Here is a 56334-nt window from a genome sequence, read left to right on the forward strand (position 1 = left end):
CCCTTAATCAGGACGATAAACGTTATCTTGCAGAGAATTTCATCGCTTTTTTTAATCGGGATTATCGCAAGGTTGCCCAGCTTCATGCCGACTCAGGGTGGGTACCGGGTGACACCAATATCGACGAATTTGAAATGGCCATTCGTACGGTTTGTGAGCCTATATTTCAAAAGCCGCTGGCAGAGATTTCCTTCGGTAATGTGTTGTTACAGCTGTTTAATACGGCACGCCGTTTTAATATGGTGGTGCAGCCACAACTGGTTCTGCTGCAAAAAACCTTATTATATATCGAAGGCTTAGGTCGACAGTTATACCCCCAGTTAGATTTATGGCAAACCGCCAAGCCCTTCCTTGAAAACTGGATGAAAGAGCAGATTGGCGTTAAATCCATGTTTAACAAAGTAAAAGACAACCTGCCTTATTGGTCGGAAAAACTGCCGGATATTCCTGATTTGCTCTATGACAGCCTCAAACAAATGAAAGGGCTGCCTATCCAAATGTCTCGAGGGCAACAGGAGTTGGCCCGTTTACAACTGGAAACGGCAAAGGCTAATCACTGGGTTGTGGTTGGCGCGACCTTTGTTGTAGTGGGGGCAATATTACCAGTGTACAGCTTGCATTGGACCTTACCTGTGGCCAGTGTGGTAGTGGGGGTAGGATGCTGGTTAAGAGGGTGGCGGCACAGTCATCCTAAATAGCAATGGGTAACGTATTGCTGACAGTTTCGTAACACCAATATGATATTTTTCTTTTGTTAGGTGAATTTTTGTATCATTTTTTTTCCTAGCTGTTATAGTGAATTTGGCTGTATTGCCAACGGTCTTTTAAGACGAGATAAATTTGTTTCTATCGTGATGTTAAACGCTCTGGTTACGCTTGTAATTGTAGTAGGTTGTTTCACTATCCCATGTAAGACCCAAATTTCCCGTCATAAATAGATCACGAGTAAAGCGCCTCGTGCGCAGTTTTATAGAAAGTTTTTGAGGTCTACATGTCTAAAGTTACAGGCACCGTTAAATGGTTTAACGCAGATAAAGGTTATGGATTCCTGACTCAGGATAGCGGCGATAAGGATGTATTCGTACATTTTCGTGCTATCGTTTCTGAAGGGTATAAAACCCTGAACGAAGGTCAGCGAGTTGAGTTCGAAGTCGAGCAAGGTCAAAAAGGCCTTCAGGCTGCCAACGTACAGGCTATCTGATTTCCGAAAAGCGGTGGCATTAGCCGCCGTTTTTTATCTCTTCACATCACTCTTATTATTTGCTTCTTGCGGTTCCTTTCCGTCGTCCATTCTGTTTTCTTTTATTTCTTGTCCTGTTAAACCACCATTTGACCCAGAATTCGTGCATCTTCGTAGTACATGGTTACAATAAATTACGAGAAGATAATTTGATATTGGCCGTTAATCTGTGTACATACGCTATTAGACTGATAGCTTAGTAAAGCTAAGCGGAAAATAATAAGGAGCGTTCATGTTGTTCCCCGTTCATCGGTTTCTTCGTGTTTTTTTATGTTTTGTTTGTCTTGGGGTACTATCGGTCAGTGTGCGTGCCGAAGAAAATGTGGTGGTTTTGCTGTTGGGCAAGCCTATCTATGGAAGTGCTGTAACGCCGTCAGCAGATCAATTAAATATGGTGGCTCGCACACTTGGCGTATCAAAAGAAATGGCTGTTGCCCATTTTAAGTATGCAAAATTGTCTGATTTAATTATCAAAGGCGTTTTAGATGACTATGCTAAAACGCATCATATTGAGCCTGATCCTGTGTTAATTGCCCGTTTTATGGAAGTGTTTGGCGATAGCCTTAAAGCGACTTCACACGTACCTGAGAAACCGGTAGCCAAACAAGATGACAAGAATGAAGACATGGATGCCTTGTTATCCACGACGCCTCAAGCACAAAAGCGAGAGCCGCAAGTTGTGGCGGAAGAACAAGTAAAATTATGGCAAATTAACAAGGCGTTGTATGAGCAATATGGCGGCGCAGTTGTGTTTCGCTCTAATACCCCACAGTTTCCCATTGCTGCCTATAATGCCTTGTTTAAAGCGTATGCCGAACAAGGGAAGTTAGTGATAAAAGAAGAGGGTTTTGCAGGGGTCTTCTGGCGTGGATTTGCACCGCCTTATAATGCGGAAATCGCCCCGGAATTTGTCGATTTCAGCCACCCTTGGTGGTTTTGATAAAGGGATAAGCAAAACGGCAGGCCAAGCCCGCCATTCAGATTATTTTTTCGCGCTGCGAAATTGCCAAGCCATGGTGGTGAGCATCATCAGTATTAACGCATAAGATGAGGGCTCAGGTACTTGGGTGCCGGTAATTGTGCTTGTCAGCACGTATTCAACACTGCCAAAGTCAAAACCTTCATTGCCACCTAAGGCCAAGGTATACAGGCCAGCGCTTAATAGAACGCTAGACAGTGTATTATCACCTGCATTAGGGAAGTAGGAACTGGTGCCCGTTAGGTAAGTGTAGGTGTTACCCATAAAGTCGATAAAATCGCTGCTGTTACTAAACAGAAAGGACGGATCGCTGGTAAGGTCACCTTGATACAGGCTTAGACCAATGGAGGTTAATGCAGACACGGAAAAGGCAATATCAGTATCAGTGGTTAATTCGAACGTATAGAAATCTATAGCATCGGTGTTTTCTGCTAACCAACCGTCGCTAGACGACACCACACCGCTGTTATCGCTGGTTAAATCTAAAGTAAAAATATCTGCATTGGCGCTTGATGCGACGAACAAAGCCGCAATAAATAGAACGTATTTCATCGTTGTTATTTCCATAAGGTGTTAAATAGGGGAGCCGGTACCGGCTCCGTCTTTGTTTATAGTGCGCCGTCTTCCCACGGGCCGGTAATGGCGAATGTCACACCTGGCGATTGCACGTTGACAAACAACCAACGGCCGTAAAAACAGGCGCCACACCACTCTCGGCTGGTGAAGCTTGCGCGCTCTGAACCGTCAGTAGAGCTACCTACAGAGTCGTAAAAGTTTTCCAGAACACCCGGGTATATGCTGTCGATGGTTTGTAAGTCGCCTTGATCAAGCTCGATGCGGTTTTCACAAAAGGTAAAGGTGTCACCGGACTGGGTGAGGCCTACCAAGCGTTTTGGATTCGAGCTACCGTCTTCACACATCAAGATGCTGCCGCGAGGTGAAATTGCAATATTGTCTGGGCCGTCTACATCAAGGCTGCTGGTTGATTCAAACATCACCGTCAGTTGTTGAGCGCGGGGGTCAAAACAGAAAATCTGGCCTAAATTGGCAGCGCCACCCGAGGTGGAGACAAAATAGATTTTTCCATCATCGTACCAACAACCTTCGCCACGCTCGATAATGGCGGCGTTAGAGGCTTGGTCAAAGCAGCGGTCAGTAAAGGCTTCGGGTTCTAACACTTCCTGCCAGGTAACATCCCAGGTAGTGCCTTCTACTAAGCCACCGCGCAAATCCACACGACTTGTACCGTCTAATACCATGGCATACAGACGGCCACCGGATTTCAGATCGCCCCATTCGCCAGTTGGCTCGTATTTGTAGAAACAAGATTCACCGGCATCTTCGGTCTCGTAAACAAAGCCGGTGGCAGGGTCAACGGCGACGGCCTCATGAGAGAAACGGCCCATATCCCGAATTGGCTCGCCATCAGAAATACCAAACCCTGGTACTTCAAACACGTAACCATGATCAAAGCCGCCTGTTGACTGATAAGTTTCCTCGCACGACAACCAAGTTCCCCAAGGTGTGGCACCACCTGCACAGTTTCTTATGGTGCCACCCAGGCTGTTGTAAGAAGACAAAAAGCGCCCGTTTACAACATCAAACAAGATACTGGTGGTACCGCCGTATTGATCAGGGTTGTAGATACCATTGCCACTAATGGGGTCACATTTAGTCCCTTCGCCCTCACTGAGTTCGTGGTTACGCACAAGACAAATAATGTTTTGTTTTACCGCGGCCACAGCCATTCCATCGTGATCCGTAGGTGTAATGGTCGTGTCTGACTGAATTTGACCTGTCCAACCGTAGGAGCTGTACTCAAACCCTTCAGGTAGTGCCAGTAAAGGTAAGCCTGTGGTGTTGTCATTCTTTACTGTAAGCTCGCCATAGCTGGAAGAGAAGGGAAGGGTAGCCGCTTTTGACGACAAGGACGCAAGTGCCGTGCTTGCTGCAACCACAGAGCCGCCTTTTACAAAATCCCGGCGATTGACTTCGGGCTGGTTGGATATACGCTTTGATGTGTTTTGTGTCATTTTTATTTACCTATACAAAATGTCTGGTGATTTCATGCCAGGAATCCCGTTTATCACGGATACCGCTCCTCGTGGTGTTGCTGACTATTACAGTACGGCGGAAAAATGACGGTCTTGCGCTAAATTTTTGACATATTTAATACAACTTTATTACTAACTTATCGATTCAGACGTGGTGGAGTCATGACGGCTTGTCTTTCTTTCACCCATGGCCACTAGCAGAACCGAGAGCTCGTAGAGCAAGATAATGGGTGTACCAAGGGCTATTTGGGAGATAAGGTCGGGTGGGGTAATAAAGGCGGCTAACAGAAAAATGATCACAATGGCATGACGGCGATAGTGACGGAGTGTCTGTGCGGTGATCAATTTGGCTTTTGCCAATACCAGTAAAAATACCGGCAGCTCGAAACATAGACCAAAGGCAAGTATAAGCTTAATGACCAAGGACAAATATTCACTCACCTTGGCTTCCAGCTCTACTCGAATAGCGTCGTCACTACCGGCAGTTTCAAAGCTAATAAAAAATTCCCATGCTGCAGGCATTACAAGGTAAAAAGCCAGTGCCGCACCAGTTACAAACAGCACAGGGGTCATTAAAAATAGCGGTAACATGCCCTTTTTTTCGTGTTGATACATACCTGGAGACAAGAAACGCCATACTTGGATCAGCATTAACGGAATAGAGAAAAACAAGGCGCTAAAAAACGCCACTTTCATATAGGTAAAAAAGGCTTCCTGTAAGCCGGTGTAGATCATGCGGCGTTGCCCGGTACCGTCAAATTGAGCAGCTAAAGGTTGTTGCAAAAACTGATAAATTTCTACCGAGAAATAATACGACACACCAAAAACGCAGAGAAAAAAGGCCAGACAATAAAGTAGCCGGCTGCGCAATTCCACAAGGTGGGTAAGGAGGGGCGCTTTTGAATCGTTCACCGAGACACTAGCCATTGTCTTTTTCCTCAATTGGGGTGTCACTCGCTGTCGTATTTTGAGACGTGGCTTGTTGGCGCGCTAATTCAATGCGTTGGCGTCGGGCTTTGTGCTCATCGGCAGAGAGGGAGCCGGGCACAAAATCTTTGGGCAATCCACGTACTTCTGGAGGCAAAAAATCGCGCCAACTGTCGTCACCGGGTTGGGCTTTGCCCGAGACAATATTTACCTCTTTTTGTAGCTGGGCCATGCTGCCTTGTATATCGCCATACATGCGACGAAGTTTGCTGACTAATTTGGTAAACAGCTGAAACAGTTCGGGCAAATCTTTTGGTCCAATGATCACCAGGGCTAAAACCGCTACGAAAAAAAGCTCAGGCCAACTTAAATCAAGCATGGGGATCTTCCTGTTGCTGAGCCGCTTTGACAGCACAGGTTGCGGAGGGAGGGGGGATCGCTGTACTGTCGCTGGTAGATTCAGCGGTGGCAGGTGCATCGTTTAAGCCCTGCTTAAAGCTTTTAATGCCACTGGCAAGGTCGCCCATAAGCGCGGGAATTCGCCCTCTGCCGAACAGCAAAATCACCACGATAAGCACCAACAAAAGTTGCCAGATATTAAAACCCATAAATTGAACCTGCCAGAAGATGTGACCACCTATGCTGTACTGGTTTTGTGACCAGACAGTGAAAGATTTATGAACAAATTGTGAGAAAAATCGACAGTGAAAAGCGCCTGCGATAAAGGGCGCTGTTTGAGCACACCAGATAAGCACAAGCAGAGTAAAAATCCCCCTGCATAGAGGAAGCTATTTTGGGTAATTTTGCGTACTATTTGGAACATCAATAGAAGGCCTAACAAAACGTAATGAAAAACGAGACCTTGGATAGAACCGACAAAGCCATTTTGTCTTTACTACAAAGTAACTGTGAAACCCCCGTTAATGATATAGCAGAAGCGGTCGGACTTACTTCAACACCCTGTTGGCGCCGGATTCAGCGACTACAACGAGATGGTTACATCACGCGGCGCGTCGCCCTTGTCAGCGCCAAACGACTGGGGTTAGCGATGACTGTATTTGTGCAAGTGAAGGCCGCAAAGCATGACGATAAATGGTTGGATAAGTTTGCGCAACATGCCGCCGGTTTTGAAGAGGTGGTGGAGTTTTATCGCATGTCAGGCGAGTATGATTATCTGTTGAAGGTACTGGTTACCGATATGGCAAGTTTTGATCATTTCTACAAGCGGCTCGTCGCTGGCATCGATTTAAGTGATGTGACATCGAGTTTTGCCATGGAGCAAATCAAATACTCAACTGAAATGCCATTGGCACATTTATAAATTAGAGTGACGGGGAGATAACAGACAACTTCTTTGCAGCCCAAATAAAAATAGGCCTTAAAATTAAGGCCTATTTAACGGGTGTTTAAGCTTTTGCTAGTGATTCGCTTTTGCGAGCAGCTTGGATTTCTTCTTGATCTTGCAATCAAAAATCTTCTCAGCATTTTTCCTTCCAATATAGTATGCAACTGTATATGGGTGAGCTCGCTCAAAAAAGCGCGAAAATGACTTGGTCAATGCATGCATAAAAATGAGCCCTCCTTTCTATTTACCCGTTACTATCATAGTATTATGACAGTAATATGTCTAACGTGTTACAGCGAAAAAAAGTTCACTTAACGACAAAAAGATATGATTAACGATACTTAAATCAAGTGTTTTTTATGTAACCTTTTGATTTTTATATATTTAATTTTTATGTCGTGATGTTTACCATTGGCGAACAATTTTTTTGTAGATCTCAGGATCGAGCAGGCTATTTCGCATTGTGGGCGTCGTTTTGTCAATAATTGTCTCAATTTCTTCCCAAGAATGGTATTCCGTGCCATCAATAATAAACAGTGATCCAGTGCCAGGCTGGCTATTGTCCAGATCATAGGCTTGGAGCAGCGCCGTTTTTTCCATCTGGTGTGGCACTGCTTTTGACGAAATATAATCACCGACACCATCGTTGTTCACATCCTTTATTAACCAAGATAAACCGAGAAGGCGATTGTAACTTCCATCGGTTTGCATGGAATCGATGGTGGCATTGAAACGTTCAATCAATTGGGCGTTGGCTTCGTTGTTATCAGAAAGGGTTAGATAAAACCCGCCTTCAATTAGCGGAGCGGCCGAACGAAACACCGGTTCTTCGTTGTCTTTTAACAGCAAACGATTAAATTCATCGATTAACAGGGCGGATGTCATTAAAAAAGGGGCGCGATCATCGGCAAACTGGCGAAAAGCATCAAAGGTGGTGGGGTTTCGTGACCATTTTACTTCTCGAATAGCGCGTATTTGGTCGGTATTAGCAAACCGGTTTTCAATGGCAATACGGCTGTCGCGCAATTGAGCAACTACATTGATGTCAGAAACATTGGGGCGTTTGCTGGCCACATACAGTTTTAACGGCAAGTAAGGGGTTGAGTGCAGGATATCGGTTTTTTTATGGTCGAGGTCGATAAAGGCAAACTCACCGTCAATTTGTCCCGCACTTAGGGCGCTGCCTAAAAATGCGCGGCGTAAAACCTGTAACTGGACGTCTTCATCCATTCGGGTAAAGGCTTCTTCGACAATGCGATTAAGTTTTGCTGGCTCACCACCATTATCTACATAAGTCGCTAACGACGAAGCACCTAATTTAATTTGCGCCGAGGTAGTGGCAGAAAAACAGACGGTAACCAGTATAGAGAGAAAACTACATACTCTTATCATTAAATACTTCCTAAGTAGTTCAATGAACCACGGTATAGGTTATTGTTATAAAAGTGTAGGAGAAACCTATAATAAATGAAAAAAAGCGCGACAAGTTGCCACGCTTTTACGGTTTACCGTTGATGATGGGGGTCAGTCGCCGAAACTGCCTGCGGCACCGGGAAAGACAATGGGACTTTCAATACCGGATTGACTGACACTTGCCACCCCAAAAAAGTAGTTATCAATAACAATATTCTTTAGCGTGGCTTCGGTGACATTGCCCACATACCGGCTAAATTGCCATTGTGGCGCATCCGTATAACGCCAGTAGACTTTGTAGCCGGCTAGTTGTGGGTTTTGGGTTTCATCCAATGCTTGCCAGCGTAGGGTTGTTGAAGGCTGTACGGCTCCTTCAATGCTCACCTTAGCTGGCGGATTCGGTGCCCAGGACATGGCGGCCAGACTCACTGCATTGAGCCCCGTCAGTTTTGCGACATAGTTAAAATCCACTCCGTCGAGGGTATCGCCGTACACAATGCCGTTTTCGGTACGTAAGTCTTGATGTTGGCGGGTGTAGTTTTCATTGGTCTCCATAATGCGGATCCCCGGATAGCCTAAATCGTTAAAGGGGCGATGGTGGCCGCCACGTCCAAAACGATCCAGTCGGTAAATCACCATGGTATCGAGGTTTTCAATGTATTGATCGGCAAGGCGGTCGATGTAACGCGCCAAGTTGCGGCTGGGTGAGTCGACTTCACCGCCGGTAAAACGACGGGTACGGGCTTCGGCGTCAGTTTCAGTTACCCGTGTCCCTTCGGCAAAGATACGAGCCGTACTGTTATCGATAACGCCATTTACGCCCTCTATATTACCGATCATGTCGTTATTTAGTACGGCCTTTATACGCCAGCCTTCTTGCTTGGCTTTCGCCGCTAATATTTTGCCGCCAAACAAGCCTTGCTCTTCGCCAGATAGGGCCGCATACACGATGGTGCCGTTAAAACTGTATTGGCTTAGTACTCGGGCTGCTTCAAGGGTGCCAGCAACACCCGATGCATTATCATTCGCGCCTGGGCTATCTGAGGTGTAATCCATTACGTCGGACACACGAGAGTCAATGTCGCCAGACATAATGACGTACCTATTGGGATCCGATGTTCCCCGCTGAATAGCGATGACGTTTACCACTTCAACAGGGTCGGGAATGCGTTTCTCGCCACTAATAGTGTCACTAACGGTGATCACTTCTAAACAACCGCCACAGTCGGCGGAGATCTTGTCAAATTCCGCTTTTATCCATCGTCTGGCTGCACCTATCCCCCGGCTGTCAGATTGGGTCTCTGATAAGGTGTGTCGGGTACCAAAATTAACCAAGGTAGTAATATCGCTTTCTATACGCTTGGCGGAAATCCCCTCTGCAATATCGTGCAGGCGGGGATCATCGTGGAATACGGGGGCGGCAAATGTTGTGGTAGTCATTAACATGGTTGCGCCAACGAGTGTGCGTGACAACATAAACTCTCCTTCTGTCTTTGTTATAATTTGCCACGCTTATTACTGCGTGACTTTATAGGAATGCGTAGGCGTCACCGTACAGCTTGCTGGTATCCAAGCCACAGGTGGCAAAATCATCGCGGGCAATTTTCGCCATCTCAAACCGACCGGCGATATAGATTTGTTTATTCGATAAATCTGGGAAGTCTTCCATTACCGCTTTATGTACGTAGCCGGTGCGTCCTTGCCAATCTTCTGCGGGAAATTCCACCACAGGGGCAAAGGTAAAGTTAGCGTATTTGGCCGCGAGGGCCGTTAACTCAGCAGACAAATAGAGATCTTTTTCGTGGCGTCCACCCCAATACAATGACACGGGAGTATCAGGCGCAACATTGAATAACTGTTGTAATATAGACCAAGTATAGGAAAAGCCTGTACCGCCGGCAATCAAAATGATGGGCGTACCATCGGCATGTAAGATAGCCTCGCCGTGCCCGCCACTGATGCGAATGACGCCATCGTTGCGCATTTTGGTTAGCACTTCATTAGCATACGCATTATTTTCATCCGCACCGATATGTAATTCGATACGGCCGTTATCATACGCCGGGTTGGCAATAGAAAAGGGGCGTTGATCTTTTTCACCCATATGCACCATGATGTACTGACCTGCTTGAAAATCCACAGGCTGTGCAGGGATGAGTTCTACCTTGTATACAACCTCGGTTAACGGCGTAATCGACGCGACCTTACATTCAAATTCCGACATAGTTACTCAATTGATTTAAAAAAAGAAGCCAACAGGCACCCATGGCGACGTTGCAGAAGACTCTGCTTGGTGGCGATGGGCACGTGAAAATTAATTCATGATACCAAGTTCATCCCAGATGTCATCTACACGCTGTTTAACGTCGGCATCCATCACAATCGGGGTTCCCCATTCCCGATCCGTTTCCCCGGGCATTTTGTTGGTGGCATCCATGCCCATTTTCGAGCCTAGGCCTGATACCGGTGAGGCAAAATCGAGATAATCAATGGGGGTGTTTTCAATGAGTACAGTATCTCTGGCGGGATCCATACGTGTGGTGATGGCCCAGATCACATCTTCCCAGTTTCTGGCGTCCACATCATCATCGCAAACAATCACAAATTTGGTATACATAAATTGTCGCAGGAATGACCACACACCCATCATGACCCGTTTGGCGTGACCTGGATATTGTTTTTTCATGGTAACCACGGCCATACGATAGGAGCACCCTTCCGGTGGCAGGTAAAAATCCACAATTTCCGGGAATTGTTTTTGTAAAATGGGCACAAACACTTCATTAAGGGCCACACCTAAAATAGCGGGCTCATCCGGTGGCCGTCCGGTGTAGGTAGAATGGTAAATAGGCTGTTTGCGATGGGTAATGTGAGTGACCGTAAAAACAGGGAAGTCATCCACCTCGTTGTAGTAGCCGGTGTGGTCGCCATAAGGGCCTTCAGGGGCCGTTTCATCTTGAGCAATATAGCCTTCAAGAACAATTTCTGCGCTGGCCGGTACCTGCAATTGATTGCTGATGGATTTTACCACTTCGGTTTTGCTGCCTCGCAGCAGTCCTGCGAATGCGTATTCTGATAAGGTGTCGGGTACTGGGGTGACCGCGCCGAGTATGGTGGCAGGATCAGCGCCGAGGGCTACCGAAACCGGATAAGGTTCGCCTGGATGGGTTTGGCACCATTCTCTAAAGTCCAGAGCACCGCCACGGTGAGACAACCAGCGCATAATCACTTTATTTTTGCCAATAACCTGTTGGCGATAAATGCCCAAATTTTGGCGTTTTTTATGTGGGCCTTTGGTAACCGTTAGTCCCCAGGTTATCAATGGTGCCGCATCTTCTGGCCAGCATCGTTGAATGGGAAGCAGAGATAAATCAACGTCGTCGCCGGAAATCACGACTTCCTGACAGGGCGCTTTTTTCACTTCTTTCGCCGGCATGTTCAATACTTGCTTAAATACCGGCAATTTTTCCCACAAATCTTTCAAGCCTTTCGGTGGCTCGGGCTCTTTTAGATACGCCAGTAGCGTACCCACTTCTCTTAACGCGGCGACGGAGGTTTGACCCATGCCCATGGCGACCCGCTCAGGAGTACCAAATAAATTCGCCAGTACCGGAATATCCGAGCCTTTGGGGTTTTCAAATAACAATGCCGGCCCTTTTGCACGCAAGGTGCGATCGGCAATTTCAGTCATTTCAAGATTGGTGTCTATCTCTTGGGTGATACGTTTGAGTTCACCTTTTGCTTCCAGTTGCTGAATAAAATCCCGCAGGTCTTTATATTTCATGGTGGCTGCTTTTACCGCGCGTCATACAATGATGGGGGGCAGTATATCATTGTGACGGCGGTTGTGATCACTGCCGAGAATCCCGTTGCCAAATTCATCCTCCCATCTTAAACCGCTTTATGTTGGCATATTATTAACATTATGGTCTAAATTAAGGTGGACAGCGCGACAAAATGATAGTGTTATAGCGTTGAAGTAGGTTGCTGTGATTGCTTGGTTTTTCTCACTGCGCTTACGAAAATAATTAATTTCAGGAGAGCGTGATGGTGTTAGTAGATCAGAATATGGTCGACGAGTTAAATCTTCTTCTTCGTTTCCCCGCATCCAGTCTTATGCAAGGGTTAAAAATTCATAATGATGCAAGCCAAACTGTAGTTCACGCCGCAGAACGGCTTTATTCAAAAGGCATTATCACCCAGCCAGATGGCGGTTATTTAACCGATTTAGGCATTGATCTCGCCGAGCACGCCCGTACCTTGCAGGTGGCGTTGTCAATGAAACTCAATTAAGTCGGCCGGTTTTATGATTTGTTGAAACCCGTTATACCGGGTTTAAGAATTCTGTCATTTGGTCGATACTGATAAAGTGGGTGCAGCAATGTAACGATTACTTTGCTGTTCGTGCTATTAATTTTCTTTCCTGTGTCAGGTTGCGCCGATGATAAAACGTAATTTCTCCATGTTCACTGCTGCCTTGTGTATGTTGTTTTCTGTGTCTGTGTTGTCTGAAGAACTTAAAGCGGTACAGCTCTATACGCAGGACGAGCTGATTGCCATGATCAATAAAAATACCCACCTTAACCGCGTTGTCGCGGATCGTTGTCAATTAGTGCAAGACATTGAAGCCCACGCGGAAGTGCTGAAAGAGCCTGCTTATCAATTTTTATGGGGTGACATGTTAGCCTGGGGCGTATGTGTTGATGCGGATCCTAAACGTGGCATTAGTTTTATGCGTGATGCTTCAGAACAAGGGTTGCCCGCCGCCCTTGAACAAATGGGCCGTTATTACGCCAAAGGCACACTCGTACAACAGGATAAACAGCGGGCGGTGTTTTATCTTAGAGAAGCTGCCGCGATGGGATTTTTAAAAGCCCAGTTAGAACTTGCCCAGTTATTTGTTGATGGCTATGGCAGCCCTTATGACTATGAAGATGCCTATCATTGGTTGTACAATGCGGTAACCGATGACAAAGCCGTTCATCAGCAAATTGCCTCCTACCTTGGGCAATTAGAAAAATTGATGCATCCTAAAGCGGTACGTAATGCCCGCAGACCGATGGACAGCTAAATTCACCATTTTACCTTTAGTAAGAGCCCAGCCTTTGTCGCGTTTTATGACAAAATTACTGCAACAACAAAATGATAACCGTCGAACTAGGCGATGTTTTCACCAGATAACTGTTATACTAGGGGCAAATTAAATTAAAAAAGAGAGTACATGAACGACGATCCCCATTTTCAACGAGAAAAAGAAAAATACGACAAACCGGTAGCTAGCCGGGAATTTTTAATGTCTGTAATGAAAGAACAAGGCAAGCCTTTGTCCTTTCTTGAAATTTGCTCGTTAGTAAATGCAACCGATGAAGAGAGCCGCATCGGCATCCAAAGGCGCCTCCGCGCTATGGAAAGACAAGGCCAAATTCAATTCAATAAACAGAAAAAGTACGCATTGCAGAACCGCGACGAACTGATCCGCGGTCGGGTTATTGGTCACCGCGACGGCTTTGGCTTTTTACGTCCGGAAGATAACAGCGGCGATTTATACATTACAGCAGGTCAGATGAACCTGTTTATGCACGACGATATTGTGGAAGCCCGAGAAAGTGGCACTGATCGTCGGGGCAGACGAGAAGCCTTTATCAATCAGGTGATTGAACCCCGTAGCGAGCCTATTGTTGGCCGCTTCTTCGTTGAAAATGGCATGGCGGTTGTCGTGCCAGACGATAGTCGCTTGCAGCACGAAATTATTATTCCACCCGACGCCACGAAAGGGGCGAGAATGGGTCAGGTTGTGGTGGTGGAAATCACCCAACGTCCCCGTCGGCGGGTGAGCCCGGTGGGGAAAATCATTGAAATTCTGGGTGAACATATGGCACCTGGAATGGAAATCGAAATGGCCCTGCGCACCTACGATATTCCTCATGTTTGGCCCAAAGCGGTCGAGCGTTATGTGACAAAGTTCGGTAATGAAGTGCCTGAAGAAAGCAAAACCGGCCGCGTCGATCTGCGACAATTACCATTAGTAACCATTGATGGCGAAGATGCCAGAGATTTCGATGATGCGGTCTTTTGTGAACCGCTGGATAATGGCGGTTGGCAGCTATGGGTGGCCATTGCCGATGTCAGTAGCTATGTGAAACTGGGCACCGCACTAGACAACGAAGCACAGAACCGGGGAAATTCGGTTTATTTCCCTGAGCAAGTGATCCCCATGTTGCCTGAAGTGCTGTCTAACGGATTGTGTTCACTGAACCCCGAGGTCGATCGCCTTTGTATGGTGTGTGAAATGACCATCACAGAACAGGGGAAACTAGACGGTTTTCAGTTTTATGAAGCGGTGATGAATTCCCACGCAAGACTGACCTACACAAAAGTTTGGCAAATCCTGCAAGGGGATAAAACCTTAAATCAGCGGTATGCTGAACAAGTACCCCACTTACGTAATTTGCATGATTTATATCGGGCGTTAAAAAAATCCCGACTGCAACGGGGAGCCATCGAATTTGAAACCCAGGAAAGCAAGTTTGTTTTCAATGCCCAGCGCAAAATAGAGAACATCGTGCCGGTGGTACGCAACGACGCTCACAAAATGATTGAAGAATGTATGATCATGGCGAACGTCAGTGCGGCACAATTTCTTGAGAAGCATGCTATGCCCGCCCTTTATCGGGTGCATGATAAACCGGATGCCGACCGGCTGACGGCCTTTACTGCTTATTTAAGTGAAATTGGTGTGCCTCATCGCATAACCGAAGAGGCAAAGCCGGCAGATTTTACCGATGTGGTAAACAAAACCAAAGGCAGACCGGATCAAGAATTGATCCAAACCATGTTATTGCGTTCGATGAAGCAAGCCGTTTATGGCGGCGATAATGTGGGGCACTTTGGCTTGGCACTTGATGCGTATGCGCATTTTACCTCGCCTATTCGTCGGTATCCTGATCTCGTGGTCCATCGGGCAATTAAAGCCATACTCAAAAAACAGAAACAAAAGGTACACGGTGCCAAAGCCTATACCGATGAAGAAATCGATCAGTTAGGTGAACAATGTTCCACCACCGAACGTCGGGCCGATGACGCCACCCGTGACGTATCGGATTGGCTAAAGTGTGAATTTATGCAAGATCACGTGGGCTCAAGTTTTGAAGGCGTGGTGAGTTCCGTTACCAATTTCGGGCTGTTTGTACGCATTACCGAATACCATATTGATGGCTTAGTTCACATAACCTCCTTAGACGATGATTACTACCGTTATGACGATGTTAAGCAAACCCTAGTAGGTGAGTCTGGCGCTCGTCAATTCCGTTTGGGCGATACGCTTATTGTGAAAGTGGCTGCTGTTAATTTGGATGAACGGAAAATCGATTTGGTGTTAGACAGTGCAACCTTAAAAGGGCCTGGCGGTAAAAAAGTCAGCGTGCGTGCTAAATCGGGTAAAAAAGAACGGGGCCGTAACGACGGTGGTCGCAAAGAGAATAACAAGCGCAAGGCGACCAACGGTAAACAGCAACAAGATAAAAGTAATAACGCAGAACGTGGCCCGAAAAAGTCCCGTTCCCGTGCGGGTAAAGGTAAAAAGAAATAGATGGCACAACAAGAATGGCTATATGGCCTGCATGCCATGCAGGCAGTACTGGAAAATGAGCCAGAACGGGTAATTGAAATATTTGCGCTAAAAGGCCGGGATGATGCCCGCTTAACCCAAATTGTTAATCAAGCTCGCCGTTTTGGAATTAGTGTTCAGTTTTGTCAGCGCAAAGTCTTGGACGACAAAGTGCAGGGTGAACAGCACCAAGGCGTCGTTGCTAGGGCTAAGCCGCAACGGGCGATGGATGAAAATGATTTAGACCGGTTACTTGAGAACCACTCTGAGCCTTTCATCTTGGTTCTTGATGGGGTTACCGATCCTCACAATATCGGTGCGTGTTTACGTACCGCTGACGCCGCCGGTGTTCATGCGGTGGTGGTTCCTAAAGATAAAGCCGGTGGATTGACTGCAACAGTACGTAAAGTGGCTTGCGGCGCTGCCGAATCCGTCCCCTTTATACAGGTAACGAATTTAGCCCGTACTTTAAAACATATGCAGGATAAGGGCGTGTGGGTCACAGGTACGGCTGGCGAAGCGCAACAAACCCTTTACGATGTAAGCCTGACCGGACCAACGGCACTGGTGATGGGCGCGGAAGGCAAAGGCATGCGGCGTTTAACCCGCGAGCATTGTGACCAGTTGATTAAATTACCCATGGCCGGTGCCGTGTCCTCGTTGAACGTTTCTGTGGCGACGGGCGTTTGCTTGTATGAAATAGTTAGGCAACGTCAGCAATAAAAGATTATATTACGGGGTCAGCGTTTGCATTTTGTACGTCGTGCTACCTGTTTTTTTTCGAAAATGACTTGAAATTTTATCGAAATATGCAAAGTGTTACATTTGTAAAGATTTGGTAAAGCTATGAACTAGCCTCGGTCTCGTTAAGACTTAACAGGGTAATATAATGCTGTATAATGCGGCTTCGCTGTAGAATGTGGCTTCGGCAAATGTCGTTGCTCAAACACCACTTTTAGTTAAGGATTTACGTTTTTATGGTATTTCGAACACTCACGTCGCTGATGAAATTAGCAGCCGTGCTCGCCGTAACTGCAGGGCTTACTGCCTGTGGTGGCAGTGGCAGCTCTGATTATTCATACGCTTATTTACAGTTTTATAATGCTTCTCCTAATGGTTCCACGGTTTATATGCAGGATGAAGATGGCGATGATTTAGGGTCAGCCCAATTCGGTGATACTACGTCGTTGATATCACTTGATTCTGGTAGCACAGATTTAGAGTTTGTCCGCTTAGATTCAGACGATGAAGAAGTCTCGTTACATGAAATGACCGTGAAACTTAAAACCGGTTACAAAACCCTTATTGTATTAAGTGGTGATTTTGATGATCCCGATTGGACTGAATTTCAGTTTAAGCGTGAATCTCTTGACGACCATTTCCGCCTGTTCGTAACCAGCGTGCGCGAAGATCAAAGCCAGTATGATTTCTACATGAGTGAAAACGGTGACCCCTTCGAAGCGGCTTACTACTTAGGCACTATGACCTATGGTGAGTTAAACGAACTTGAATACTGGGATCCAGATGACGACAGCGACGATTTCGACGAAGACGAATATACCATCTACATAACCGAACCCGGTGAAACTGATGTATTGCTAGAATCAACCACATTGGATTTTGATTACGACACTGAGTATGTACTTGCAGTACGTGACTTAAGTGGTGCATTGGATGATAGCGATAGTATGTCTGTAGATGCGATATTAAATTCAACCTCTGTGACTAATATTACCGATGTTGATGCTGATGCCCAGTACCGTATTTACAACAGTACAGACTATGATGTTACTGTGACCTTTGGTGGTGAAGATGGCGTAGATGATACGGTGTTGACGTTGAGTGCTGACGAATTATCTGACTTTTCTAATATTAGCTATGGTGACTATCGCATCACAGTAGAAAGTGATGACTCCGACATTACGTCGCTGAATAATAAGCTTGTTACCTTAAACCAAGGTGAAAGTAAGGCAATCATGATTGACTTAGCCGGTAGTAAATTCAGTGCTAACTCCTTTGTAGAAAGTGATCTGCCTCAGTCTTATGACAAGACTGTGAGTTTTGTGAACTTATCCGATGACTTCGATGACATCGATTTTTACTTGGTGCGTAATGATGAAACCATTGATACCGCCGACTATTACAAATTGAACATGGAATTTGAGGAAAGTGGCACATTGGTTCTGCCTGAAGATTACTACGAAGTTATTGCTGTATACGAAGATGATAACGATGAGCAAATCTTACTGGATAGAACCGAGCTGTATGGTTTCACCGAAGATGAAAACTACATTGTTACTCTTGAACCTTCAGCAGATTCTACTACCGGTTATGAGGTCAATATCCTGTATTAATAGAGCGGTTGACGCCTAACTGGCCGGCATCTTAATGCCAATAAAAGCGGCAGATATTTCCTTTGGATTTATCTGCCGTTTTTTTATATAGGTGTTATTCTTAAACAAGGCTATCTATGAATGTGTATTAACCGTTTTGGTTGTGTAGTTATCACGTAGAGTCGCAAGGGAAGGTGGATCAGGAATATTAAACGCATGGTGAATGTATGAGTTGCAGAGATTTATGAATTTACTAAAAGCGCTTCACGAAATATCTTCTGATGAGCAAACATCAACCGACGAAAAATTAGATCGTTTGCTGCGCTTAGGTCTTGATGCCTTGGGTATGGATATCGGTCTGGTAAGCCGAATCAACGAAAATGATTACACTGTTATTGCCGCTGTTACGCCAGATAACAGCATAGAGAAAAACACGGTTTTTCCGCTGGCTGATACATTCTGCAAAGATACGCTAAAAGCAAAATCCATTGTGGCTTACCACAACGTGATCAAACATCCTGGCATTACTCACCCCGCGTATCAGAGCTTTTCTTTAAAAAGTTATATTGGCATACCCTATTTCGTTAATGGCATTCGTCAGGGTACCGTGAACTTTTCCAAACCGGATGAGCGAAACGAACCTTTTGCCGCCCATGAACAAGATTATATTGTTTTACTGGCCGAATGGGTGGGCTCAGAGCTCTCTCGCCAAGAGCAGGTTGCCCAATTGCTGGCCCACCAGCGGATCATGCAGCACCAGAACCGCCTACATGCACAAATGGCAGAACTTGCACGGGTAGGGACCTGGGAAGTGGATTTGGAAACCGGCAATGTGTGGTTCTCTGATGCGCTGCGAGCCCAGTATGAAGTGCCGGATAATTATCCCCTTACCTGGGACGTCACGAAAAACTTTATCTTCCATGAAAACGATCGCCAGATTATTGAAAATATGCTCAACACCTCTTTTAAAACGGGGGAGCCCTGGTCCTATGAATTTGAAGCCGTGTCATATAATGGCAAGCGATTTTGGGTGCAAACACAGGCAAAACTGTATGAAGTGGGCGATGGCTCTAAACGTTTTTTCGGGGCAGCCCAAGATGTCACCCATCGGGTACTTGTTGCTAAAGAATTGGAAAATCGACGCCAATTGGCAGAACAAGCGTTGCAATCTCGAAGTCTTTTTTTGGCCAATATGAGCCACGAAATTCGTACGCCCATCAATGGAGTGGTGGGGATGCTCGATGCGTTAGCGAAAACGGCGTTATCACCTAAGCAAAAAGAGTATTGTCAGCTCGCCAGTCAAAGTGCCGATAGCTTATTGCAGATCATCAATGACGTACTCGATTTTTCAAAAATCGATGCCGGTGAACTGGAACTTGAAAGCGTGCCGCTTAATATTAGTAAAATCGTGAAAGAACAGCAGCGCGTCTTTGCTATGTCGGCACAGAAAAAGCAGTTAGCCCTAAGTGCCGACACCGAAGAAACCGACAGCCTAATGCTTAAAGGGGATCCTACCCGCATTCGGCAAATCCTGACCAACTTGCTCAGTAATGCCATTAAATTTAGTCACCAAGGCGAAGTGAGTATTAAAACCAGGGCGATGGAAAAAACAGATCGCCAATATCTGATACAAATTGAAGTAAAAGATACTGGCGTAGGGATCGCACCGGAACACCAATCGGCTATCTTTTCTGCTTTTCAGCAGGGCGACAGCGACACCACCCGTCGTTTTGGTGGCACCGGACTCGGTTTATCTATCGTTTCGCAAATTGCCGAGAAAATGAATGGCGGTATCAGGGTTAAAAGTAAGTTGGGTGAGGGATCACGATTTATCGTCGCCTTGTCATTACCCGTATGCGAAGACAAGCTTGTGGAAAAAGAAAGTGGCGAAGCGGCGATACCTGTTCGACACTATCAATTGGATGATAAACGGGTCTTAGTGGTGGAAGACAATGAAATTAATCAAATTGTTGTTACTGAGCAATTGCGGGCATTTAGCATTACCCCGGAAATTGCGGCGCATGGGGCAGAGTCGGTGGAGATGGTTGTGCAAAGCCTTTCGTCGGGTCATCCTTACGATCTTATTCTAATGGATTGTCAGATGCCTATCATGGATGGTTATCAGGCAGCGAAAAAAATCCGCAAACTGGGCGAGGCCGCACAGTTAATTCCCATTATTGCCCTTACAGCGAATGTGTTAGTGGGGGAAAGAGAAAAATGTATTTTAGCCGGTATGAACGATTATTTAACCAAACCTGTAGATTCAGAGCAATTTGTTCGTTGCATTAATCGCTATTTACTGGCTTAATGTACCCGTACGCCGGTGCTTGATGGCAAACCCATGCCTCAAAACCCTTTCTTCGTGCATCGGCTAAAAATAATTCACTTTACCGCTATCACTTCTTCATCATTTCTGTTATCATTTCGCGCCCTTTTTGTGGGGGTATGTATATAAAAACGACAATTTGTGTTGTTTTTAGCAGCGAAACGACTCGTATGAGTCTTAATTTTAGAGCGGAGCACTAACATGATCCAAATGCAAACTAACCTGGACGTTGCAGATAACAGCGGCGCTCGCAGGGTTCAGTGTATTAAGGTTCTTGGTGGCTCGCATCGCCGTTATGCAGGTATCGGTGACATCATCAAAGTTACCGTCAAGGAAGCAATTCCTCGCGGTAAAGTTAAAAAAGGTGACGTACTGAACGCAGTGGTGGTGCGTACTAGAAAAGGCGTTCGTCGTGCAGATGGTTCAACCATCCGTTTTGACGCAAACGCGGCTGTATTGTTGAATAACAATAAGCAACCTATTGGTACGCGTATCTTTGGACCGGTAACCCGTGAGTTGAGAAGTGATAACTTCATGAAAATCATCTCATTGGCCCCAGAGGTACTATAAGGAGTCACGATAATGGCTAGAAAAATTCGTCGTGATGATGAAGTAGTCGTATTGGCGGGTAAAGACAAAGGCAAACAAGGCAAAGTCCTGAAAGTGTTGGTGTCTGAAGACCGTGTAGTTGTAGAAGGTGTAAACCTTGTCAAGAAACATCAGAAGCCTAACCCTCAACTGGGTCAAGCTGGCGGTATTATTGAAAAAGAAGCATCTCTGCACGTTTCTAATGTAGCGGTTGTTAACCCGGCAACGGGCAAAGCAGATCGCGTTGGTTTCCGCACTGAAGACGGTAAGAAAGTTCGTTTCTTTAAGTCTAGCGGTGAACTTGTTTAATTAATTGGAGAGTACGATGGCGAAACTGCATGATTTCTATAAAGAAACAGTAGTAGCTGACCTTGCGAAGCAGTTCAGTTACAAAAGCGTCATGCAAGTCCCTCGGATTGAAAAAATCACCCTGAACATGGGTCTGGGTGAAGCTGTAGCAGACAAAAAAGTACTTGAACACGCGACTGCCGATATGGCTGCCATCGCGGGTCAAAAACCTGTTGTAACTGTTGCACGTAAATCTGTTGCGGGTTTTAAAATCCGTGAAGGTTATCCGATTGGCTGTAAAGTAACCCTACGTGGCGAACGTATGTGGGAATTTTTAGAGCGTTTGATTTCAATCGCAATTCCTCGTGTACGTGACTTCCGTGGCTTAAGCGCAAAGTCTTTTGACGGTCGTGGAAACTACAGCATGGGTGTTCGTGAACAAATCATCTTCCCTGAAATCGATTTCGATAAAGTGGATAAGGTTCGCGGTATGGATATTACTATCACTACCAGCGCAAAAACTGATGATGAAGCACGTGCTCTGTTGACCGCGTTCAACTTCCCATTCAGAAAATAAGGGGTGTAGGGTTATGGCAAAAGAATCAATGAAGGCCCGCGAAGTAAAGCGTACAAAGCTTGTAGCTAAATACGCAGAAAAGCGTGCCGCACTTAAAGCGATTATCAGCGATGTTAACGCCTCTGAAGAAGAGCGTTGGGATGCTGTTCTGAAGCTACAACAACTGCCACGTGATTCGAGCAAAGCACGTCAGCAAAATCGCTGCCGCGTAACTGGTCGTCCACATGGTTACCTACGCAAATTCGGTCTGAGCCGTATCAAGCTTCGTGAAGCTGCGATGCGCGGTGAAGTCCCTGGCCTTAAAAAAGCCAGCTGGTAAGGAGTAGCTAAAATGAGCATGCAAGATCCTATCGCGGATATGTTTACCCGCATCCGTAACGGCCAGATGGCACAGAAAGTTTCTGTGGTAATGCCTTCTTCTAAACTTCGCACAGCAATCTGTGAAGTATTGAAATCTGAAGGTTATATTACAGATTACTCTGCGTCTGGTGACGTTAAGCCTACTCTTGAAGTGACACTTAAGTACTTTGAAGGTAAGCAAGTAATTGACACTATTGAACGTGTAAGCCGTCCTGGTCTGCGCATCTATAAGAAAAAAGATGAGCTGCCAAAAGTTATGGGCGGTCTGGGCGTTGCTATCGTGTCGACTTCTAAAGGTGTGATGACTGACCGTGCAGCGCGTAAAGCTGGCATGGGCGGTGAGATCATCGGTTATGTTGCGTAATCGGAGGAGTTGAAATGTCACGAGTAGCAAAAGCCCCCGTTAACGTTATTTCTGGTGTAGAGATTTCTATCTCTGGTCAAGAAGTAACGGTTAAAGGTAAAAAAGGCACCCTAACACGCGTTTTTAACAACGCTGTTGAAGTTGTACAAGAAGAGAACCAGTTGAAAGCTTTACCTCGCGAAGGTTTTGCTGATGCATGGGCTCAAGCTGGTACCGCTCGCGCGCTGTTGAATTCTATGGTTCAAGGTGTGTCTGAAGGTTTCGAGAAAAAACTACAGTTGCAAGGTGTTGGTTACCGTGCGCAAGCACAAGGTGCCAAACTGAACCTAACATTAGGTTTCTCGCACCCTGTAGTTTATGAAATGCCAGAAGGCATTACAGTTGAAACTCCTAGCCAAACTGAAATCGTCGTCAAAGGCGCCGATAAGCAGGTGGTAGGACAGGTCGCGGCGAACATTCGCGCGTATCGTCCACCAGAGCCTTACAAAGGTAAAGGTGTTCGCTATGCAGACGAACAAGTGCGTCGTAAAGAAGCTAAGAAAAAGTAGGTGGGTGATACGATGGATAAGAAAACATCACGCTTGCGTCGCGCAACTCGCGCACGCGCAAAAATTCGTGAATTGGCCGCGCATCGCCTGGTAGTAAACCGTACACCTCGCCACATCTATGCACAGTTAATCGCGCCTAGCGGTTCTGAGGTGTTGGCATCGGCTTCTACCGTTGAAAAAGATCTGGCTAAGGATCTGAAGTCAACTGGTAACGCTGAAGCAGCAGCTATTGTTGGTAAAGCAATCGCTGAACGTGCTATCGAAAAAGGCATCAAAGATGTTGCTTTCGATCGTAGCGGTTTCAAATACCACGGTCGCGTAAAGGCATTAGCTGATGCAGCTCGCGAAGCTGGTCTTCAGTTCTAGGAGTGAAGAATAATGGCTAAACAAGAAGTTCAAAACGGTGAACTGTTAGAGAAATTGATTGCTGTAAACCGCGTTTCTAAAGTGGTTAAAGGTGGTCGTATCTTCAGTTTCACTGCATTGACAGTAGTAGGTGACGGCAATGGCCGTGTTGGTTTTGGTTACGGTAAAGCACGTGAAGTGCCAGCTGCTATCCAAAAAGCGATGGAGAAAGCCCGTCGCAACATGGTTAACGTCGATCTGAACGGTCACACATTGCAGCATCCGATTAAAGGTCGTCACTCTGGCTCTAAAGTTTACATGCAGCCTGCATCTGAAGGTACCGGTATTATTGCCGGTGGTGCGATGCGTGCAGTACTTGAAGTAGCTGGTGTGCAGAACGTACTTTCAAAATGCTACGGCTCTACAAACCCAATCAACGTTGTTCGTGCAACAATTAACGCGCTGACAGAGATGAACTCTCCAGCAAGTGTTGCCGCTAAACGTGGATTGTCTGTAGAAGAAATTTTGGGGTAATCAGACATGGCAACGATTAAAGTAAAGCAAACAAAAAGTGCAATTGGCCGTTTGCCAAAGCACAGAGCGACGCTTAGGGGCTTAGGCCTTCGTAAAATCAACCATGTCCGTGAGTTGGAAGACACCCCAGCAGTACGTGGCATGATCAACCGTGTAAATTACATGGTTGAAATCGTGGAGGAGTAAGATATGCGTTTAAACACAATTTCTCCTGCAGAAGGTTCAAAACCATCAGCTAAGCGCGTTGGCCGCGGTATTGGTTCTGGTCTGGGAAAAACTGGTGGACGTGGTCATAAAGGCCAAACCAGCCGTTCAGGCGGTTCCATCAAGCCAGGCTTTGAAGGTGGTCAAATGCCACTTCAGCGCCGTCTGCCTAAATTCGGTTTCACATCGCGTAAAAGCTTTGTGTCTGATCAGGTAACACTGACCGAAATTGCTAAGGTAGAAGGTGATACAGCTTCTTTGGAAACTTTGAAAGCTGCAGGTCTTATCAAGAAAGATGTGCAGTTCGTAAAAGTAGTAAAAAGTGGCGAAGTATCGCGCGCTGTTACAGTTAGCGGGTTGAAGGTTACTAAAGGTGCGCTTGAAGCAATTGAAGCTGCCGGCGGTAAAGTAGAGGAATAAGCTAGATGGCTAAACCAGGATTGGATTCAGGCGCGAAAAGCGGCTTGAGTGAGCTAAAGTCAAGGTTGTTGTTCGTACTCGGTGCGATTATCGTATTCAGACTGGGCTCTTATGTGCCTATTCCTGGCATCGATGCAGCAGTACTTGCTGAGTTGTTTGAGCAACAAAAAGGTACCATCGTAGAAATGTTTAACATGTTCTCCGGTGGTGCGCTTGAGCGTGCATCCGTTCTGGCTTTGGGCATTATGCCATACATTACTGCATCGATTATTATGCAGTTGCTCACGGTGGTTCATCCACCGATGATGGAGCTTAAAAAAGAAGGCGAAGCAGGCCGTCGTAAAATAAGTCAGTACACCCGTTATTTAACGCTTGTACTGGCCACATTCCAATCTATTGGTATTGCGACGAACCTGCCTAACCTAATTAATGGTTTGGTTATAGACCCTGGCTTCGGATTCTACTTTACAGCAGTAGTCAGCTTAGTCACTGGAACTATGTTCCTTATGTGGCTGGGTGAGCAGATTACTGAACGGGGTATCGGTAACGGTATCTCTATATTGATATTTGCTGGTATTGTTGCCGGTCTACCTACAGCGATTGGTCAGACAGCGGAACAAGCAAGACAGGGCGACATTAACTTATTGTTCCTGATGTTAATTGGCGTAATTGTCATTGGCTTAATTTATCTTGTCGTGTTCGTAGAACGCGCACAGCGTCGTATTGTTGTGAATTATGCAAAACGTCAGCAGGGCCGTAAGGTTTTCGCTGCACAGAGCACACACTTACCGCTGAAGGTGAATATGGCTGGTGTTATTCCACCAATTTTTGCTTCCAGTATCATTTTGTTTCCTTCCACCATTGCTGGTTGGTTTGGACAAAATGAATCTACAGCGTGGTTACAGGATATAGCATTAATGCTTTCCCCTGGTCAGCCCCTGTACGTGATGTTGTACGCAACAGCTATCATTTTCTTCTGTTTCTTCTATACTGCGTTGGTGTTTAACCCGCGTGAGACAGCCGATAACTTGAAGAAGTCTGGTGCGTTCATTCCTGGTATTCGTCCAGGTGAGCAAACGTCACGTTATATCGATAAAGTAATGACTCGCCTTACACTGGCTGGCGCACTTTACATAACCTTTATTTGTTTGGTGCCTGAATTCATGCTTATCGCGTGGAATGTGCCGTTCTACTTCGGTGGTACGTCGCTTCTGATTATCGTGGTTGTTATCATGGACTTTATGGCACAGGTGCAGACACATTTGATGAGTAGTCAATACGAGTCTGTTCTGAAGAAAGCTAATCTAAAAGGCTACGGTCGCTAAGATTAGTGCACTACGGAGTGATGTAATGAAAGTTCGTGCATCAGTAAAGAAGATTTGCCGTAACTGTAAAATTATTAAGCGCAACGGTGTTGTGCGTGTGATTTGCAGTTCTGACCCTAAGCATAAGCAGCGTCAAGGCTAATCAAAAAGCGGTTAATAAGTTCGAACGGTAAGCTGAACCTTATACTGGGTTCAGCTTATGTTATTTCGTTTTTATGAACCTTAAGTTGCAATTTTGTCGTCGGGTAAGTATCCTATCGGGCTTTTTAGGTCGTCGACATTAAATTTTAAGAGGAGTGCTGTTAATGGCCCGTATCGCTGGCATTAACATTCCTGAACACAAGCATACTGTAATCGCGCTTCAAGCGATTTTCGGTATCGGCGCAACTCGTGCTAAAGAGATCTGTGCCAATGCTGGTGTTGCAGAATCAACAAAAGTAAAAGAGCTTGACGAAGCAACTGTAGAGAAGCTTCGTGAGCAAGTGGCTAAGTTCACTGTTGAAGGTGATCTTCGTCGTGAAGTCTCTATGAGCATCAAACGTCTGATGGACCTGGGTTGCTTCCGTGGCATCCGCCACCGTCGTAGCTTGCCTCTACGTGGTCAGCGCACTAAAACTAATGCGCGTACCCGTAAAGGTCCTCGTAAGCCAATTAAGAAGTAAGCGGGGGAATAAGTTATGGCAAAAGCACCTACTCGTACTACGCGTAAACGCGCTAAACGTCAGGTTGCAGACGGAATGGCTCATATCCATGCGTCTTTCAACAACACTATTGTGACTATTACTGACCGTCAGGGTAACGCTCTGGCATGGGCAACGTCAGGTGGTTCAGGTTTCCGTGGTTCACGTAAATCTACACCATTTGCTGCTCAGGTAGCTGCTGAGCGCGCTGGTGTCGCTGCTCAGGATTACGGTCTGAAAAACCTTGAAGTTTTCGTTAAAGGTCCAGGTCCAGGCCGTGAGTCTGCGATCCGTGCACTTAACGCAACTGGTTATAAGATCACAAACATTACCGATGTGACGCCTATTCCTCACAACGGTTGTCGTCCACCGAAAAAACGTCGCGTTTAATCGCCGGACAGTTGGAGAAAGATCATGGCAAGATATTTGGGTCCAAAACTCAAACTTAGCCGTCGCGAAGGAACAGACCTGTTCCTAAAAAGCGGCGTTCGCGCAATCGATTCTAAATGTAAAATCGATAATGCGCCTGGTCAGCATGGTGCCCGTCGTGGCCGTTTGTCTGATTACGGTGTACAGCTGCGTGAAAAACAAAAAGTTCGTCGTATGTACGGCGTTCTGGAAAAGCAATTCCGTAACTACTACAAAGAAGCTGCGCGTCTTAAAGGCAACACCGGTGAAAACCTGTTGCAATTATTAGAGCAGCGTCTTGATAACGTAGTATACCGGATGGGATTCGCTAGTACGCGTGCTGAAGCACGTCAGCTGGTTAGCCACAAGGCGATCATGGTAAATGGTCAAGTTGTGAATATTCCATCTTTTAACGTTTCTGCCGAAGACGTGGTTTCTGTTCGTGAAAAAGCTAAAAAGCAAGCGCGTATTGTTGCTGCTTTAGAACTGGCTGACCAACGTGAGAAGCCAACCTGGATTGAAGTAGACAGCACTAAAATGGAAGGCACTTTCAAGCGCGTTCCAGAAAGAACTGACCTGTCTGCGGAAATTAACGAACAGTTGATCGTCGAACTTTACTCTAAGTAAAGATAACTAAAGAGGAAGCATTGTGGGTTCTGTGACTGAATTCCTGAAACCGAGATTAGTTGAGATCGAAAACGTTTCTCCTACTCGTGCCAAAGTAACTTTGGAACCCCTAGAGCGCGGCTTTGGCCACACTCTGGGTAACGCCCTTCGCCGCATTTTGCTGTCATCCATGCCAGGATGTGCGGTAACAGAGGTTGAAATTGACGGCGTATTACACGAGTACAGCACCAAAGAAGGTGTGCAGGAAGATGTAATCGAAATCCTCCTGAATCTCAAAGGTTTAGCGGTTCGCCTTGAAGGTAAAACTGAGGCAACCCTAACAATAGTGAAATCTGGCGCTGGCCCTGTTGTTGCTGGTGATATTCAGCATGACGGTGATGTAGAGATTGTTAACCCGGACCATGTCATTTGTACTTTGACTGGCGAAGCTGAAATCAGCATGCGTATCAAAGTTGAAACGGCTCGCGGTTATGTTCCTGCTGCTACTCGTCGCTCCTCCGAAGAAGATGATCGTCCAATTGGTCGTTTGTTAGTTGATGCTTCATTCAGCCCAGTTGAACGTATTGCTTATTCTGTTGAGTCTGCACGTGTTGAACAGCGCACAGACTTGGACAAACTCATCATCGACATGGAAACAAATGGTACCTTGGATCCTGAAGAAGCGATCCGCCGCGCAGCCACTATTTTGGCTGAGCAATTAGATGCCTTTGTTGATTTACGTGACGTTTCTGAACCTGTTCAGAAAGAAGAGAAGCCGGAATTTGATCCTATTCTCCTACGTCCTGTAGATGATCTGGAATTGACAGTGCGTTCTGCAAACTGTTTGAAAGCAGAAGCTATCCAGTACATTGGTGACCTGGTTCAGCGTACTGAGGTTGAGTTACTTAAAACGCCTAACCTTGGTAAGAAATCGCTAACTGAAATCAAAGACGTGTTAGCCTCTCGTGGACTTTCTTTAGGCATGCGCCTAGAAAACTGGCCACCAGAGAGCATCGCTGAGAAAGATTAATCAGGTTTTTATCAAACTGATTTGTAGAGAAGGATAAAACTATGCGCCATCGTAAGAGTGGTCGTCAGTTGAATCGCAACAGCAGCCATCGTCAAGCTATGTTTAAAAACATGGCCGGCTCCTTGGTCAAGCACGAAGTGATCAAAACGACGTTACCAAAAGCGAAAGAATTACGTCGCGTAATTGAGCCTTTAATCACACTGGCAAAACAAGACAGCGTTGCAAACCGCCGTCTGGCTATGGCCCGCACAGGTGATAAAGAGGTTGTAGGTAAACTGTTCAACGAGCTTGGTCCTCGTTACGAAGCTCGCCCAGGCGGATACACTCGCATTTTAAAATGCGGTTTCCGTGCCGGTGACAACGCCCCAATGGCGTTCATTGAACTTGTAGACCGTCCTGCTGAAGAAGTTTCTGAAGAAGAAGCGGAAGCAGTAGAAGAGTAAGAGATTACTTGAATAGAAAAAAGGCAGAGTGAATAACTCTGCCTTTTTTTATGGCTGTTATTATATTATCCTTCATCACCTATCTTTGCCCCTTGTATGAGGTTACCTAGCGAGTAACCAAAGCGAATACATATCAATGACTTTCCCTTGTAGACGGATAACGGATGAACGCGTTATCGATACGTTAAGCTGTCATAAAACGCACAAACACTAAGGTTCTTAACAAGATGAAAAAGAAGTTAATCATTCATGGTGGAATGCATAAAACTGGCACGTCTTCTATTCAGTTTTCATTGAATGCAAACAAGGCGCTACTTCAACAAAATGGTATCACTTTTCCGGAAGAAGGATTAGCGCGGGATAAAGAAGTTGGGTTTCGTCATCTTTATATAAGTAATATGTTGAAAAAACATGCATTTAATGCTGATACGTTTTTAGAAGTTGTGCATAGCTTGCTAGAATACGATGCCCATACCATCATTCTCACCCACGAAGATTTCTTTCGAAAAGATATCCATCCACAGGGCATAGCATTACTTGATGAATATTTTGAAATTAGTTTAGTCGTGTATGTAAAAGATCCTGTTAGGTACTTCAATGACAAATACAAAGAGTGGGTACGCAGACAAAATTGTACACTTGAAGCGGGTGAGTTTATTTTATCCCATCTCGATTACCTACATTGGCATCAAATTTTACCTATTTGGGAAAAAGTAATAGGCCGAAGCAATATTTTTATGAATGCCCTTTCCGGTGATGATCTCATTGGCGAATTTTATGGGCTTGTTAATAGCATCGCCCACAGCAACGTCAACATAGATGAACTGCTACAAGTTAAACGAGCGAATACAAGCTTAAGTAACTCGCAAATTCTGCTAATGCTTATAAACAACAGAGCTAAACCCAAACTCCCGAGTCATCTTTTTAATACCGCAGGAGGTATTACCAATGACACAGGTTTGGTTCTTAGTCATGAATGTGTTCGACAGATAAAAGCTAAAAGTTGGCATGCGCTTCACTATCTAAAAACAAAGTATGGTCTTAACATTGAGATACCACCTGTAGATCAATACGTGATCGACGAAAAATTCTCAGATATACAAACGCGAGCTCAGGCCCTTAATGTGCTGAGATCATTGGCTTCTGAGGTTTAAGTTTGGTGGTGATATTCTCGACACAGAGATAACTAAGTTGTCGGTTAATGGTTCAACGGGTTTAGCCTTTGTTTCTGTTTAAGGGCAAAATCACGCTGCAACTTTTATATTCGGCAAAGATAAAGAAAGTGTAAAGTTTTGTTAAACTCGGTAAACTAGATCGTCGACACGGACCATCCCGTCTGTAATCGCCCTATGCGGAGACAATATGCATAAAGCCATTGTGGTGGTGGTAGGAGATACCCCTCTTAACCTCTTAAATGACTTATTCAAACAAAATGCAATAAACACCACAGTTATTGATAGTGAGAATACTCAGGTAAATGATCTTAGTCATATCATTACCACCAACGAGGAAGCCCAGTGTTTTTTCCTCGCGAATGTACCATCTCCGAAAAAGATTTTGGACGCTGTTTCTGCAAGTGCTGAATCAGTTATTCTGCTTTATTGTTCACCCGTACGCAGTGTAAGCCACGTAACAGAGCAGTCTAGCGGTGCCGCAGAACCGCGCAAGATCATTTCTCGCTGGCAGCAAACGTTGTCTGAAGCCCTGTCAGTGGTACAAGAAAACAGCCATGTGTTATTGTGCGATTTAGACGACATTTTGGCCAATTCTGCCGCTTTTCTTACCGATGTGTTTAACATAAAACCCGGTGCGGACGTAAAAGCCAATACCTATGCGAAGCAACAGTTTTCCCATCACCTGGCGAACATACATTTGTTTGAACAAGACGATGTTTTTGCCTTATATGACGAAGCGCTTTCCATTGGCCAGCTGTACGGTGAATTTACTGTGCATTTGGGGCCTGATACGGATGACATCAAACAAAGCGCAGTAAAATCAGGTAAAGCTGTTCTGCAACAGTTCGTTGCGAATCATCAGAATATTCAAAATAAAACGCAACAAATTGAGAACTTAGCATCTCAGGTAGCCACATTACAAAGCGATGTTCAAAAGCGCCTTGAAGAGGTCGCCGCCGAAAAGCTGAAAATAGATCAGGCGAATCAGAAATTTAAGGACGAGCAAGCTAAGCAGACTGAACATATTCGTTCACTGACAGAGCAAATTGAATCCCTTCAGGAAACCAAACGAACGCTTGAGAAAAACATTGCTGAACTAAAGGTCGAGGTAGACGAAAGTAAGGCTCTTTCCACACAGCATAAAGAGAATTTTGATGCCTTACAAAAACAACTGGAAAGTACCAAACAAAATCTAAACGACGTACAGCAAGCCCGACAACAACTGACAGATAAGTATTCTAAGCTGGAAAAAGAACAGCAGAAGCTCAACTTAGAGTATAAAAAAGCCATGGATTCATTGGCTGTAAAAGAGGACGAACTAACTAGTCTACAAAGTCAGGTGCAACATGCTGAAGAAGCAAATCGCGTACTTAACCAGGAAAAAGCAGAGTTAACCGCTTCCCTGGAAACGAAGATTAAAGAACTTGAGCAGACTAAAGCCTCGTTATCAGCCCTGACGCCACTTCCCAAAGAACTTGCTAAGGTTAATGAACAATATGAATTAGCAATGCATCAGATTGCGCAGTTGCAGGAAGAACTGGAAACTACCGTTGCGGAACTAAATGAGTTAAAGCCACTGCCCGCAAAGGTTGAAGAACTATCTGATGCACTTCAGCAAGAAAAGCAACATGCCGAAGCGTTAGGTGCCGAAAGTGAATTGGCTGATTTACAGATTGCGCAATTGCAGGAAGAACTGGAAACAACGGTTGCGGAATTAAATCAATTAAAACCCCTGCCAGCAAAGGTTGAAGAACTAACCCATGCACTTCAGCAAGAAAAACTGCACGCTGAAGATGCAGAAGCGAAACACAAGCTAGCAGAGTTACAAATCTCACAATTACAAGAAGAGCTGGAAAGGTCGGTTGAAGATGCCGCAGAGCACAAAGCATTATTAACTAAAACCTCCGGAGACCTGGAGGAAGCAACAAAAGTTAATGAAACGCTTAAAACTACCAACCGCGAACTAGACAAGCGTGTAAATAGCCTAAACTTACAAGTAGAGGCTGCATTAACTTCGCAGAATCAAACGGAGCAGGCACTGATTACCGAGCTGCAGACGCAATTAGAACACCAAATAACGTCCACAGAAAAAGCAATAAAAGCCAAAAATAAATTGGCTAAGCAGCTACAAGTAGTAGAGGGTAATATGACAGATAAAAACTCATTCAACACGGCAGAACTAGAACTTGCTTCGTTACAAATTAGCCAGCTTCAGGAAGAATTAGAATATTACTATCAGGCATATCAAAACGTAAAAAACAAGGGAACAACAGTTACCACTATGGCAAAGCAGCGACAAAAAGTATTCTCGAAAGCCAACGCATCAGGTTTTGAAGTTACAGGTAAATATAGCGAAGACGGATATCGGGATATCCATCTGTTGCTAACTAACGTTCAATTAGGTAACGGTTCGTCATACAGTTCGCTACCTGTAAAATTGGTAAATGTTGGCGGATTTGTGGGTATTGAATTTCGCGATAATGACAGCGGCACGTTATTTCGGCATTTTGAAGATTCAACCGACGATTATGGGCCGTACCTGCGCTACTTTGCCAAAGCTCCAGAGGCTCAAAAGGAGCAACAGCAACGGATATTTAACCGTATGATAGCCAGTGAGCGGGTATTGGTGATGAGTACCATTACTTTGCTGGCAGAGTTGTTGCAAAACCAAAATATACCGTGTGCCGTACAAGTTGAACATAGTGAATGGCGGGACTGGCGTTTAGCCGCCATTGAGTTGGCAGAAGCTGTAGATGAACTTCCTGCTTGGTTAAGCTTCGACAATGTAACGTTAAAAGAAGAATATCGCACCGAAGGATACGAGCACCTATGGTTATCGTTTGATCATGTTTTAGTGGGTGACAACTACCAGGAATGTTTAGAACTTAAAATAGCGGCGAACAACGTGGCCGATGGCGAAAACCCTTTTAGTCGGGATATTGCTTTAGAGTTCCGTGCGCTTAATGACGGCACCGTACCTTTACTGACCTGGCCACCGGAAACTAGCGATGAATTTGGGCCTAAACTTGTCATGCCGTTAAATGATCTAGCGGGCGTTAGTCAGTTTGCCTCTCCAGACAGAAATCTAATAACACACCTAGTGAATAACCTGCCCAGTATTATTGAAAAACTACAGGTTGAACAGTCTGCCATGACCCGGCCGAAGAGTGAGTGGATAGACGCTTCGGAATATGTACTGGGGAATGCAGCAGAAGCGAAGGATTCTGACGAACAGGAATCCCAAAACACAATTACTTTGGAAGAAGTAATTAGTATGGGAAGTTATCAGCACCTACTTTTTAGTAGCAATGCGGATAACACCAAAGTAAAGCTGAAAGCCCAGAGCATTAATCCTGACACCTTTGATGCAGAGTTATACATCGAGCTTCGAAACGGAGCGCCTGATGTTATTTATTGTGATACCGAATTTTTTGGTGAAGATGAATATGGCCCAAGAGTTCAGGTACCTGCGGAAGTAATGTTTACGGAAATTCAAACACAACGCCAGGAACAATTTGAGTGGCTACTTGGTACGTATGAGCAAATTCGAGGTGAAATCGTTGGTAATAGCGAAATCGACGAGCTGATTAAACGTTTATGGGTGAACCTTATAACGAGAAAAGAAGAGATTTCAGCCGTCTAATTGAGAGTTGGTAAGCTAACATAAAGATACCCGATTATAGTAAATAAATTGTCTTATGGAAATAACTTAAAATGACTTCTAATCTACCCAAGCTATTGCAAAATATAAAAAAACCGCTTGGTATGATACTGCATATAGGTGCCGGTACAGGTTCACATTTAAATGGCTTAGCGCAGTTAGAGCCGAGAAGTATTACTCTTGTAGAGGCATCAAATTCGTTGCATGCGCAATTAAGTAGAAAAATAAAAAAGTTTCATAATGTTGTTGTGCTAAAGCATTGGGTAGTTGCTGCGGGGAAAATTACAGAAGAAGCAAATCTATTCAGTAATCCAAGGTATAATTCATTAAGTAAACCTAATGACCTAAAATCGAAACTGCCAAACGTTAATTTAGAAAGTGTTTTAGTAGTAAAAGGAAAACCTATTGACGAACTTGTTAATTCGCTAGAATTAAATATAGACGAGGCAAATATATTAATATTATCAGTTTTAGGTTATGAAACTATTTTGATTGATAGCCTTCCTAGCGAGATAGTTGAAAAGTTTGAATATATAATAATAGAAACTCCGAAAAAGGTTTCTTATGAGAAACAATGGGATTCTGATAGGAAAATAGAAAGTTTTATAAGTGTTGACTTAGATGCATACACACAAGATAGTGATGATGTAATTACTTATTTTTTCAAGGTTAATCATCAATATATTAATGCCAAAAATAAGGTATTTCTTATACAGAAAGAGTTAGATTTTTCAAAAAGTGTTATTGATGAAATTGAAAAAAAATTAGATGAGGCAAATGATTTAAACGGTCAACTTAGTTCTGATTTTCAAGTCTATAAAACAGAAGCGGAAAAAGAAAAGTCTGATTTAGATGAAAAAGTTGAAAAAATTATTTTATCACTAAAATGCGCTAATAAAGAGCGAGAAGAGTTGATCGCAAAGAAAAAGAGTTTAGAAAGTGATGTAGAAAAGTTGAAGTTACAGCAGACTAAATCACGTAATTGGGCAAAGAGTTTGGAAGAAGAAAGAGAGCAATTACGTGAAGATAAAAAGCGCCTTGAAGCTGAATTAAGTTTAAGTAGTCAAAATTTAACTTCTATTAAGTCGAGCCATTCCGAAATCCTTAGACAATTTACAACACAGGAAAAAACGCTAGAGCTTTCTGTGAAGTCGAATCTAAAATTAGAAGAAGAAAATAGACAACTCAGAGAAGATATTAAAGCTAAGGTGGCTCAAGAAAATAAGCTAATGATATTAATAGAAAAGTTATATAGTGCTTTAAATGAATCAAATGATTTATTAAAAAAACTGTGCAACGAGGATAGCACCGAATCCTCTCAAGGTCATTCAGATGATTAAACAGCCTACCGATAATATAAAAAGTTTGATAGAACGAAATATTAAATTATTAGAAGGTATACCAGAAAGCCTGCTCTCCCAAAAATCGAAAGAAAGAGCAATTAAGAATAGCGCTCGAGTAACTACTGAGGTAGATGATTTTTGTGCGCGTATAATCGCAACGAAGAGGCGACAAAAACTAATACGGTCTGTTCATCATTTTGCTTGTAGTGGAGGTTCTTTAATTTCAAAAAGCTTAGATGCAATGCCTTCAGTTAGATTGCTAAGCGAACTTCATCCGCTTGCTCGGAAGCATCTTCAGCTTGCAAATCATAAGTTTACACCATCTGACGTAGTTTCATGTGCTTACTATGCAAAAATGACTGGTTTGGAGAGTTTATCTTTAAAAATAATGGAGGCATCAGTTAAAATTGCAATTGATCATGCATATTCAAATAGTGAGTTCCTTATCTTTCGCGAACATAGTCATACTGATTTCTGTGTTGGCTCTGTAGCTTTAAATACGCGTTTTTTTGAAAGAATTAGTGATAAAGACTATCCTTCTATATCCATAGCTACAGTTAGAAACCCCATTGATAGCTATTTGTCATTGAATAAAAATAAGTGGGTTCACTTTACACCTCCAACTTTTGATGAATACTGTAAACGTCTTAACCTTTTTCTATCAGGCTTCGGCGATGATAATATTTTCTTTTATGAATCGTTTCTCAAACATCCTCAGATAGTTATGAAAAAAATATGTGAGATATTGGAAGTTCCATTCAGTGCAACATTTGTAGATACATACGATACAAGAACTATAACTGGAGATAGCGGTAGAGGAGCAGATCGCATTATTCAACTTAAAAGAAGGGAGATTTCTCCAGAATATATCGACGAAATAAATTGTTCTGAAGAATTTAAAAAATTTTTAAGACGATTCAAATTTTATAAAGAAAGAACAGTGAGTCTTTAATAATGAATTTCTATCATATAATCAACCCTTATAAAGTCGATGAGAGTTCATCTGCCTTTTTAGAACAAAATAAAACTCTTGATTCCATATTTTCTGCAATTGATTATACAAGCGTTAGTACAAAAGTAACTATAGTAATGAAAGTGTCAGAATCTGACTTTGACTACTTTAATAAACTTTATAGTAACAATAGAAACGTTAAGATATTGAAACTTAAAACAGATTCAAGCGAAATCTTGCCCCCATTTCGAGTAAAACGTCAACTACCGTTATTAAATGATTTACTGGATCTAAGTTCGCTAGAATCGGAAGTGAAAGATGATGATTTAGTTGTTGTTACTAATATGGATATCTGTGTACAGCCTTTTTTTTACATGGAACTTCTTAGAATTAATAATACTGGCAAAGATATTTTTGTGGTTAATAGAAGAACGATTCCCAAAGAACTCATCAATAAAAGTTTAGTTGAAGCATATGTATCTGAGGGGGATAAACACATAGGACATGATTGCTTCGTATTCCCAATATTAGCACTAAGAAAATTTGATATCAGAGAACATATCTTAGGAATCGGTTTCGTTTTTAGGCCATTTCTTTTAAATTGTATTCTCCACGCTAAAAACTTTGCAGAGTTCGATGATGCATATCTAACTTTTCATTATGGGGATGATATGCTTTGGAAAAATGAGAAATTTAATGATTATCTTGAGCATAACAAAAATAAACTTATAGACGTATATAAAGCAAATGAAAAGCGTATATCTGTGGCAAAAAAGGATCCTGCCAAAAAGGCATGGCTAGATAAATTTTTCAGTTTTGACTTTTTAGAGTAATTATTATGTTCAATTTAAGGAAAGAATTGGAAAAAGACTATGGTAGCCACAGATCAGGTTGGTCTTATGCTATTAGTTGTCTCGATGAGTATCACGATGAACACGGCCCTGAATTCATTAGTTTCGTGGAAAAAAAGTTTGTGTTCGGAGCTGATAAAGGGGATATCAATAATCATTTTGAACCTATCAAAAAACCGTGGGTCGGTGTAGTACACTGCCCAGTAAATGTACCAGTTTGGTTTAATAGAAAAAATTCTCCCGAAAGCTATTTTGAAACAAAGGAATTTAAAAAAGCCTTGGAATATTGTGTCGGTTTGGTGTCTTTATCCTCGCCCTTATCTGATTGGCTTGCTAATAGAGTAAATGTTCCTGTTTCTACACTATTACACCCAACCGAAAGCTGTGCTTTAAAGTTTAACGAATCAATACTAATGAACGATAAACCGCTAAGAGTTGTTCAACTTGGATTTTGGTTAAGAAAATTGCATGGAATTCACCAACTAAATTTAGATTGTACAGACTTTATAAAGTGCGCCGTCGGATCTTCTAGGCCTCACCAACTTAAATTAGTTAATTTAGAAAAACAAATATTTAACTTTCAGTTTAGTAAAAATGAAGTTCAACAAGTTGGTTTCTTGGAAAATATTCAATACGACGAGTTATTAGCTAACTCAATTGTATACGTAGATTTTTATGATACTAGCGCGAATAATGCCATAATAGAATGTGTTGTAAGAGGAACTCCTATATTGTGCCCACCACTGAAGGCAATTGTTGATTATTTGGGGGCGGATTATCCTTTATACTTCAACAATAAAGAAGAAGCTGAACATTTACTAAAGGATAGAGACCAGCTATTGAAAGGTAGTCGTTATTTGAAAGAAAGCGGGATTTCTAATCATTTAACACTAGATACGTTTAAAAGTCACTTTAAAACTATAGACTATGTAGGGTAATTGCCGTGAGTGCAGTAGAGAGTTTAATTAAAAATGAAAGATATTTAGGAGCCCTTTCGTTCCTACTTAAACCTAAATTTCTAGAGGATTTTCCCGATGCACTGAATTATTGTTGTTTACTGATTGAGGCTACAAACGCAAGAAAATCCTGTTCTATGCTATTTGACAGCATATTACTTGAAAAAATATATAGCTGTTTTAGCGAAGCATTAAATAGATTTTCGAATCAGGATGTTTATAAGTTCTTGAAACTAATAGACGACAAAAATATTTTTGCTTTAGCTAAACCATTTTTAGTGAAAACAGATTTTAGGCTTGAAGTTATAGACTCTATTTCGGATTACGAGTATGCGTTATCAACTATAGCTTTTAATATTACCGTCGATGACCAAAAACTAGAAAGTCTTACTATTGATCAACTAAGAAAATTAGGTGAGATTGCTGAACAGTACTTAGACTACGACAAGGCTCTACTTTACGGTAATATGGCACTTAAAAATGCTCATCATCCTTTTTGGGATTTTCATTTTGTAGCTCTTCAATATAGTCGCTTAGGGAATATAGAGAAATCTTTTGAAATTTATAAGGAATTTCTTTATGTAGCTATAGAGAAAGGAAATGAAAATGCAATCAAAACGGGTTATATCCGTTATTTAGAATGTTGTCAGCAGCTTTCTATTGATATTGAGGAAATTCAAAAGGTCGAGGAACGTATTCCTTTACATATAGCTCAGATTCAAGAAGTTAAAGCTACAAAACAAGAGTTTTTAGATATTATAGATTTCAAAAAATATCTTAATGACACTAAGAATAAATATGATCGGAAAGTCGGCTTCAGGCCGTTACACTCAGTTAGTAAAATATTTGATGAAATCAATCGATTAACTAAAGAAGTTAAAATTAGGCCAAACTACGAAGCATTTTATGAATTATATAAGTATTTTTCTGTTGTTGGTGACATAGCTAATGCAAAAAAATATCTTCAACTGGCCGAAGATTTTAACTATTTCCTGTTTAGAAAGTATAAGTTGTGAATTTAAGTAAGTTAGATAGTATTTTAGTTACAGGTTTTTTTAGAACCGGAAGTACTTTAATATTCTCGGCGCTACGCCAGTGCCCAGATCTTCAAGTCTTTTATGAACCATACCACCCAGATATCGTCGATTATGTTATCGCCTGTCAAAATGGGAAAGCGACAGCAGACCGTGCAAGGCTTGGACATACCGTGGAAGGAGATTATTTTGAAGAGTACCGTAATATTGATATAGATCATATGCAGAACTTCTTTAACAAGGAAGCTAGAACGCTTCATCATCCGATTTTGGAAGCAACTTCAAGCAAGCCTGATTTATTTAATTATGTTGATTTTCTTCATAATTGCGCTAAGGAATCTGGTAAGATTCCTGTCTTACAGGCGAATAGATTTAATTTATGTTTGAGTTGGTTTAGCGCTCGTTTTCCTAATAATTATAATATATTGATTACAAGAAAGCCCAGACAGATATTTTACTCCTTAAAAAAGTTGGCCTTCAAGGAGGGTTTATCACTGAACTCCAATACGATTGGATTAGATTACTGGAATGTTCTTTCAATCTTCAATTCTCTTTGCTCTAGATATTCATTTATAGATGAGCTTTACAAAGGCTATTATTATAAACTTTGTTTTGTTGTCGAATGGATTAATAGAATCGAAAGTAATAAAGCTGACCTCGTATTACCCTATGAGTTCTTACCATGTAGCAGTACTAATACTGTAATAAAGACAATATTTAATTCTTTTTCGTGTAATACAGATATGATTTTAGATTATATTAGTAATAATTACTTCGAGCTTCCATGCATGGAAAAGTCAGAAGAACTGCTAGTAATAGAAAATACTGTTGAAGAGCAAATTAATGGACTTATTACTAAATATTTTCATGGTTTAATCGTTTGATATTTATTTATTATATTTTATGGGGTTTATTTTAGATTATGAAAGGGCGCGTTTTTTCAGACTTTGGATTGCCAGATAGGAAAATATTTCCTCCTGAATTAGTAAAAAAAGAAAATTTAGAATCATACTTAGAAAAAAGTGATGAAAAAACTTATTATTATGATATTTTTTCTTTTGGTAATTATTTTATAATAATTGCACCACCTTTAAGCTTCGATCAAATTGTCTATTTATATGGTCATTTCTTTTTTAAAAATAAAGTGGATGCAGAAAAATATTTTAGAAGTCACAAATCGGAAGTTTTAACAACTGAAGCCTATACAAGAATTCTAACTTGCTTGAAACCTAAAATAGACTTAACTAACGAAATATCGTCTCAAACTAGTAGGTTGGTTGAAATTTTAAGAAGTAATAAATTTAAGAATATTTCTTATACATTGCAACAGAATAATTCTCTAACTTGGATTGCTGATTGGGCTTCTTGGTGTGTTGATAAGTGTGGTTCAGATTTTGTAGTGATATATGATAATGCTTCTACTGAATATAAATCTTCTGATATAGCAAAAACGATTGAGAGAAAAGGAATCAATTGCTTTGTTATGGATGTACCATATAAATATGGTCCTGCTTGGGTTCCTTCAAATCCTTGGGGTTCTAAGCACATGTGGCTACAAAGGGCTTGTCTAGAGCATATTAGAAGTTTATGTAAATTATCTTCACTCGATCGAGAAGATGAAATATTAGTTTTAAACACGGATATTGATGAATTATTACATATTCCAAAAGGAAAAATGAATATTTTCGATGTTGTAAGAAAATATAAAATTGATGTGGCTCATTTCATGAGACTACCTGTTTATTTTAGTAAGCGTAGTGAAAACATTGATAGTATTAGCCATTTAGATCATGATTTAGTTAAAAAATCATTGAATCCGCAAGCTCCGAAAAACATTTTCAATGCTTCTTCTTTAGATCTAAGGTCAAGGATGCATCAGCATATAATCAATTCAGGTGATATAAATGCTGTCCAATTTATAGATGTTTTTGCGTCACACTGCATAGGAATAAACAGTGGCTGGAAGTATTTCACGGCTGAGATGAAAAACGGGTGGGTCGCTGGTAATTCTTTTTATGACTATGATTTAGTTAATGGACAAGAAGTCATTTCTTCTTTGGTCGATTTTTCAGATTCGTCTGATAATGCCTGGGATATTCAAGACAAATTAATTCGAAAAGAATATTATCCAGATTAAAATTTAGGTAGATTCTATGATTGTAAGTGATGAGAAAGAGTTTGTATTTATTCATAACCCAAAATGTGGTGGTACTACAGTTAGAGATAGTTTAAAAAAGTTCGATACTCACGCACATTGGTTTTGGGGACAAACAAAAATAAATGGGCTTACGGTTGATAAAGCGCATATGCCACTTTCAATTGTTAAAAACTATTTTCCTGAAGTGTATAAAGTTTTCAAAAATTATTTTGTGTTTGGTATAGTAAGAAACCCATATAAAAGAGTGATTTCTTCTTATAATGAAGTTTTTTTCAGAGATTTTGACGACGTTATGAATGGAATTAAATCTTTCGATTCCTATAAGGAAGAAATCAATTCTTTTATTTTTAATATTCGGCCAGAACAAATAAAGGGGTGGACCCAGAGTCATAGGCATTTCATTTTACAAAAGCACATGTTTTATATTGGTCGTAAAAGTCATTTTGATTTAGTTATTAAGCTAGAGGAAATCAATAGAGCTCCAAAGGTTTTGTCGATATTTTCAGAGAGTTTAGCATCTATCTCGGAAACTTGGGTAAAAAGAAAAAATGAAAGGCAAAAAGGTTCTATAGATTTAAGTATTGAGAATGTCCTAACTCCATCTTCAATAACAAAAATAGAACAGCTTTATTCTGAAGATTTTGACCTATTCGGTTATAATAAAATATCACTGTAGATAGCGGTGTAAAAGTGTACCTTGTACTCCGTAGTGTACTAAGCTCCATTAGCATATTCGTTCTTATGTTATTTATTAGTTAATAAGATAATTATCAAATGAAAAAAGCACTTATTACCGGTGTAACCGGCCAGGACGGCTCCTATTTAGCCGAATTGTTATTAGAAAAAGGATACGAAGTACACGGTATTAAGCGCCGTGCGTCTTTGTTTAATACAGAACGTGTGGATCATATTTATGAAGATCCCCATAACGAGAACCCCAAGTTTTTCCTGCATTACGGTGACCTGACGGACTCATCTAACTTAACCCGCATTATTCAGCAAGTGCAGCCAGATGAAGTGTATAACTTAGGCGCCCAATCGCATGTGGCCGTATCCTTTGAATCGCCGGAATATACAGCGGATGCCGATGCTATGGGTACACTACGTCTATTAGAAGCCATTCGCTTTTTAGGGTTAGAAAAGAAAACCCGCTTTTATCAGGCGTCCACTTCGGAACTGTATGGGTTAGTGCAGGAAATTCCTCAAAAAGAAACCACGCCTTTTTACCCCCGTTCACCTTATGCTGTAGCGAAAATGTATGCTTACTGGATTACGGTTAATTATCGTGAATCTTATGGTATGTATGCCTGTAACGGTATTCTGTTTAATCACGAATCCCCACGCCGTGGCGAAACTTTTGTTACACGCAAAATTACACGGGGTGTGTCTAACATTGCCCAAGGCCTAGAAAAATGCTTGTACCTGGGCAATATGGATGCCCTGCGTGACTGGGGTCATGCAAAAGACTATGTGCGTATGCAATGGATGATGCTGCAGCAGGAACAGGCAGAAGACTTTGTGATTGCCACAGGCAAACAAATCTCGGTACGGGAATTTGTGCGCATGAGTTGTGAAAATGCAGGTATTACCGTTGAATTCAGTGGTAAAGGTGTGGATGAAGAGGCTACTGTTGTTAAAGTGAATAACGACCTAGCACCTAGCGTAAAAGTTGGCGATGTTATCGTTAAGGTAGACCCTCGTTACTTCCGTCCCGCAGAAGTGGAAACCCTGCTTGGTGATCCTTCCAAAGCTAAAGAAAAGTTAGGCTGGGAGCCGGAAATTACCGTAGAAGAAATGTGTGCCGAAATGGTGGCATCTGACCTGGAAAAAGCCAAACAACATGCATTGCTTAAAAAGCATGGGTATTCTGTTGCAGTAGCGAAAGAGTAGAGATTTTCATTAAAATTTTTTATAAGGCGCTTTGTTTTATAGATTATAATTAATTTATTATTGTAAGGGAATTTATTTGGAAGACTACTTTAAGTGCATATGTGTAGATAAAAAATTGATGTTAAAGCACAGCTCTGGTTTTTTTTCTTGTTGTTCTATTGCTTTGTATAATATTTTGGTTTTCATTAAAAATGAAGGATTTGCTCCTGATGTGGATTTTAGTGAGACTTTCTTAAAATATATGGGCCCTGAACAGACTAATGGGAATGATGTTTATAACGAACTTTTTCAAAACAATTCTGTAATAGATAGTAAGTTTACGTATGATGGTCAATTTAAAGTTCGTTCTTTGTTTCCTTATATTAACGAAGATTATACAGCTATAAATAAGATAGTGTCTGCTTGGTTTTCACCAAATCAAAATGTGATAAAAGAAAAAGAGAGGTTGGTTGAAAAGTACAACTTAATTCCAGATGAAATGCTTTGCGTTTGTTTTAGGGGGACGGATAAGTATAAAGATATTGAAGAAACAGACTACGAAATGTTTTGCTCAAGAGTAGAGCAGATTATGTCATTTCCTAATATAAATTCAATTTTACTTCAAACCGACCAAGAGCAATTTGTAAGTTATTTTAAAAAAAGGTTTACCAGTTTTGATGTTGTGATAATAGAAGAAAATCCACGCAGAGTTGATAGGGAACAAGTGGCTTTTCAATTAGATGCTAAAGATAGAATGCTTGCTGCGAAGGTGTTTTTAGCTACTATGTTGATCATGTCAGAATGTAAATTTATTATTAATCATACAGGAAATGTAGCAAGGTGGATAAATTTGTTCAGAGGTGATGCCGAGAATACAGTTCAATATATGGCTCAACAAGAATTCCTGAATATTTGATTTTCGCTATATACAGTTAATTTAATAAATTAAAAGAAAATAATTTTTATGAAAACAGTATTCGTAGCCGGACACCGCGGTATGGTGGGCGCGGCAATATTAAGAAATCTGGAAAAGCGTGGCGGGCTGTACATTATTACCCGTACCAGAAGTGAGTTAGATCTTACCGATCAGGCTGCGGTGTTTCAGTTTTTCGCCGAAAATAAAATAGATGAAGTTTATCTGGCAGCGGCGAAAGTGGGTGGTATTTATGCAAACAACACCTATCCGGCCGAATTCATTTATGAAAACCTGATGATAGAGGCAAACATCATTCATGCGGCCCACGCAAATGACGTTCAGAAGCTGTTATTTTTAGGTTCTAGCTGTATTTACCCTAAGCTGGCCCAGCAGCCCATGACAGAGCAGACCCTGCTAACAGGTACGTTAGAAGAAACCAACGAACCCTATGCCATTGCAAAAATAGCCGGTATTAAGTTGTGTGAAAGTTATAACCGTCAGTACGGCAGAGACTACCGTTCGGTCATGCCCACCAATTTGTATGGCCCTAACGACAATTTCCACCCTGAAAACTCCCATGTGATTCCTGCACTTTTACGCCGCTTCCATGAAGCTGCCCAGCGGGGCGACGCCGAAGTCGTGGCCTGGGGAAGTGGTAAACCCATGCGTGAATTTCTACACGTAGATGATATGGCCGCCGCCAGCGTGCATGTGATGGAACTGGATAAAGCCACCTATGATGCCAACACCAGCCCAATGCTAAGTCATATTAACGTGGGGACAGGGGAAGACTGCACCATTCGTGAACTGGTCGAAACCGTGGCCAAGGTAACGGGCTTTAAGGGCGACATAAAATGGGATACCAGTAAACCTGATGGCGCTCCAAGAAAACTGATGGACGTTTCCCGCTTGCATGCGCTGGAATGGAAACATACCTATAACCTGGAAGACGGATTACGTCATGCTTACGACTGGTTCCTGGCAAATCAGGATAACTTCCGCGGTTAACTTTCCTCTTTTATCAGTGCTAACCGCTCAAGGTTGGCACTTTACTCCTCTCTCATTTTCCTACTAATGCACAGATGGCATATTTGCGATAATATACGCCGCTGTGATTATGCAAGCCCATCATCGGATATAGAATGAAAGCAAAACTTAAGAACTTAGCAAAACGCGTTCTGGGCAAGGGCGCGATTCAGTATCATATTGATGCAATAAATGCCAATCAGGTATCTGGTTGGGCATGCGACTCCACACGTCCGGGCAAACCTTGTGTGGTTGAGGTAAAAGAAGGCGACAAAACCTTAGCTTCAACAAAAGCCGCCACATTAAGAGAAGATTTAGTGGCGGCCGGTATTGGTAATGGATGCCATGGTTTTACCTTACAATTGGATATGCTGCCGTTTTCGGCACAACCCCGCGAAGTACATGTCTTTATAGACGGAAAACGAGTAACCACTGCGCCCGTTAAATTGCAAAGTAGTTTTACTGAACTGTTAGGTGAATTTGCCACCGAAGTAGAACAGCGAATGGACACATTATTGTCAATTCAAAACGAAAGAATGCAACGGGAGTTCGATTACCTGAAAAAACAACTGGAAAATAAAGACTAATGGTAACTGCGGCTCAGGTTGTTATTTTCTGCCCACTTCCTCCCAAGCCAAACGGCATTGCAGATTATCTTGCAGAACAACTGCCTTATTTAAGTGAATATCTTGACGTTACCGTGGTCATTGAAAATCACGCGCCGGCGCCTGTGGATATTTGCCCCAGGGTAAGGGTGCTTTATTTGGCTGAATACCTAGCTAATTGGCAGGCATTCGCGCGAGTACCTCATATTTATCATGTGGGTAATAATCCAGATACCGTATATATGCTGGACGTGCTGCTTAAGCGACCGGGTATCACCGTCATTCACGATTTAAATTTACACTACCTTATCGACCTCACCAATCTATCTTTGGGTGATAAAGAAGGCTATACCCGTGCGATGCAGAATCAATATGGTTCGCAGGGTAAAGTTATTGGCGAACAGTTAGCCAGATATGGCTGGAAGGGCAAATTCATGCCCCATGAATTGATGATGCACAGCGCTATTATTGATGCCTCTTCTCATATCATCGTGCATTCGGAATATTCGGCAAACAAAATTGCGGCCCTTGGGCATAAAAATGTGTCGCTGATCCCTCATCATTTGTCGCCAGGCATTCGTGAATACCAGCCCAAACTAAAAATGACATACCGCGGGCAACTGGGATTGCCCGGCAGGAAAGTAGTCATAACATCAATGGGGTTTATTGCTAAGGCAAAGCAAATTAAAGCTGTACTGTTATCCCTCGCACAGCTAAAAGCCGAAGGGCTGGATTTTGTTTACGTCCTTGCCGGTCAGTGTAAGCCTCATGAATACGATGTTTATCAGGATATTGCCGACAGTGGTTTAAGTGACAATGTCATCGTAACGGGCTTTTTAAACGAGCAAGACTTTTTTAAATATTTGTTGGCGTCCGATTTTATTATAAATCTGCGTTATCCCACCGGCGGTGAAAGCTCCGGTACCTTAACCCGGGCCATGGGATTAGGGTTAGGTTGTGTTGTCGTGAATATTGGGCCTTTTGCTGAAATTCCCGACGACTGTGCGATAAAGCTTAACTACGACGAGGCCTTTGATGAAAATCTGACTGCCTCCATAAAAGAATTAATTGAAGATCCTGTTAAACGGGTAACTCTTGGCTTAAATGCCCGGCGATGGGTAGAAGGCAGTCATAATATTGTAAAAACCACCGCCCAGTACCGAGAGGTTGTCGCTAAAGAGCAACAATTGTTAGCGAAGCGAACCCCATCCCCTTCTGCAACTCCTATGCGGTTATGGCGGTACAACGCGGATGAAAAACTGCAAATTTGGTTGCAGGAGCATCAGGAAACGGCTAAGTCTTTAAATACGCAGGCGGCGGGAGCCTTATGGTGGACTAATAACACAGTACCTGTAAAGAGTGAGTCTCCGCTACTTTATGTTGGCCAGAGGGAAGGGCTCGCGGTTATCGAAACCCTGTTTGGCTACTCACCTAAAAACACGTTGTTTGTTGATCCCTTCGATTTCGAATCTTCCGCACACACGCTGCATCCGGAAGCTGGCATCGAAGTTGCTGTAGTGGTTATGTCATTACGGGCAGTGGAGTGCGATCCCGTCCGTTTTTTTGCAATACTTAATCAACTACTGGCTATGGGAGCAAATGTGTCTCTAACTGTTCAGCCAGACGATGATTTGGCCCCCGATGTTCCGCTTACCCGATCCCACCTGGCCGAGTATCTCGAAGCCAGTGGCTTTCAGGTAAATGACGTGCATATTGGCCCTAAAAGCGTTGATATTCACAATGCACTGCCGTCTGTTGCTCACGAAGAGTGGTGCTTCGAGCTTACCAAAATATCCTGGATGATAAACCGTACGCCCAAAAGCTATGGTTTTGAAGGAGTGAGTGAATTGGAATGGTTGCAACCACTGTTTGTTTCAGCCAACGGCAGAGGTGTCCAATGAATACGAGATCTGGGGCTGTAAGCGAATTGCAAGCACAACACCCTATTGACGAACACATTGCTCTGAATTCTGCCATCTGCAGGGCGCTGCCCGGCAATGCCCATGTTATTATGGAAAACCTGCCTCAAAGTATTATGGCCACACTCATCGAGGCTGCGGGCATGTCCTGCGACATGGTGATTAGCGAAGAGGTGTTAACCAAATACGGTTTTCAGATTATTGATATGCTGCGGCAAGCGGAAACACCCTTTACCTGCCTGTCAGCAACCACATCAACGCTGCGTATGATGCCACCGGTGGAAGCCGGTTTTTCGGGCTTGTCCCATGGTCAGGAAATCATCAAGGTGCAAACGATTGACGATGCGTTTTTAGGGTTGCAAAAAATAACCTGGATAGCATTGGAACATGCCACCATTGAACACCTACACGGGGCGAAAGCCTGTATTGATTTACATCGCCCCTTACTGTCTTTAACCGTGGCTGATATCGCGGCGCTGCTTGATTGGTGTCAGCAGCATCAGTACATAGCCGTAGACAGCAACTTATCTGCCTTGCCCGCAGGTAACCATTACCATGGTAAAGTGTATTTGTTTCCTCAGGAATCTTTGCTCAAGACCGTTCAAGAGTTATTTACATCCTGCAGTCAGGCAAAGGCGCTAATGCCATCAGGCTACACTGACTTATCCTTAGCATGGCCTGCGTTGTGTGCCGACAATGACAAACTGGCTCGTACAACTAAGGCATTTCTGAACACCCATACCCGGCATTACCCTTTGAAATCCATGTTAGCGCAGGGGCTATATCAAGCGGAAATAAGTGATGGCGTGGCGTGGCGTTGGACAGGGCCGGGGCATGACACCCGTATACTTTTGCCGATGCGGGCACAAGGTTACTACCGCGTGGCCCTAACGGTGTTTGCGCTGGCTGGCGATGTCGAGTTAACCCCGGTTCGTTGTTTTATGAATGGACGTTTATGCCATGAACAAACCGTGGCTGCGGGCTCAGAAATCGTCTTCGACTATCTGTCTGAAACACCGGCTTTACCTGTGGAATTACTACTTACTTGCGGAACAGTTCAAAATTCTGGTGGGCGAAATCTTGGCATTGCTATCAGCGATATTCAGGTTAGTTGGAGAGCGATAAATGACTAAGCATGTACTTATTGTATCGCCCATACCATCGCATCCTCAGTTTCAGGGGAACAGTGCCCGCATATATCGATTAAACCAAATGTTTAAACAGTGCGGGTATAAAATACACTTTGTTTATTTTGGCATGGAAGGGCTGTCGGACACTCAGCGACAGGCCATGGAAAAAGACTGGGATTACTTTCATTTTGTGCGGCCCGAAGGGCCTGCCGCTCAGCCAGCCTATGGTGAATATTTCGATATTGACGATTGGTATGATCAAAGAGTTTCTATTCTTGTAGAAAAATTGTGTTTAAAATGGAAATACGATGTGTGTTTGGTGAACTATGTGTGGTTCTCGAAGGTTTTAGATGCAATACCAGAGAATGTTTACAAAGTCATCGACACCCATGACGTATTTGGCGACAGGCATATTGTTGCCAAGGAAGCCGGTCTGGAACCCGTGTGGTTTTATACTACCAAAGCGTTGGAAGGATATGGCCTCAACCGGGCTGATTTAGTCATTGCCATTCAGGATGAAGAAGCGGCGTACTTTAAAACCATTACCGACACAACAGTAGAAGTTATTGGTTATGTCACGCCTTTGCAAAAACTCCAGCAATTAGCGCCGCCAAAAAATAAGATTCGTGTTGGTTATATAGGAAGTGGTAACCCGTTTAATGTTAAGTCAATAGAGGGGTTGCAAGAGGCAATCATTGCGAATGCGGATGTGCTTGGAAAGTATGAATTCTATTTAGCCGGTACTATCTGTAATCTGTTTAAGGATAGAAATGAAGTATTCAATATTGTTGGTATGGTAGGAGAGCTCGATGAGTTTTATCGCGATATAGATATTGCAATAAATCCAATGGTAGGTGGTACGGGCTTGAAAATTAAATCTCTTGAAGCGCTTTCCTTCGAAAAGCCACTAATGGCAACATCTGATGCCATGGTTGGCATTCCAACCATGGAGCAATATCAACAGGCCAGCTCTATCAGTGAAATCATAGAAAGCTTGGGCGTACTTGATGATAGTAGTTACGAACGTTTAATCGAAAACTCAAAACGTGTTTTTGACCAATACAACGCTGAGCATATCAGTACCTTCAAAAAATTATTCGGTTAGTTTAATGGATTTTCAATTATATAAAAAAATGCTGAGAGAATGGGCTAAAAGCCAACAGCCTGTATTCATCATGGGGCCAGAGCGAAGTGGCACAAGCTTACTGTTTCAGCAGGTTTCCAATCATCCTGCTTTCTGCGATTTTACTCACGCGACGGTAGAAACCTTCTGCTTTGTAAAACCCTGGTTATTGCTTGAACCTGCAGGCCCAGAGAATTATGAGATGCGGGTATACCTTGGTCAGAAAAATTTGCAGGCCTTTCAGGAAAGCATAGCGCCATTAATTCAACGAAATGCAATGCTTACAGAGAATGGCATGGCGGTGCCCTATTTGAATCAGCCAAATCGGCAGGAAATCTGGTTCGAGCGGCGTTATAAGCATGTGAATCGCGCATTCTTTTACAGTTCTTGGAAGCACTTAGGTGAGAAACGTCTGGTGGAAAAAACGCCAGCGCATATTCGTTGTGCACGCGAGATCCTCGATACATTCCCTAATGCTAAGTTACTCATATGTACTCGAGATCCAGGTGAGATAGTTGCATCCCATAAAAAACGCTTTAAACGAGAAGTGGCGTTAGGGAAGTCACCCACAGATCCCTCCATTGCCTGGTTATCTCATTCTACTGAGCAATATATGGCGTATTTTGAGAATATAGATAAAACAATAAATGGGCTGCTTTCCGATGTGCCGCAAAGTGTTAGGGTTGTCCCTTATGGCGAACTGACATCTTCGCCAACGCAAACTCTGAATGGAGTGTATGATTTTATCGGAGTAGAGCATATTAATCCTCAGGATATGTCCAAACCAAGAACAGAGCAGGCTTGGGATCCTCTTTTGAATAAAGCGCCTCAACGGAACGACGTCGATCTTACAGAGGATCTTACTCATGCCGAAATTGATTTTATCAAAAGTAAGAAGGACAGCTTCTCGCCTTTTTGGAAATAACGATTTATTAGAAGCAGCTGACGGCAAAAGAAGGATGGTATGTTCAGAAAGTTTATCTCACGGCTGAAAACGAAAATTAATGCTAATGGACAAGCAGACGTTGTTCGGCCTCTATTGAAAGCAACAGAAAAAAGTGGTCTTAAAAAGTTTTCAGTTTTTGGAAACTGTCAGGCTGATCCTTTGGGGCTCATTCTGCAATCAAACGAAAATTTTAAAAAAGAGTATGAATTTATTCGTTTTGCAAAACCAGCATTTGCATTGCGAGCAGAAGATATTGATCAAACAATGGCCTTGTTGTCCGAAATAGACGTACTCATTACGCAGAATGTTTCAGAAAAATTTGGGGTATTTTCAACCCGAAATCTCATAGCAAATCTTAAGCCTGGAGCAAGGGTCATTCGCATCCCGAATGTTTATTTTTCTGGGTATACGCCCGAGATTTCATACTTCAGAGCGGCGGGGGCGCAGGTAACGTCGTTTTGTGATTATCACGATGTTAATTTTCTAAAATTTTACTTTGAGAATAAGAAAACCGCCGTTGAGAGAAGTGTGGAAGCTTATCATGATGATACCTTTTACTCCGAGGATTACTTGCTAACTAATGCCGAAAAGAGTTTGCAGGAATTGCGTAGCCGAGAGCTGGCTTGTGATGTTTCTATCAGTGACTTTATTCAAACCCATTGGCGCTCGGAAGTTTTGTTCTATTCAATGAACCATCCAAACCGCAGGGTTCTGACACATCTAGCATCAAAAATTCTGAGTGCTCTGGAAATGCCAGATATCGTTTTCCCTGGCAAATTTGAGCACTTAAGCAACACTCAGTTACCTTTATATCAAGCCGTAAATAAGACATTGGATAAATCCGGCAATGATACGATCCAAATCAAAGGTAATAAGATGGATATCGAAGCCTATTTTTCTAATCATGCGCGAGTGCTTGATGGTGTAGATGAGGCGTTTTTACGCAATGCTTACGAAAAATTCCTTAAGCAATACGCAAAACTCAGTTAATACACTTAGCGGATTTTCCCATTCTAATCTGAAATGCCCTCCCGTAGGCGGGATAGTACATTTTTGACATTAATGTTACTATTCGAAGAATTTTTAATGACACAGTAAGTGGCACTTCTGTGGCTTTATGGAGTAATGATGAGCGTCAGTAGCGATAATCAGCCTTCTGCTAACTTAGAAAGTTTTTTTAACCGTGTAGTCCTTGGTAACGGTGCTATAGCCAGCTATTACAAAATGGTTAAAGTTTTTTCTGACGTTATGCGTCTTAACAATATAGAGTTTTTTGCTCATTCTGGAACCATGTTAGGCTGCGTAAGACATCGCGGTATTATCCCATGGGACGATGACGTTGATGTAATGGTAGAAGAGTGTTTTGAAGAGCGTCTGGTTGCTTGTGTTCCAGAGTTGGAGAAACATGGTGTTTGTCTGAAAAAAGACTGCCTTAAAGGGCTTTATCAATTCTACGTCACTCGCAAAACTAACAAAGATATCTGCCCTGCTAATTTGTATCTGCAGATCGATGTATTTATTGGACGACGTGAAGTGATTGATGGTGAACTCGTACTTCACTATAAAGCAGATTACTTTAGAAAAACTTTTTCTAAGCGTTATATTGAAGTCGCGGACCTATATCCTTTACGTGAATATCAGTTCGGCCCTCTGACCATCATGGGGATCGGAAACTACGAAGGCTATTTTTCCCGCAGTGGTTTTAAAACCGATGCCGCAATCGTTATGCGACATATGAACTTTGAGCACTTTCTGCCCGAAATTGAAGTATTGAAGTCTCAAGGGGTGTACCCCATCGTGGATCCCAAATATTTGCACTGGCGACACGAGATTCCATATAAAGAAGTGGATATTCCTTCCGTTGAGAAGCCACCTCAAACAGTGGGTAAGAAAATCGTCCTTACCTACGGTACCTTTGATTTATTCCATGTAGGTCATGTCAATATTCTAAAAAGACTTAGGGAAATGGGTGATGCCCTGTACGTAGGCTTGTCGTCAGACGAGTTTAATGCCGGCAAAGGTAAAAAGTCTTTCTACTCTTACGAAGAAAGAAAGCAAATTCTGATGGCGTCGAAATACGTAGATTACGTTTTCCCTGAAAATACCTGGGAACAAAAATCAGAAGATATTATTAAATACAATATCTCTATTTTTGGCATGGGGGATGACTGGCGGGGTAAGTTCGATGAGTTGAATTCACTTTGTGAAGTTGTTTACTTGGATAGAACTGAAAATATATCCACCACTGATGTCAAAAATGCGCTGTCTGGAATCAGTAAGGAAAAAATACAAAGTTTAGAGGAGTCTCTACATTCATCATTAGAATTGGTTCTTAACCTTGCAGCATCTGTGGGTGCTAAGAAGACATAGTTAATACACCGGTTTTTAAACCGTAGCAGTGAGAAATGCGTTTAATAAAAGTGTATTAGTAGGGCGGTAGACTGCACGTTTATCGTTTAATTATAAAGTGGTTTACAAATTCTATTGAATGAAAAAATTAATCATCCACGTAGGGCCACCTAAATCAGGTACTTCTGCTATCCAGAAATGGTTGTCAGAAAATCGCGATTTACTTGTTCAGCAGGGTTTTTTCTATCCAAAGCATAATGTTGATGACAACGGCGTCAGTTCAGGAAATGTGTTTGAGGTATTTGAAGAGCAGAAGGACAAAAGTCTCACCATTTCAACACGGAAGGTGGATGCTTTATTCGATGTTTTTCGTCAAAGTGGTTGTCATACTTTACTCTTATCTTCAGAGTTTTTTTTCAGGCAGATTAACGTTCTCAGTGATGCGTTTCCCCAAGCCGTATTTTTGGCGTATTTGCGGTTTCCTCTCGATGTTATAGAGTCTTCGTATAACCAGGGGATAAAGCGGCATGGAGAAACGCGCGCCTTGGGATTACCTGCAAAACCCCGTTCTTATCAGTTGGAAACCTTAGAGAAAAACGTAAGCTCGTTAGGTGAAGAGCGCTTTATATTGCTGCCGTATCATCGGGAATGTTTCGTGAAGCAAAATTTGGTTTGTGATTTTTTGCATAATATTGGTATCGATCTTACTCCGCAATTATTGGCAAGAATAAACAATGATTTTGTAAATACGTCTTACACCTTAGAATCACTGGAGTTCAAACGTTGGTTAAACCAGTTTGATATTGAGCCAATTCAGCATCAGCTCGATGGCTTTTTACAAAGTTTGCGGGTGGGGAAGACGTCTTATTCTCTGATCCCGCCAAAGCGTTTTGCGACCTACCAGGTAGCTTTTGTCGATAAATTGACAGATTTTTGCCAAAAATATAGCGTGACCGGTGGTGATAAATTCATTTCACTTTGTCAAAACCTGCGGCAAAAAGAGTATATGAAACAGGAAATTGATGATGAGCGGTTCCAGGAAATCTTAATTTACTTTGTTAAAAACAGGCCGGATAGCTTCAGGTTTTTGCAAAAGTTGTTTTATGAGGAGTCATCATCTGATGTTGAAAAGTACCCACAACGTGTTGAAATGGTGAATCAGTTGTTGTCAGGGCAGTTAAAGTACGCCTATTTTCGTCATAAATTACTAAATGATCTTAGAAAGTTGTTTAAATGGATGAGGTGATGACCTTTTTTAATCGTGAAATTCACAATGGATGAGTTCAACTACTTTTTGCCCTGGACACCCACCAGACTGTCTAGAATTGATTCTGCCCAATTGCAGACACTGGTATCACCAAGTCAAAGTATTCATCAGGATCTAAGTGAGCCTATTACAAATTTAGCGGTTTTTTTAAGCGCTAAACAACGTAAGCACTTTGCTGTTTCAACCTACTCTGGCCGTGCAGCCTTGCTGCACTGGTATAAAACCCAAGCTTTTTCAATATACAACCTTGATTCTTTTTTCTCCTGTTTAAATGGGGATTATCGAATGGCCGATAATGTACCTGAGGACCAAGGATTTAATCTCATTGGTTATGGGCGGGGACGTTTAGGGCTGGGTGAAGACCTTCGGGCAGTGGCTACTTATTTACGTACACACGGAATTCCTTTTTCTATATTCACTATTGGTCATCCCAGTAATGCTGTTGACGAGTATAAGTGCATAGAAGAATCTAACGAGTTGAAATTCAATACGTCGCTTTTCTTCTTAAACGCAATGGAAGCAGAGCGATTTATCAATATCTTTAATCAAGATTTATCCCTTTTTGGATATAAGATTATTTGCCCGCCCTGGGAACTATCAAAAGCCCCCGCTCAATGGCAATCTACTTTCGCTCATTTTCATGAAGTGTGGTGTATGTCCCGCTTTGTGCTTGAAGCGTACCAGTCATTGCATCCAAAGTTGGTGGCGTTTTCGCCCGTTATTCCCGCGCCTGCTGATGCGACTGATAAGGTACCTCGACAAGAGAGAGCCTTTACTTACCTGTACATTTTTGATGCTGGATCATATCTTACAAGAAAGAATCCGGAAGCGGTGGTGTTATCTTTCCTTCAGGCGTTTGGGCAAACCAAAGAACCCGTTAGATTAATTTTGAAGGTGTCTAACTGGATGGTTTCTGATGCCACAAATTATCTTGCCGAACTCGTTAAAAAGGACAGTCGAATAACGTTAGTGACAACTAACTATTCACAACAACAAATGGAAAGGTTATGGCAAACTTGTTCCTGTTATGTGTCTTTGCACAGAAGTGAAGGATTCGGAAGGACAATGGCCGAAGCGGCGGCCAGAAATATTCCTGTAGTATGTACTGGTTGGTCGGGCAATGTTGACATTACGGGTATGGATTATCCCTTATTGGTGGACTATGAATTAATCGCGGTTAAAGATAACGAATATCCATTCGCTAACGAGCAGCAATGGGCGGGTGTGGATATAGATGATGCTGCAAAGAAGCTATTTTGGGTATATAAAAACGCGGAAAAAAGACAGCTTAAAGCAATTGTAACTGAATTAACTGAGCGTTTTCATTCTTGTTTTTCTGTACAAACAAGAAGGCCTGAAATTGAAGAACTCTACTGTACTGGCAAGACGAAATAAAATATGACAATTAAGGTTATTGTGCATTGCGGAGGACCAAAGAACGGAGCAGCAGCTTTACGTCGGTGGTTTAAGCAAAATGTTAGCTTACTTGAGCAAGTGGGGGTGTATTATCCCGCGGATGAAAATACACATGATGCTGGGAACGCCGGTCAGATACTTGATATTCGCGCAGATAACTCCGCGACCTTTTCTAAGAAAAAGTATCAAGCGTTACTAGAACAAGCAGAAACAGTAAAGGCAAAACAGGTTTTGCTTTCATCGGAATTGTTCTCCAGTCACCTGCCATCATTGGTTACCAATGCTAATAATGTTCAAATTATTTCCTATGTCGCCATACCTTCGTATCAGTACGAAAGTGATTATCGTTATCTGGTTAAGGAAGGCTTAACCGCAGAGAAGCTGATGCTGGATAACAGGGAGCTCGCTTTCCATATCAATACCCTTCGCTCCCAAATTGAAAGTATTGGGGCAAGTCACTTTATACTCAGGGCATATCATAAGAACTGTTTTTATCGACAAGATTTGCTTTCTGATTTTCTGCTGGCATTGGGCATAACCGACGTTATTACAACACCACTTAACCTCTGTGATGAAGTATTAGCGAATGATGCATTGGAATTAAAACGTTGGTTTAATCAGTTTGATACTGGGCTTATTCAAAGTGAACTGGAACAGTTCTTGGATTTTTATAGTCACAATGCAAGGCCCTATAC

58 protein-coding genes and 1 pseudogene are annotated in these 56334 nt (G+C 42.7%); 50 read left to right on the top strand and 9 right to left on the bottom strand.

What is annotated here, in order from left to right; translation table 11 throughout:
* The 3 genes and pseudogenes from ubiB to V5298_RS06930 all read left to right on the top strand — a co-directional run.
* Positions 1 to 698, top strand: a pseudogene (ubiB, locus tag V5298_RS06920) (ubiquinone biosynthesis regulatory protein kinase UbiB); the annotation flags it as partial.
* Between the two features lie 293 nt (positions 699 to 991).
* A complete protein-coding gene (gene cspE, locus V5298_RS06925; RefSeq protein ID WP_216027005.1) occupies positions 992 to 1201 on the top strand; it encodes a transcription antiterminator/RNA stability regulator CspE in 210 nt (69 codons plus the stop codon).
* Between the two features lie 271 nt (positions 1202 to 1472).
* On the top strand, positions 1473 to 2180 hold the full coding sequence (locus tag V5298_RS06930; protein ID WP_332930738.1) for a hypothetical protein: 708 nt from the start codon (positions 1473 to 1475) through the stop codon (positions 2178 to 2180).
* Positions 2181 to 2222: 42 nt separating this feature from the next.
* On the opposite strand, the gene V5298_RS06935 is transcribed toward V5298_RS06930, so the two are convergent.
* From V5298_RS06935 to tatA, 5 genes are all read right to left on the bottom strand, one after another.
* Positions 2223 to 2771 (bottom strand): PEP-CTERM sorting domain-containing protein, encoded by a 549-nt coding sequence (locus V5298_RS06935; RefSeq protein WP_332930739.1) that lies wholly within the window; start codon positions 2769 to 2771, stop codon positions 2223 to 2225.
* A gap of 56 nt (positions 2772 to 2827) precedes the next feature.
* On the bottom strand, positions 2828 to 4252 hold the full coding sequence (locus tag V5298_RS06940; protein ID WP_332930740.1) for an alkaline phosphatase PhoX: 1425 nt from the start codon (positions 4250 to 4252) through the stop codon (positions 2828 to 2830).
* A gap of 153 nt (positions 4253 to 4405) precedes the next feature.
* Positions 4406 to 5200: a twin-arginine translocase subunit TatC gene (gene tatC / locus V5298_RS06945; RefSeq protein WP_332930741.1), complete on the bottom strand. Its 795-nt coding sequence runs from the start codon at positions 5198 to 5200 to the stop codon at positions 4406 to 4408.
* The gene (locus V5298_RS06950) at positions 5193 to 5579 is read right to left on the bottom strand and encodes a preprotein translocase subunit TatB (RefSeq protein WP_332930742.1); all 387 of its coding nucleotides are present in this window, start codon (positions 5577 to 5579) and stop codon (positions 5193 to 5195) included. Before V5298_RS06950 ends, tatC begins: the two co-directional genes overlap by 8 nt.
* Positions 5572 to 5808: a twin-arginine translocase TatA/TatE family subunit gene (gene tatA, locus V5298_RS06955; RefSeq protein WP_332930743.1), complete on the bottom strand. Its 237-nt coding sequence runs from the start codon at positions 5806 to 5808 to the stop codon at positions 5572 to 5574. Before tatA ends, V5298_RS06950 begins: the two co-directional genes overlap by 8 nt.
* A gap of 239 nt (positions 5809 to 6047) precedes the next feature.
* On the opposite strand from tatA, the gene V5298_RS06960 reads away from it, so the two are divergent.
* Positions 6048 to 6521 (top strand): Lrp/AsnC family transcriptional regulator, encoded by a 474-nt coding sequence (locus tag V5298_RS06960; RefSeq protein ID WP_332930744.1) that lies wholly within the window; start codon positions 6048 to 6050, stop codon positions 6519 to 6521.
* A 429-nt stretch (positions 6522 to 6950) separates the two neighbouring features.
* On the opposite strand, the gene V5298_RS06965 is transcribed toward V5298_RS06960, so the two are convergent.
* The 4 genes from V5298_RS06965 to ubiD form a co-directional block, all read right to left on the bottom strand.
* Positions 6951 to 7937, bottom strand: coding sequence for a transporter substrate-binding domain-containing protein (locus tag V5298_RS06965; protein ID WP_332930745.1), 987 nt, complete (start codon positions 7935 to 7937; stop codon positions 6951 to 6953).
* A 132-nt stretch (positions 7938 to 8069) separates the two neighbouring features.
* Positions 8070 to 9404, bottom strand: a complete 1335-nt coding sequence (locus tag V5298_RS06970) for a M28 family metallopeptidase (RefSeq protein ID WP_332930784.1) — start codon at positions 9402 to 9404, stop codon at positions 8070 to 8072.
* An 82-nt stretch (positions 9405 to 9486) separates the two neighbouring features.
* Complete coding sequence (gene fre, locus V5298_RS06975) at positions 9487 to 10182, bottom strand: NAD(P)H-flavin reductase (protein WP_332930746.1); 696 nt, start codon at positions 10180 to 10182, stop codon at positions 9487 to 9489.
* Positions 10183 to 10272: 90 nt separating this feature from the next.
* A complete protein-coding gene (gene ubiD, locus V5298_RS06980) occupies positions 10273 to 11742 on the bottom strand; it encodes a 4-hydroxy-3-polyprenylbenzoate decarboxylase (RefSeq protein ID WP_332930747.1) in 1470 nt (489 codons plus the stop codon).
* Between the two features lie 263 nt (positions 11743 to 12005).
* On the opposite strand from ubiD, the gene V5298_RS06985 reads away from it, so the two are divergent.
* The 46 genes from V5298_RS06985 to V5298_RS07210 form a co-directional block, all read left to right on the top strand.
* Positions 12006 to 12251: a TIGR02647 family protein gene (locus V5298_RS06985; protein ID WP_332930748.1), complete on the top strand. Its 246-nt coding sequence runs from the start codon at positions 12006 to 12008 to the stop codon at positions 12249 to 12251.
* Positions 12252 to 12420: 169 nt separating this feature from the next.
* Positions 12421 to 13029: a tetratricopeptide repeat protein gene (locus V5298_RS06990; RefSeq protein WP_332930785.1), complete on the top strand. Its 609-nt coding sequence runs from the start codon at positions 12421 to 12423 to the stop codon at positions 13027 to 13029.
* Between the two features lie 150 nt (positions 13030 to 13179).
* Positions 13180 to 15546: a ribonuclease R gene (rnr, locus tag V5298_RS06995; RefSeq protein WP_332930749.1), complete on the top strand. Its 2367-nt coding sequence runs from the start codon at positions 13180 to 13182 to the stop codon at positions 15544 to 15546.
* The gene (gene rlmB, locus V5298_RS07000) at positions 15547 to 16287 is read left to right on the top strand and encodes a 23S rRNA (guanosine(2251)-2'-O)-methyltransferase RlmB (protein WP_332930750.1); all 741 of its coding nucleotides are present in this window, start codon (positions 15547 to 15549) and stop codon (positions 16285 to 16287) included. It begins immediately after the preceding gene.
* Between the two features lie 254 nt (positions 16288 to 16541).
* Positions 16542 to 17918: a DUF4397 domain-containing protein gene (locus V5298_RS07005; protein ID WP_332930751.1), complete on the top strand. Its 1377-nt coding sequence runs from the start codon at positions 16542 to 16544 to the stop codon at positions 17916 to 17918.
* A 223-nt stretch (positions 17919 to 18141) separates the two neighbouring features.
* Positions 18142 to 20205, top strand: a complete 2064-nt coding sequence (locus V5298_RS07010) for a GAF domain-containing hybrid sensor histidine kinase/response regulator (protein ID WP_332930752.1) — start codon at positions 18142 to 18144, stop codon at positions 20203 to 20205.
* A gap of 219 nt (positions 20206 to 20424) precedes the next feature.
* Entirely contained in the window at positions 20425 to 20793 is a 369-nt protein-coding gene (rplN, locus tag V5298_RS07015) for a 50S ribosomal protein L14 (RefSeq protein WP_070125772.1), read from the top strand.
* Between the two features lie 12 nt (positions 20794 to 20805).
* Positions 20806 to 21120 carry a 50S ribosomal protein L24 gene (gene rplX / locus V5298_RS07020; RefSeq protein ID WP_332930753.1) on the top strand — a complete coding sequence of 105 codons (315 nt, stop codon included), beginning with the start codon at positions 20806 to 20808 and terminating at the stop codon, positions 21118 to 21120.
* Between the two features lie 16 nt (positions 21121 to 21136).
* Positions 21137 to 21676 carry a 50S ribosomal protein L5 gene (gene rplE, locus V5298_RS07025; RefSeq protein ID WP_332930754.1) on the top strand — a complete coding sequence of 180 codons (540 nt, stop codon included), beginning with the start codon at positions 21137 to 21139 and terminating at the stop codon, positions 21674 to 21676.
* Positions 21677 to 21689: 13 nt separating this feature from the next.
* On the top strand, positions 21690 to 21995 hold the full coding sequence (gene rpsN / locus V5298_RS07030) for a 30S ribosomal protein S14 (RefSeq protein ID WP_216026981.1): 306 nt from the start codon (positions 21690 to 21692) through the stop codon (positions 21993 to 21995).
* A gap of 12 nt (positions 21996 to 22007) precedes the next feature.
* Positions 22008 to 22400: a 30S ribosomal protein S8 gene (gene rpsH, locus V5298_RS07035; RefSeq protein WP_332930755.1), complete on the top strand. Its 393-nt coding sequence runs from the start codon at positions 22008 to 22010 to the stop codon at positions 22398 to 22400.
* Between the two features lie 14 nt (positions 22401 to 22414).
* Entirely contained in the window at positions 22415 to 22948 is a 534-nt protein-coding gene (gene rplF, locus V5298_RS07040) for a 50S ribosomal protein L6 (protein ID WP_332930756.1), read from the top strand.
* A 12-nt stretch (positions 22949 to 22960) separates the two neighbouring features.
* Positions 22961 to 23314: a 50S ribosomal protein L18 gene (rplR, locus tag V5298_RS07045; protein WP_216028233.1), complete on the top strand. Its 354-nt coding sequence runs from the start codon at positions 22961 to 22963 to the stop codon at positions 23312 to 23314.
* A 12-nt stretch (positions 23315 to 23326) separates the two neighbouring features.
* Positions 23327 to 23827 carry a 30S ribosomal protein S5 gene (gene rpsE / locus V5298_RS07050; RefSeq protein ID WP_332930757.1) on the top strand — a complete coding sequence of 167 codons (501 nt, stop codon included), beginning with the start codon at positions 23327 to 23329 and terminating at the stop codon, positions 23825 to 23827.
* Positions 23828 to 23833: 6 nt separating this feature from the next.
* On the top strand, positions 23834 to 24013 hold the full coding sequence (rpmD, locus tag V5298_RS07055; RefSeq protein ID WP_332930758.1) for a 50S ribosomal protein L30: 180 nt from the start codon (positions 23834 to 23836) through the stop codon (positions 24011 to 24013).
* 3 nt (positions 24014 to 24016) lie between these two features.
* Positions 24017 to 24451: a 50S ribosomal protein L15 gene (gene rplO, locus V5298_RS07060; RefSeq protein ID WP_332930759.1), complete on the top strand. Its 435-nt coding sequence runs from the start codon at positions 24017 to 24019 to the stop codon at positions 24449 to 24451.
* 5 nt (positions 24452 to 24456) lie between these two features.
* Positions 24457 to 25776 carry a preprotein translocase subunit SecY gene (secY, locus tag V5298_RS07065; protein WP_332930760.1) on the top strand — a complete coding sequence of 440 codons (1320 nt, stop codon included), beginning with the start codon at positions 24457 to 24459 and terminating at the stop codon, positions 25774 to 25776.
* A gap of 25 nt (positions 25777 to 25801) precedes the next feature.
* Positions 25802 to 25918: a 50S ribosomal protein L36 gene (gene rpmJ, locus V5298_RS07070; RefSeq protein ID WP_073325329.1), complete on the top strand. Its 117-nt coding sequence runs from the start codon at positions 25802 to 25804 to the stop codon at positions 25916 to 25918.
* Positions 25919 to 26081: 163 nt separating this feature from the next.
* Entirely contained in the window at positions 26082 to 26438 is a 357-nt protein-coding gene (gene rpsM / locus V5298_RS07075) for a 30S ribosomal protein S13 (protein ID WP_216028228.1), read from the top strand.
* Between the two features lie 15 nt (positions 26439 to 26453).
* Positions 26454 to 26846, top strand: a complete 393-nt coding sequence (gene rpsK / locus V5298_RS07080) for a 30S ribosomal protein S11 (RefSeq protein ID WP_070125761.1) — start codon at positions 26454 to 26456, stop codon at positions 26844 to 26846.
* Positions 26847 to 26870: 24 nt separating this feature from the next.
* Positions 26871 to 27491 (top strand): 30S ribosomal protein S4, encoded by a 621-nt coding sequence (rpsD, locus tag V5298_RS07085; protein WP_216026973.1) that lies wholly within the window; start codon positions 26871 to 26873, stop codon positions 27489 to 27491.
* Between the two features lie 19 nt (positions 27492 to 27510).
* The gene (locus V5298_RS07090) at positions 27511 to 28500 is read left to right on the top strand and encodes a DNA-directed RNA polymerase subunit alpha (RefSeq protein ID WP_216028320.1); all 990 of its coding nucleotides are present in this window, start codon (positions 27511 to 27513) and stop codon (positions 28498 to 28500) included.
* A gap of 41 nt (positions 28501 to 28541) precedes the next feature.
* Positions 28542 to 28943, top strand: coding sequence for a 50S ribosomal protein L17 (rplQ, locus tag V5298_RS07095; RefSeq protein WP_216028227.1), 402 nt, complete (start codon positions 28542 to 28544; stop codon positions 28941 to 28943).
* A 227-nt stretch (positions 28944 to 29170) separates the two neighbouring features.
* The gene (locus tag V5298_RS07100) at positions 29171 to 30097 is read left to right on the top strand and encodes a hypothetical protein (RefSeq protein WP_332930761.1); all 927 of its coding nucleotides are present in this window, start codon (positions 29171 to 29173) and stop codon (positions 30095 to 30097) included.
* A 208-nt stretch (positions 30098 to 30305) separates the two neighbouring features.
* Entirely contained in the window at positions 30306 to 33761 is a 3456-nt protein-coding gene (locus tag V5298_RS07105) for a hypothetical protein (protein ID WP_332930762.1), read from the top strand.
* Between the two features lie 71 nt (positions 33762 to 33832).
* On the top strand, positions 33833 to 35119 hold the full coding sequence (locus tag V5298_RS07110; RefSeq protein WP_332930763.1) for a hypothetical protein: 1287 nt from the start codon (positions 33833 to 33835) through the stop codon (positions 35117 to 35119).
* The gene (locus tag V5298_RS07115) at positions 35112 to 36074 is read left to right on the top strand and encodes a hypothetical protein (RefSeq protein ID WP_332930764.1); all 963 of its coding nucleotides are present in this window, start codon (positions 35112 to 35114) and stop codon (positions 36072 to 36074) included. Before V5298_RS07110 ends, V5298_RS07115 begins: the two co-directional genes overlap by 8 nt.
* A gap of 2 nt (positions 36075 to 36076) precedes the next feature.
* Positions 36077 to 36907 carry a hypothetical protein gene (locus V5298_RS07120; RefSeq protein WP_332930765.1) on the top strand — a complete coding sequence of 277 codons (831 nt, stop codon included), beginning with the start codon at positions 36077 to 36079 and terminating at the stop codon, positions 36905 to 36907.
* Between the two features lie 26 nt (positions 36908 to 36933).
* Positions 36934 to 37863, top strand: a complete 930-nt coding sequence (locus tag V5298_RS07125; protein ID WP_332930766.1) for a hypothetical protein — start codon at positions 36934 to 36936, stop codon at positions 37861 to 37863.
* 5 nt (positions 37864 to 37868) lie between these two features.
* The gene (locus V5298_RS07130) at positions 37869 to 38897 is read left to right on the top strand and encodes a hypothetical protein (protein ID WP_332930767.1); all 1029 of its coding nucleotides are present in this window, start codon (positions 37869 to 37871) and stop codon (positions 38895 to 38897) included.
* Positions 38894 to 39799 carry a sulfotransferase gene (locus V5298_RS07135; RefSeq protein WP_332930768.1) on the top strand — a complete coding sequence of 302 codons (906 nt, stop codon included), beginning with the start codon at positions 38894 to 38896 and terminating at the stop codon, positions 39797 to 39799. The genes V5298_RS07130 and V5298_RS07135 overlap by 4 nt, the downstream gene beginning before the upstream one ends.
* 38 nt (positions 39800 to 39837) lie before the next feature.
* Positions 39838 to 41052 (top strand): hypothetical protein, encoded by a 1215-nt coding sequence (locus V5298_RS07140; RefSeq protein ID WP_332930769.1) that lies wholly within the window; start codon positions 39838 to 39840, stop codon positions 41050 to 41052.
* 16 nt (positions 41053 to 41068) lie between these two features.
* Positions 41069 to 41749 carry a sulfotransferase family 2 domain-containing protein gene (locus tag V5298_RS07145; RefSeq protein WP_332930770.1) on the top strand — a complete coding sequence of 227 codons (681 nt, stop codon included), beginning with the start codon at positions 41069 to 41071 and terminating at the stop codon, positions 41747 to 41749.
* Between the two features lie 98 nt (positions 41750 to 41847).
* On the top strand, positions 41848 to 42963 hold the full coding sequence (gene gmd, locus V5298_RS07150) for a GDP-mannose 4,6-dehydratase (protein WP_332930771.1): 1116 nt from the start codon (positions 41848 to 41850) through the stop codon (positions 42961 to 42963).
* 76 nt (positions 42964 to 43039) lie between these two features.
* Complete coding sequence (locus V5298_RS07155) at positions 43040 to 43858, top strand: hypothetical protein (protein WP_332930772.1); 819 nt, start codon at positions 43040 to 43042, stop codon at positions 43856 to 43858.
* Between the two features lie 48 nt (positions 43859 to 43906).
* Positions 43907 to 44866 (top strand): GDP-L-fucose synthase, encoded by a 960-nt coding sequence (gene fcl / locus V5298_RS07160; protein ID WP_332930773.1) that lies wholly within the window; start codon positions 43907 to 43909, stop codon positions 44864 to 44866.
* Positions 44867 to 45000: 134 nt separating this feature from the next.
* On the top strand, positions 45001 to 45471 hold the full coding sequence (locus tag V5298_RS07165; RefSeq protein ID WP_332930774.1) for a hypothetical protein: 471 nt from the start codon (positions 45001 to 45003) through the stop codon (positions 45469 to 45471).
* Positions 45471 to 47390 carry a glycosyltransferase family 4 protein gene (locus tag V5298_RS07170; protein ID WP_332930775.1) on the top strand — a complete coding sequence of 640 codons (1920 nt, stop codon included), beginning with the start codon at positions 45471 to 45473 and terminating at the stop codon, positions 47388 to 47390. The genes V5298_RS07165 and V5298_RS07170 overlap by 1 nt, the downstream gene beginning before the upstream one ends.
* Positions 47387 to 48541, top strand: a complete 1155-nt coding sequence (locus V5298_RS07175) for a hypothetical protein (RefSeq protein ID WP_332930776.1) — start codon at positions 47387 to 47389, stop codon at positions 48539 to 48541. Before V5298_RS07170 ends, V5298_RS07175 begins: the two co-directional genes overlap by 4 nt.
* On the top strand, positions 48534 to 49643 hold the full coding sequence (locus V5298_RS07180; protein WP_332930777.1) for a glycosyltransferase: 1110 nt from the start codon (positions 48534 to 48536) through the stop codon (positions 49641 to 49643). Before V5298_RS07175 ends, V5298_RS07180 begins: the two co-directional genes overlap by 8 nt.
* 4 nt (positions 49644 to 49647) lie before the next feature.
* A complete protein-coding gene (locus tag V5298_RS07185) occupies positions 49648 to 50586 on the top strand; it encodes a sulfotransferase (RefSeq protein ID WP_332930778.1) in 939 nt (312 codons plus the stop codon).
* A gap of 39 nt (positions 50587 to 50625) precedes the next feature.
* Entirely contained in the window at positions 50626 to 51597 is a 972-nt protein-coding gene (locus V5298_RS07190; protein WP_332930779.1) for a WcbI family polysaccharide biosynthesis putative acetyltransferase, read from the top strand.
* A 108-nt stretch (positions 51598 to 51705) separates the two neighbouring features.
* On the top strand, positions 51706 to 52977 hold the full coding sequence (locus V5298_RS07195) for an adenylyltransferase/cytidyltransferase family protein (protein WP_332930780.1): 1272 nt from the start codon (positions 51706 to 51708) through the stop codon (positions 52975 to 52977).
* 118 nt (positions 52978 to 53095) lie between these two features.
* The gene (locus V5298_RS07200; protein WP_332930781.1) at positions 53096 to 54202 is read left to right on the top strand and encodes a hypothetical protein; all 1107 of its coding nucleotides are present in this window, start codon (positions 53096 to 53098) and stop codon (positions 54200 to 54202) included.
* Positions 54203 to 54229: 27 nt separating this feature from the next.
* On the top strand, positions 54230 to 55618 hold the full coding sequence (locus tag V5298_RS07205) for a glycosyltransferase (RefSeq protein ID WP_332930782.1): 1389 nt from the start codon (positions 54230 to 54232) through the stop codon (positions 55616 to 55618).
* Between the two features lie 3 nt (positions 55619 to 55621).
* The coding region (locus tag V5298_RS07210) for a hypothetical protein (RefSeq protein WP_332930783.1) at positions 55622 to 56334 on the top strand (713 nt) is incomplete at its 3' end.

This window comes from Alteromonas sp. 14N.309.X.WAT.G.H12 (assembly GCF_036697315.1).
Lineage (GTDB): Bacteria > Pseudomonadota > Gammaproteobacteria > Enterobacterales > Alteromonadaceae > Alteromonas.

Excerpts from the sequence above, each read along its gene's own strand:
- rplE (WP_332930754.1), top strand. The coding sequence starts at position 21,137 with ATGGCGAAACTGCATGATTTCTATAAAGAAACAGTAGTAGCTGACCTT.
- fre (WP_332930746.1), bottom strand. The coding sequence starts at position 10,182 with ATGTCGGAATTTGAATGTAAGGTCGCGTCGATTACGCCGTTAACCGAG.
- V5298_RS07185 (WP_332930778.1), top strand. The coding sequence starts at position 49,648 with ATGGATTTTCAATTATATAAAAAAATGCTGAGAGAATGGGCTAAAAGC.
- V5298_RS07165 (WP_332930774.1), top strand. The coding sequence starts at position 45,001 with ATGAAAGCAAAACTTAAGAACTTAGCAAAACGCGTTCTGGGCAAGGGC.
- V5298_RS06990 (WP_332930785.1), top strand. The coding sequence starts at position 12,421 with ATGTTCACTGCTGCCTTGTGTATGTTGTTTTCTGTGTCTGTGTTGTCT.
- rpmJ (WP_073325329.1), top strand. The coding sequence starts at position 25,802 with ATGAAAGTTCGTGCATCAGTAAAGAAGATTTGCCGTAACTGTAAAATT.
- V5298_RS07105 (WP_332930762.1), top strand. The coding sequence starts at position 30,306 with ATGCATAAAGCCATTGTGGTGGTGGTAGGAGATACCCCTCTTAACCTC.
- V5298_RS06970 (WP_332930784.1), bottom strand. The coding sequence starts at position 9,404 with ATGTTAATGACTACCACAACATTTGCCGCCCCCGTATTCCACGATGAT.
- rpsK (WP_070125761.1), top strand. The coding sequence starts at position 26,454 with ATGGCAAAAGCACCTACTCGTACTACGCGTAAACGCGCTAAACGTCAG.
- V5298_RS06940 (WP_332930740.1), bottom strand. The coding sequence starts at position 4,252 with ATGACACAAAACACATCAAAGCGTATATCCAACCAGCCCGAAGTCAAT.
- V5298_RS07180 (WP_332930777.1), top strand. The coding sequence starts at position 48,534 with ATGACTAAGCATGTACTTATTGTATCGCCCATACCATCGCATCCTCAG.
- rnr (WP_332930749.1), top strand. The coding sequence starts at position 13,180 with ATGAACGACGATCCCCATTTTCAACGAGAAAAAGAAAAATACGACAAA.
- rplR (WP_216028233.1), top strand. The coding sequence starts at position 22,961 with ATGGATAAGAAAACATCACGCTTGCGTCGCGCAACTCGCGCACGCGCA.
- V5298_RS07200 (WP_332930781.1), top strand. The coding sequence starts at position 53,096 with ATGAAAAAATTAATCATCCACGTAGGGCCACCTAAATCAGGTACTTCT.
- V5298_RS07190 (WP_332930779.1), top strand. The coding sequence starts at position 50,626 with ATGTTCAGAAAGTTTATCTCACGGCTGAAAACGAAAATTAATGCTAAT.
- V5298_RS07120 (WP_332930765.1), top strand. The coding sequence starts at position 36,077 with ATGAATTTCTATCATATAATCAACCCTTATAAAGTCGATGAGAGTTCA.
- ubiD (WP_332930747.1), bottom strand. The coding sequence starts at position 11,742 with ATGAAATATAAAGACCTGCGGGATTTTATTCAGCAACTGGAAGCAAAA.
- rplQ (WP_216028227.1), top strand. The coding sequence starts at position 28,542 with ATGCGCCATCGTAAGAGTGGTCGTCAGTTGAATCGCAACAGCAGCCAT.
- secY (WP_332930760.1), top strand. The coding sequence starts at position 24,457 with ATGGCTAAACCAGGATTGGATTCAGGCGCGAAAAGCGGCTTGAGTGAG.
- tatA (WP_332930743.1), bottom strand. The coding sequence starts at position 5,808 with ATGGGTTTTAATATCTGGCAACTTTTGTTGGTGCTTATCGTGGTGATT.
- V5298_RS07145 (WP_332930770.1), top strand. The coding sequence starts at position 41,069 with ATGATTGTAAGTGATGAGAAAGAGTTTGTATTTATTCATAACCCAAAA.
- V5298_RS06930 (WP_332930738.1), top strand. The coding sequence starts at position 1,473 with ATGTTGTTCCCCGTTCATCGGTTTCTTCGTGTTTTTTTATGTTTTGTT.
- V5298_RS06950 (WP_332930742.1), bottom strand. The coding sequence starts at position 5,579 with ATGCTTGATTTAAGTTGGCCTGAGCTTTTTTTCGTAGCGGTTTTAGCC.
- V5298_RS06985 (WP_332930748.1), top strand. The coding sequence starts at position 12,006 with ATGGTGTTAGTAGATCAGAATATGGTCGACGAGTTAAATCTTCTTCTT.
- V5298_RS06935 (WP_332930739.1), bottom strand. The coding sequence starts at position 2,771 with ATGAAATACGTTCTATTTATTGCGGCTTTGTTCGTCGCATCAAGCGCC.
- rpsD (WP_216026973.1), top strand. The coding sequence starts at position 26,871 with ATGGCAAGATATTTGGGTCCAAAACTCAAACTTAGCCGTCGCGAAGGA.
- V5298_RS06960 (WP_332930744.1), top strand. The coding sequence starts at position 6,048 with ATGAAAAACGAGACCTTGGATAGAACCGACAAAGCCATTTTGTCTTTA.
- V5298_RS07010 (WP_332930752.1), top strand. The coding sequence starts at position 18,142 with ATGAATTTACTAAAAGCGCTTCACGAAATATCTTCTGATGAGCAAACA.
- rpsH (WP_332930755.1), top strand. The coding sequence starts at position 22,008 with ATGAGCATGCAAGATCCTATCGCGGATATGTTTACCCGCATCCGTAAC.
- rpsE (WP_332930757.1), top strand. The coding sequence starts at position 23,327 with ATGGCTAAACAAGAAGTTCAAAACGGTGAACTGTTAGAGAAATTGATT.
- V5298_RS07205 (WP_332930782.1), top strand. The coding sequence starts at position 54,230 with ATGGATGAGTTCAACTACTTTTTGCCCTGGACACCCACCAGACTGTCT.
- tatC (WP_332930741.1), bottom strand. The coding sequence starts at position 5,200 with ATGGCTAGTGTCTCGGTGAACGATTCAAAAGCGCCCCTCCTTACCCAC.
- rplN (WP_070125772.1), top strand. The coding sequence starts at position 20,425 with ATGATCCAAATGCAAACTAACCTGGACGTTGCAGATAACAGCGGCGCT.
- V5298_RS06965 (WP_332930745.1), bottom strand. The coding sequence starts at position 7,937 with ATGATAAGAGTATGTAGTTTTCTCTCTATACTGGTTACCGTCTGTTTT.
- fcl (WP_332930773.1), top strand. The coding sequence starts at position 43,907 with ATGAAAACAGTATTCGTAGCCGGACACCGCGGTATGGTGGGCGCGGCA.
- cspE (WP_216027005.1), top strand. The coding sequence starts at position 992 with ATGTCTAAAGTTACAGGCACCGTTAAATGGTTTAACGCAGATAAAGGT.
- V5298_RS07140 (WP_332930769.1), top strand. The coding sequence starts at position 39,838 with ATGAAAGGGCGCGTTTTTTCAGACTTTGGATTGCCAGATAGGAAAATA.
- V5298_RS07170 (WP_332930775.1), top strand. The coding sequence starts at position 45,471 with ATGGTAACTGCGGCTCAGGTTGTTATTTTCTGCCCACTTCCTCCCAAG.
- rpmD (WP_332930758.1), top strand. The coding sequence starts at position 23,834 with ATGGCAACGATTAAAGTAAAGCAAACAAAAAGTGCAATTGGCCGTTTG.
- gmd (WP_332930771.1), top strand. The coding sequence starts at position 41,848 with ATGAAAAAAGCACTTATTACCGGTGTAACCGGCCAGGACGGCTCCTAT.
- rplO (WP_332930759.1), top strand. The coding sequence starts at position 24,017 with ATGCGTTTAAACACAATTTCTCCTGCAGAAGGTTCAAAACCATCAGCT.
- V5298_RS07110 (WP_332930763.1), top strand. The coding sequence starts at position 33,833 with ATGACTTCTAATCTACCCAAGCTATTGCAAAATATAAAAAAACCGCTT.
- rplX (WP_332930753.1), top strand. The coding sequence starts at position 20,806 with ATGGCTAGAAAAATTCGTCGTGATGATGAAGTAGTCGTATTGGCGGGT.
- rpsN (WP_216026981.1), top strand. The coding sequence starts at position 21,690 with ATGGCAAAAGAATCAATGAAGGCCCGCGAAGTAAAGCGTACAAAGCTT.
- V5298_RS07115 (WP_332930764.1), top strand. The coding sequence starts at position 35,112 with ATGATTAAACAGCCTACCGATAATATAAAAAGTTTGATAGAACGAAAT.
- rpsM (WP_216028228.1), top strand. The coding sequence starts at position 26,082 with ATGGCCCGTATCGCTGGCATTAACATTCCTGAACACAAGCATACTGTA.
- V5298_RS07175 (WP_332930776.1), top strand. The coding sequence starts at position 47,387 with ATGAATACGAGATCTGGGGCTGTAAGCGAATTGCAAGCACAACACCCT.
- V5298_RS07100 (WP_332930761.1), top strand. The coding sequence starts at position 29,171 with ATGAAAAAGAAGTTAATCATTCATGGTGGAATGCATAAAACTGGCACG.
- rlmB (WP_332930750.1), top strand. The coding sequence starts at position 15,547 with ATGGCACAACAAGAATGGCTATATGGCCTGCATGCCATGCAGGCAGTA.
- V5298_RS07005 (WP_332930751.1), top strand. The coding sequence starts at position 16,542 with ATGGTATTTCGAACACTCACGTCGCTGATGAAATTAGCAGCCGTGCTC.
- rplF (WP_332930756.1), top strand. The coding sequence starts at position 22,415 with ATGTCACGAGTAGCAAAAGCCCCCGTTAACGTTATTTCTGGTGTAGAG.